51 protein-coding genes and 1 riboswitch (1 of these 52 running past the window's edge) are annotated in these 57671 nt (G+C 59.1%); of the genes, 32 read left to right on the top strand and 19 right to left on the bottom strand.

Translation table 11 applies throughout. From position 1 onward, the window contains the following. The 3 genes from DW233_RS06110 to ettA form a co-directional block, all read left to right on the top strand. Positions 1 to 128, top strand: partial view of an autorepressor SdpR family transcription factor gene (locus tag DW233_RS06110; RefSeq protein WP_118205976.1) — the final stretch only. 151 nt of this gene lie to the left of the window's left edge; only the last 128 of its 279 coding nucleotides appear in the window; its start codon lies beyond the left edge, outside the window; its stop codon occupies positions 126 to 128. Beyond that, positions 121 to 825 (top strand): SdpI family protein, encoded by a 705-nt coding sequence (locus tag DW233_RS06105; RefSeq protein WP_118267272.1) that lies wholly within the window; start codon positions 121 to 123, stop codon positions 823 to 825. Before DW233_RS06110 ends, DW233_RS06105 begins: the two co-directional genes overlap by 8 nt. Before the next feature lie 184 nt (positions 826 to 1009). Beyond that, positions 1010 to 2689, top strand: a complete 1680-nt coding sequence (gene ettA, locus DW233_RS06100) for an energy-dependent translational throttle protein EttA (protein ID WP_118267270.1) — start codon at positions 1010 to 1012, stop codon at positions 2687 to 2689. 89 nt (positions 2690 to 2778) lie between these two features. Here the strand turns inward: ettA and DW233_RS06095 are convergent, their stop codons facing one another. From DW233_RS06095 to DW233_RS06085, 3 genes are all read right to left on the bottom strand, one after another. Next, positions 2779 to 3723: a hypothetical protein gene (locus DW233_RS06095; RefSeq protein ID WP_118267268.1), complete on the bottom strand. Its 945-nt coding sequence runs from the start codon at positions 3721 to 3723 to the stop codon at positions 2779 to 2781. A 174-nt stretch (positions 3724 to 3897) separates the two neighbouring features. Next, a complete protein-coding gene (locus DW233_RS06090) occupies positions 3898 to 4083 on the bottom strand; it encodes a hypothetical protein (protein WP_118267266.1) in 186 nt (61 codons plus the stop codon). Between the two features lie 136 nt (positions 4084 to 4219). Next, a complete protein-coding gene (locus DW233_RS06085; protein ID WP_118267264.1) occupies positions 4220 to 5170 on the bottom strand; it encodes a hypothetical protein in 951 nt (316 codons plus the stop codon). A 248-nt stretch (positions 5171 to 5418) separates the two neighbouring features. Here DW233_RS06085 and DW233_RS06080 point away from each other — a divergent pair, with 248 nt between their 5' ends. The 11 genes from DW233_RS06080 (at position 5419) to DW233_RS06030 (ending at position 17898) form a co-directional block, all read left to right on the top strand. Further along, positions 5419 to 6255: a PRD domain-containing protein gene (locus DW233_RS06080; RefSeq protein WP_118267262.1), complete on the top strand. Its 837-nt coding sequence runs from the start codon at positions 5419 to 5421 to the stop codon at positions 6253 to 6255. Between the two features lie 267 nt (positions 6256 to 6522). Further along, complete coding sequence (locus tag DW233_RS06075; RefSeq protein ID WP_118267260.1) at positions 6523 to 7947, top strand: PTS transporter subunit EIIC; 1425 nt, start codon at positions 6523 to 6525, stop codon at positions 7945 to 7947. Positions 7948 to 8059: 112 nt separating this feature from the next. Next, positions 8060 to 9271, top strand: a complete 1212-nt coding sequence (locus DW233_RS06070) for a hypothetical protein (RefSeq protein ID WP_117773912.1) — start codon at positions 8060 to 8062, stop codon at positions 9269 to 9271. Between the two features lie 46 nt (positions 9272 to 9317). After that, positions 9318 to 10226, top strand: a complete 909-nt coding sequence (locus DW233_RS06065; RefSeq protein WP_158550973.1) for an AEC family transporter — start codon at positions 9318 to 9320, stop codon at positions 10224 to 10226. 183 nt (positions 10227 to 10409) lie between these two features. Further along, a complete protein-coding gene (locus DW233_RS06060; protein ID WP_117635421.1) occupies positions 10410 to 10679 on the top strand; it encodes a hypothetical protein in 270 nt (89 codons plus the stop codon). Beyond that, a complete protein-coding gene (locus DW233_RS06055) occupies positions 10672 to 10950 on the top strand; it encodes a DUF4160 domain-containing protein (protein WP_117635420.1) in 279 nt (92 codons plus the stop codon). Before DW233_RS06060 ends, DW233_RS06055 begins: the two co-directional genes overlap by 8 nt. A gap of 133 nt (positions 10951 to 11083) precedes the next feature. Beyond that, positions 11084 to 13072, top strand: coding sequence for an NAD(+) synthase (locus DW233_RS06050; RefSeq protein ID WP_118267258.1), 1989 nt, complete (start codon positions 11084 to 11086; stop codon positions 13070 to 13072). Positions 13073 to 13190: 118 nt separating this feature from the next. After that, on the top strand, positions 13191 to 14354 hold the full coding sequence (locus DW233_RS06045; protein ID WP_118267256.1) for a pyridoxal phosphate-dependent aminotransferase: 1164 nt from the start codon (positions 13191 to 13193) through the stop codon (positions 14352 to 14354). A gap of 201 nt (positions 14355 to 14555) precedes the next feature. Continuing rightward, a complete protein-coding gene (locus DW233_RS06040; RefSeq protein WP_006234343.1) occupies positions 14556 to 15506 on the top strand; it encodes an L-lactate dehydrogenase in 951 nt (316 codons plus the stop codon). Between the two features lie 115 nt (positions 15507 to 15621). Beyond that, positions 15622 to 16782, top strand: coding sequence for an Mbeg1-like protein (locus tag DW233_RS06035; RefSeq protein WP_118267254.1), 1161 nt, complete (start codon positions 15622 to 15624; stop codon positions 16780 to 16782). A 111-nt stretch (positions 16783 to 16893) separates the two neighbouring features. After that, positions 16894 to 17898: a nucleoid-associated protein gene (locus DW233_RS06030; RefSeq protein ID WP_022094136.1), complete on the top strand. Its 1005-nt coding sequence runs from the start codon at positions 16894 to 16896 to the stop codon at positions 17896 to 17898. 243 nt (positions 17899 to 18141) lie between these two features. On the opposite strand, the gene dapD is transcribed toward DW233_RS06030, so the two are convergent. Genes dapD through dapA form a run of 3 tightly spaced genes read right to left on the bottom strand, consistent with a single transcriptional unit; the run spans position 18142 to position 21943 of the window. Then, positions 18142 to 18861 (bottom strand): 2,3,4,5-tetrahydropyridine-2,6-dicarboxylate N-acetyltransferase, encoded by a 720-nt coding sequence (gene dapD, locus DW233_RS06025; RefSeq protein ID WP_118267252.1) that lies wholly within the window; start codon positions 18859 to 18861, stop codon positions 18142 to 18144. A gap of 39 nt (positions 18862 to 18900) precedes the next feature. Next, complete coding sequence (gene dapB / locus DW233_RS06020; protein WP_199574597.1) at positions 18901 to 19641, bottom strand: 4-hydroxy-tetrahydrodipicolinate reductase; 741 nt, start codon at positions 19639 to 19641, stop codon at positions 18901 to 18903. Then, positions 19634 to 21943: a 4-hydroxy-tetrahydrodipicolinate synthase gene (gene dapA, locus DW233_RS10450; RefSeq protein WP_118267250.1), complete on the bottom strand. Its 2310-nt coding sequence runs from the start codon at positions 21941 to 21943 to the stop codon at positions 19634 to 19636. The genes dapB and dapA overlap by 8 nt, the downstream gene beginning before the upstream one ends. Before the next feature lie 65 nt (positions 21944 to 22008). Next, positions 22009 to 22177: riboswitch (Lysine riboswitch) on the bottom strand. A gap of 144 nt (positions 22178 to 22321) precedes the next feature. Here dapA and DW233_RS06010 point away from each other — a divergent pair. The 5 genes from DW233_RS06010 to DW233_RS05990 all read left to right on the top strand — a co-directional run bounded on the left by DW233_RS06010 (position 22322) and on the right by DW233_RS05990 (position 26376). Beyond that, positions 22322 to 23509, top strand: a complete 1188-nt coding sequence (locus DW233_RS06010; protein ID WP_118267248.1) for an N-acetyldiaminopimelate deacetylase — start codon at positions 22322 to 22324, stop codon at positions 23507 to 23509. Between the two features lie 2 nt (positions 23510 to 23511). After that, positions 23512 to 23835 carry a hypothetical protein gene (locus DW233_RS06005; protein ID WP_147357138.1) on the top strand — a complete coding sequence of 108 codons (324 nt, stop codon included), beginning with the start codon at positions 23512 to 23514 and terminating at the stop codon, positions 23833 to 23835. A gap of 164 nt (positions 23836 to 23999) precedes the next feature. Then, positions 24000 to 24443 carry an FxLYD domain-containing protein gene (locus DW233_RS06000; protein ID WP_118267244.1) on the top strand — a complete coding sequence of 148 codons (444 nt, stop codon included), beginning with the start codon at positions 24000 to 24002 and terminating at the stop codon, positions 24441 to 24443. Between the two features lie 32 nt (positions 24444 to 24475). After that, a complete protein-coding gene (locus tag DW233_RS05995; RefSeq protein ID WP_118267242.1) occupies positions 24476 to 24898 on the top strand; it encodes an XRE family transcriptional regulator in 423 nt (140 codons plus the stop codon). Between the two features lie 98 nt (positions 24899 to 24996). Further along, on the top strand, positions 24997 to 26376 hold the full coding sequence (locus tag DW233_RS05990; protein ID WP_158567817.1) for a protein kinase: 1380 nt from the start codon (positions 24997 to 24999) through the stop codon (positions 26374 to 26376). 37 nt (positions 26377 to 26413) lie between these two features. Here the strand turns inward: DW233_RS05990 and DW233_RS05985 are convergent, their stop codons facing one another. Then, positions 26414 to 27547, bottom strand: a complete 1134-nt coding sequence (locus DW233_RS05985) for a glucosaminidase domain-containing protein (RefSeq protein ID WP_099431497.1) — start codon at positions 27545 to 27547, stop codon at positions 26414 to 26416. Positions 27548 to 27781: 234 nt separating this feature from the next. Then, positions 27782 to 28414, bottom strand: a complete 633-nt coding sequence (locus tag DW233_RS05980; protein WP_118267238.1) for an MOSC domain-containing protein — start codon at positions 28412 to 28414, stop codon at positions 27782 to 27784. Positions 28415 to 28636: 222 nt separating this feature from the next. Here DW233_RS05980 and DW233_RS05975 point away from each other — a divergent pair, with 222 nt between their 5' ends. Both DW233_RS05975 and DW233_RS05970 read left to right on the top strand, forming a co-directional pair. Beyond that, positions 28637 to 29893, top strand: a complete 1257-nt coding sequence (locus DW233_RS05975) for an ATP-grasp domain-containing protein (RefSeq protein ID WP_099431498.1) — start codon at positions 28637 to 28639, stop codon at positions 29891 to 29893. 84 nt (positions 29894 to 29977) lie between these two features. Further along, on the top strand, positions 29978 to 30724 hold the full coding sequence (locus tag DW233_RS05970; protein ID WP_231501595.1) for an aspartate/glutamate racemase family protein: 747 nt from the start codon (positions 29978 to 29980) through the stop codon (positions 30722 to 30724). A gap of 125 nt (positions 30725 to 30849) precedes the next feature. Here the strand turns inward: DW233_RS05970 and DW233_RS05965 are convergent, their stop codons facing one another. From DW233_RS05965 to DW233_RS05945, 5 genes are all read right to left on the bottom strand, one after another. Next, positions 30850 to 31596, bottom strand: coding sequence for an energy-coupling factor transporter transmembrane protein EcfT (locus DW233_RS05965; protein ID WP_022094111.1), 747 nt, complete (start codon positions 31594 to 31596; stop codon positions 30850 to 30852). Next, the gene (locus tag DW233_RS05960) at positions 31589 to 33340 is read right to left on the bottom strand and encodes an ABC transporter ATP-binding protein (RefSeq protein WP_118267234.1); all 1752 of its coding nucleotides are present in this window, start codon (positions 33338 to 33340) and stop codon (positions 31589 to 31591) included. Before DW233_RS05960 ends, DW233_RS05965 begins: the two co-directional genes overlap by 8 nt. Before the next feature lie 212 nt (positions 33341 to 33552). Further along, entirely contained in the window at positions 33553 to 34125 is a 573-nt protein-coding gene (locus tag DW233_RS05955) for a hypothetical protein (protein ID WP_118267232.1), read from the bottom strand. A gap of 408 nt (positions 34126 to 34533) precedes the next feature. After that, positions 34534 to 36339 carry a C69 family dipeptidase gene (locus tag DW233_RS05950; protein ID WP_158567816.1) on the bottom strand — a complete coding sequence of 602 codons (1806 nt, stop codon included), beginning with the start codon at positions 36337 to 36339 and terminating at the stop codon, positions 34534 to 34536. A 410-nt stretch (positions 36340 to 36749) separates the two neighbouring features. Beyond that, complete coding sequence (locus DW233_RS05945; protein ID WP_118267228.1) at positions 36750 to 37667, bottom strand: diacylglycerol kinase family protein; 918 nt, start codon at positions 37665 to 37667, stop codon at positions 36750 to 36752. Positions 37668 to 37765: 98 nt separating this feature from the next. Between DW233_RS05945 and rnd the strand changes: the two genes are divergently transcribed. The 9 genes from rnd (at position 37766) to DW233_RS05900 (ending at position 46783) form a co-directional block, all read left to right on the top strand. Further along, positions 37766 to 38899, top strand: coding sequence for a ribonuclease D (gene rnd, locus DW233_RS05940; RefSeq protein ID WP_118267227.1), 1134 nt, complete (start codon positions 37766 to 37768; stop codon positions 38897 to 38899). Between the two features lie 64 nt (positions 38900 to 38963). After that, on the top strand, positions 38964 to 39668 hold the full coding sequence (locus DW233_RS05935) for a zinc metallopeptidase (protein WP_118267225.1): 705 nt from the start codon (positions 38964 to 38966) through the stop codon (positions 39666 to 39668). Positions 39669 to 39783: 115 nt separating this feature from the next. Next, on the top strand, positions 39784 to 41235 hold the full coding sequence (gene xseA / locus DW233_RS05930; protein WP_370448049.1) for an exodeoxyribonuclease VII large subunit: 1452 nt from the start codon (positions 39784 to 39786) through the stop codon (positions 41233 to 41235). Between the two features lie 42 nt (positions 41236 to 41277). Then, positions 41278 to 41544, top strand: coding sequence for an exodeoxyribonuclease VII small subunit (xseB, locus tag DW233_RS05925; RefSeq protein ID WP_006234311.1), 267 nt, complete (start codon positions 41278 to 41280; stop codon positions 41542 to 41544). Between the two features lie 49 nt (positions 41545 to 41593). Further along, positions 41594 to 41929, top strand: coding sequence for a histidine triad nucleotide-binding protein (locus DW233_RS05920; RefSeq protein ID WP_117862334.1), 336 nt, complete (start codon positions 41594 to 41596; stop codon positions 41927 to 41929). Between the two features lie 41 nt (positions 41930 to 41970). Continuing rightward, positions 41971 to 42861, top strand: a complete 891-nt coding sequence (locus DW233_RS05915) for a LysR family transcriptional regulator (RefSeq protein ID WP_117840205.1) — start codon at positions 41971 to 41973, stop codon at positions 42859 to 42861. Between the two features lie 119 nt (positions 42862 to 42980). Next, positions 42981 to 44159: an MFS transporter gene (locus DW233_RS05910; RefSeq protein WP_118267223.1), complete on the top strand. Its 1179-nt coding sequence runs from the start codon at positions 42981 to 42983 to the stop codon at positions 44157 to 44159. A 102-nt stretch (positions 44160 to 44261) separates the two neighbouring features. After that, a complete protein-coding gene (locus DW233_RS05905; RefSeq protein WP_006234305.1) occupies positions 44262 to 45440 on the top strand; it encodes an acetate/propionate family kinase in 1179 nt (392 codons plus the stop codon). 164 nt (positions 45441 to 45604) lie between these two features. Next, positions 45605 to 46783: an acetate/propionate family kinase gene (locus tag DW233_RS05900; protein WP_118267222.1), complete on the top strand. Its 1179-nt coding sequence runs from the start codon at positions 45605 to 45607 to the stop codon at positions 46781 to 46783. A 354-nt stretch (positions 46784 to 47137) separates the two neighbouring features. On the opposite strand, the gene pta is transcribed toward DW233_RS05900, so the two are convergent. After that, positions 47138 to 48118, bottom strand: a complete 981-nt coding sequence (pta, locus tag DW233_RS05895; RefSeq protein WP_089573084.1) for a phosphate acetyltransferase — start codon at positions 48116 to 48118, stop codon at positions 47138 to 47140. Positions 48119 to 48349: 231 nt separating this feature from the next. Between pta and glf the strand changes: the two genes are divergently transcribed. Both glf and DW233_RS05885 read left to right on the top strand, forming a co-directional pair. Then, positions 48350 to 49552: a UDP-galactopyranose mutase gene (gene glf / locus DW233_RS05890; RefSeq protein WP_118267220.1), complete on the top strand. Its 1203-nt coding sequence runs from the start codon at positions 48350 to 48352 to the stop codon at positions 49550 to 49552. Continuing rightward, positions 49545 to 50576: a glycosyltransferase family 2 protein gene (locus tag DW233_RS05885; RefSeq protein ID WP_117803821.1), complete on the top strand. Its 1032-nt coding sequence runs from the start codon at positions 49545 to 49547 to the stop codon at positions 50574 to 50576. Before glf ends, DW233_RS05885 begins: the two co-directional genes overlap by 8 nt. 360 nt (positions 50577 to 50936) lie before the next feature. Here DW233_RS05885 and DW233_RS05880 read toward each other — a convergent pair whose 3' ends face one another. From DW233_RS05880 to ppk1, 5 genes are all read right to left on the bottom strand, one after another. Beyond that, on the bottom strand, positions 50937 to 51935 hold the full coding sequence (locus tag DW233_RS05880) for a P1 family peptidase (protein WP_118267218.1): 999 nt from the start codon (positions 51933 to 51935) through the stop codon (positions 50937 to 50939). Positions 51936 to 52035: 100 nt separating this feature from the next. Then, positions 52036 to 52617, bottom strand: a complete 582-nt coding sequence (locus DW233_RS05875; RefSeq protein ID WP_117786881.1) for a nucleoside triphosphate pyrophosphatase — start codon at positions 52615 to 52617, stop codon at positions 52036 to 52038. Further along, a complete protein-coding gene (locus DW233_RS05870) occupies positions 52614 to 53156 on the bottom strand; it encodes a DJ-1 family glyoxalase III (protein ID WP_117638209.1) in 543 nt (180 codons plus the stop codon). Before DW233_RS05870 ends, DW233_RS05875 begins: the two co-directional genes overlap by 4 nt. A gap of 106 nt (positions 53157 to 53262) precedes the next feature. Continuing rightward, a complete protein-coding gene (rlmD, locus tag DW233_RS05865) occupies positions 53263 to 54591 on the bottom strand; it encodes a 23S rRNA (uracil(1939)-C(5))-methyltransferase RlmD (RefSeq protein ID WP_118267217.1) in 1329 nt (442 codons plus the stop codon). Between the two features lie 98 nt (positions 54592 to 54689). Beyond that, positions 54690 to 57098, bottom strand: coding sequence for a polyphosphate kinase 1 (ppk1, locus tag DW233_RS05860; protein WP_118267215.1), 2409 nt, complete (start codon positions 57096 to 57098; stop codon positions 54690 to 54692). Positions 57099 to 57671: the final 573 nt, after the last annotated feature.

The following is a 57671-nucleotide window of genomic DNA, read 5'->3' as shown; positions in this document are numbered from 1 at the left end:
ACGCCGGGTTGGTGACCGATGAACGTCATGGCCAAAACATCGTATACAGCTTAAACACCACCGTCATGCAAGACTTGATCGGTTGGTTTATGGGCTTTACAAACACTGAAGGTGATAAGAATGAATAACGAAAACAAGGGCATTCACGCCACGGGGGTATCGCCACGCGTGTGGATTGCGCTGGTCGCTCTGTGCGTCGCCAACGTCGTAGTGCACCTCATGGTGATGCCGAGCTTGCCGGCGCAGATTCCCACGCACTGGGGCGCGAACGGCGCCGTCGACGGTTGGGGTCCTAGCTGGATGGCCTCCGCGCTCGGCGTGCTGCCTCTGGCACTTCTCGCGATGTTCTACGTCGTGCCAAGCATCGACCCCAAGGGCGAGGCGTATCGGACCTCGGGCAAGTTCTATCAGGGCTTCGTAATCGCCTTCACCTTGTTCATGTGCGCTATAAGCTGGCTGGGAGAGCTTACGGTCTGGGGCGTGGTGCCGGCGGTCGGTTCGGTCAACGTGCTGATTTCCGGTGTTGTCGGTTTGCTGTTCATCGGCGTAGGCAACTACTTGCCGCGTGTGAAGCAGAACTATACGCTCGGCATCAAGACGCCCTGGGCGCTTGCCGATCCCGAGAACTGGCGCCGTACGCAGCGCTTTGGCGGTGCCTGCTTTATGGTACTGGGTGTTGGCCTGATTGTGATGGGCGTGGCGGGAAGCGTGCTTTCGAGTGAAGTCGTCGCCGCGGTGATTGCGGTTCTGGCGTTTGGTTCAGCCGGAGCCGTCTACGTCTACTCGTATCTGCTGTGGCACAAATCGCAGAGATCCGCTCGTTAAGGTTGCGGAAAACTAGCGTACGCAGTTCATAGTATGTTCCGGGGGACTTTTCCCAGGTAGTATTAGGGGGTGTGGGCAACCATGCCCCTTTTTCGTTACGTTTCAGAGCTGATTTCCTCATTTCGTTTCTACTAAAGCGAAACAAGAATAGGGAAACGGCAGGTAGAAAGGATAAAACAGGTAAATGGCAGAGTTTATCTACCAGATGTATCAGGCTCGCAAGGCCCATGGCGACAAGGTGATTCTTGACGACGTGACCCTGAGCTTCTATCCCGGTGCTAAGATCGGCGTCGTGGGCCCCAACGGCATGGGTAAGTCGACCCTGCTCAAAATCATGGCCGGCATTGAGGAAGTCTCCAACGGCGACGCCAGGCTCACCCCCGGCTACACCGTAGGAATCCTGCAGCAGGAGCCGCCGCTCGATGACGACAAGACCGTCATCGAGAACGTGCGCATGGCGTTTGGCGATATGCTTGCCAAGGTCGATCGCTTCAATAAGATCGGCGAGGAGATGTGCGACCCGGACTGCGACATGGACGCCCTCATGGCCGAGATGGGCAAGCTCCAGGACGAGATTGATGCCGCCGACGGCTGGGATATCGATTCCAAGCTCGGTCAGGCCATGGACGCCCTTCAGCTGCCCGATTCTGACATGCCGGTCAACGTGCTCTCCGGCGGTGAGCGCCGTCGCGTGGCGCTGTGCAAACTGCTGCTCGAGGCTCCCGACCTGCTGCTGCTCGACGAGCCCACCAACCACCTGGACGCAGAGTCGATCCTGTGGCTCGAGCACTTCCTGCACAACTACCAGGGTGCGGTCCTTGCCGTCACGCACGACCGCTACTTCCTGGACAACGTCGCCGAGTGGATCTGCGAGGTCGACCGCGGCCATCTCTACCCCTACAAGGGCAACTACTCCACGTATCTGGAGACCAAGGCCGCGCGTATCGAGGCCCAGGGCAACCGCGACGCCAAGCTCGCCAAGCGCATGGAGGTCGAGCTCGAGTGGGTGCGCAGCTCGCCCAAGGCTCGCCAGGCCAAGAACAAGGCCCGTCTGGCTCGCTACGAGGAGATGGAGGCCGAGGCTCGCGCAAGCCAGAAGCTCGACTGGACCGACATCCGCATTCCCGTCGGCCCGCGTCTTGGCAACAAGGTGCTCGAGGCCCATCATCTGCACAAGGAGTTCGATGGCCGTGTGCTCATCGATGACCTTTCGTTCACCCTGCCGCGCAACGGCATCGTGGGCGTGATTGGCCCCAACGGCGTGGGCAAGACCACACTGTTCAAGACCATCGTGGGCCTGGAGCCGCTGACCTCGGGCGAGCTCGAGATTGGCGAGACCGTCAAGATCTCCTACGTCGATCAGAACCGTTCTGGCATCGACCCCGATAAGAACCTGTGGGAGGTCGTCTCGGACGGCCTGGACCACATGATGGTGGGCGAGACCGAGGTTCCGAGCCGCGCGTACGTGGCGAGCTTTGGCTTTAAGGGCCAGGACCAGCAGAAGCGCGCCGGCGTACTCTCCGGTGGCGAGCGCAACCGTCTGAACTTGGCGCTCACGCTCAAGCAGGGCGGCAACCTGCTGCTCCTCGACGAGCCCACGAACGACCTCGACGTCGAGACGCTGTCCTCGCTCGAAGCGGCGCTGCTCGAGTTCCCGGGCTGCTCGGTGGTCATTAGCCACGACCGTATGTTCCTAGACCGCGTTGCCACGCACATCCTGGCGTGGGAGGGCACCGACGAGAACCCGGGCAACTGGTATTGGTTCGAGGGCAACTTCGAGGCCTATCAGGCCAACCGCATCGAGCGCCTGGGCGAGGACGCAGCCCAGCCGCATCGTATTCACCGCAAGCTGACGCGTGACTAGGTTGATGTGACAAAGGGACAGTCCCTTTGTCACATAACTGAGAGAATAAAAAACGCGGCGAACGTTTTTGTGACGTTCGCCGCGTTTTGCTATTCGTTGGATTCTTCAACCTTGTCGATGGTCCAGGTGGCTCCGAGGCCTCCGGTGGTGTTGCGGCGGATGCGCACGGTGACTTCGTGGCGCTCGCCGGCCTGCGTGTAGCGCAGGGGGAAGCTTGCGCGGTTTCGCGCGGCCTCGATGGTACCGCGCTCGCGGGCGATCCAGTAGTACTCGCCGACGATGCCGAGCGTGTCGGCGCCGTAGGGGAGATAGGTCGACAGCTGGTGTAGCAACGGACCGGGGCAGAAGACCTCGGTTGCGAAATCGACGGGGAGGTCCTCGGGGATGGTCGGTGCTGCGGGTGCAGGCGCCGGTACTGCAACGGGGGCCGGAGCCGGTGCGGGTGCGGTCTGGTCATAGACAGGTGCGGATGTGGACTCGATGACGGGTGCAGACTCAGGCGCCGGTTCCGGCTTAACTGCGGAATCTGTCGGTTCCACGGAGACGGATGCGTCTTCAGTCTCGGTTTTGGCATCGGTTTGCGGGGCGTCCTCTGCCTCGACAGACGGCTTTGTCTCGACCGGCGTGGATGCCATGGTGGTGATGCCGGCGTTGGCGTTCTCGGGGTCATAGACGACCGTGAGCGAGATGGCGGGCTGCGGCGTCTCGGGCTCCGGCGCCGACTCGGTAGCGCCTTGATCGGCGGGCTCGTCGGACTGATCGTCCTCGGCCTCGTTGCCAAAGACATCGCTGTTTTGGAACGCAGGCGTCTCGGGTTGGTCGGCGGCTTCTTCGGCTGTCGACTTGGGCGTTTCGTTGAGCTCCACAGTTGCTTCCTGCTCGGATATGACTTCGGGATCGGTCGTGGCGGCGATTTCGGTTTCGGCTTCTGCTGTTACCTCAATAGCGACTTCGATCTCTGTCTCGGGCTCGGGTTCCGGAGCGACTTCGGCCACGGGCTCGGGCTCGGGACGCTTAACGTGCTTGGGGCGCACGGCCTTGAGGTCCTTCTCACCGCGCTTCTTCTTTTTGTAGGACTGCTTGGCGCCCTTGGCAGCCTTGGGCTTGTCCTCGCCCTTGGCAAGGGCGGCATCCCATGCCTCGTTGGCGATGACGGTGGCATACAGGCGACCGCCCTTAAAGACGGTCAGCTTAATGCAGTCGTCGAGTTACTCGAGCAACTCGCGCGTGGACTCGAAGCCTAGGTCATAAGCAGTCATGTCGCCAGCGGCGAGAGCCTCTTCGACCTGCGTCATAAACGTTTGCTTGCCGCATCCAATCGCATCGCGCAGCAGGCGATACAGATAGATGTGGTTGCCCAGCGAAAGCGTGGGCCTAACTATTGTCTTGCTCATGGCAAATCTCCTCTTTACACATGTAAAGCATCTTACCATCGCATGGCGCTCGCCATGACGGCGCCCAAGGCAAACGGGCGCGAACCGCTGTCGATTCGCGCCCGTTGTACAGGTTGCCTATCTGGGGATGCAGTGCTTAGTTGCCCGATGTCGTGCCTTGGTTTGAACTGTCAGATGCCGTGCCCGATGTGGTGCCACTCGAATTGCTGTTGCTGCTGTTTGCTGTGCCCGTTCCCGACGTGGTGTCGCTCGTCTGGTCGCCCGTGCTCGGCTGAGAACCGTCGGTCGTTTGGCTTGAGTCGGTCGTGCCGGACGGCGTGCCACTGTTGGCCGTAGAGGAATCGGTGCCCTGCGATTGGTTTTGGGTGTTCGAGGACGAATTGGCAGAGGCAGAACTGTCTTGCGGGTCGTCCGTCTGTGCCTGCTGATCTTGCGACTGGGTGTTGCCATTTGCATCGCTCTCGGTCGTGCGCGACGACAGGATTGGCTCGGGACGCTCGCCCAGACCCTCGCCGGCAGTGGTGATAAGGATGGCGCCGGCGCAGGCGATGACCGCGACGATGGCGATAGCGATCGAGAAGACGATGACCTTCTTTTGCGTCTGGCTGCGCTCTGCAGCGGCCTTGGCGCGCAGGCTGTTGGGGGCGACGCGCGCCGTGGTCGCGCGCCCCGCAATCTGGCGCATCTCCTGCGTAGTCGCGGCGCCGCCCAGGTGCTCCTCGACATTGGGCTCAACGGGCTCGTAGGCGCCGGCAGGGTAGTCGACAGCGGCGTGCGTGCTCTTGATTGCTTCGGCGCTGGCGGAGATAAAGTGGCGATAGATCTGCGAGGACACAACAGTGATGACTGAGCTCACAGCGGCACCAATCACCGAGCCGGCAATGCCGATCTTTGAAGCAAGCGCCACGCTCGTGGCGGCAGCTGCGGCGCCGGCGATGATCTGGGGAATGGAAATGTCGTCGAAAAGGCCCTTTTTGGGCGCAATGGCCATGGTCTGTCCGATGGAATGGTTCTCGTGCACGCCGTTGTTGAGCGATGCCGGCGTCATGACGCGCGTGCGCGGCGCGTCGGTATATTCAGTCGTCATACGGGGTCCTCCCGGTTCGTTTAGTGCTGCGACAGGTTGTTCAGCCCTCAGGGTACCCAGTCGGTGTGAACCGGAGATGGATTCGCCCGCAACACCATCAACTCACCAAAGCGCGAAACTTCTTCTCAGGCTGATCGAATGAAGACGGGGCGAATCGTTCGGATGTCGAAAGGAAGGTTGACCGGATTTGAAATCCCGTGGAATAATCGGGCTCGCGGCGCTGTTGCTTGCGCCGGGTAGGGAGCGTCATGAAAATCCTTAAGCGGATCAACAACAATACGGTTATCTGCGTAAACGCCAAGGGCCGTGAACTCGTGGCAATTGGCCGCGGTATCGGGTTTCCCAATGGCCCCGATGAGGTCACACTCGATAAGATCGAGCGAACCTTCTACGGTGTCGACTCGCGCTACCTAGCGCTGCTCGACGAGATCGATCCTCAGGTGATGGAGTTCTCCGCCCAGATTGCCGATATCGCTCGCTCCAACATCTCGCGCGAGCTCTCGGCAAACCTTCCCTTTACCATGGCTGACCATATCTCCTTTGCCATCAAACGCTGCCGCGAGCATATGTTTGTGCAGATGCCGCTCTCCTATGATGTGCAGCAGATGTACCCCATTGAGTACAAGATCGCCAAGTTCGCGATCGAGGGCATCAATCGCGGCTTCAACGTCAAGATGCCGCGGGGGGAGGCGAGCGGTATCGCGCTCTGTATCGTCAACAGCGTGGTCGCCTCGTCTTCAAAGGCCAAATCCAATACGGTGCGTAAGGACGAGGTGATGCTCGAGAGCTTCACCAAGATTATCGAATCCGAGCTGGGGGTTTGCGTGGACCGCGACGGCTTTGACTTTTGCCGTTATGCCACGCACGTGCGCTACCTGTTAGAACGCGTGCAGACAGGAGAGCCCCTCAACACGGAGAACGGCGCGCTTTACGGACCGCTCTGCGAGCAGCATCCCGACGTGGCCGTGTGCGTCGACCGCATGGCCGCGCTTATCGAAGAGCGCTTTGACGCCGGGCTCGCCGATGAAGAGAAGGTCTACCTGATGCTCCACGTCAATCGCGTCTGCGCGGGATCTAGGTCCTAATCGACCGCTCGCCGCTGAAGTTTGACCGTTGGCCGGTTTCGACTTTCGTAAAAGCAACTGTTGGATGTAGTTTCATAGTCACATAAGGTGTTATTCGAGAAGAGCCTCGAAGCATGACGTAGACAGTTCCCTGTCCGCTTTGTGCTTTGGGGCTCTTCTGTTTTTGTCTTCTTCTTGCTTTTCTCGATTTGCCTCGTGTCAGGCCTGCCGTAATCGGTTCTTCGCGTGTGCGCAAACGGGAAGACAGAAAAGCAAGGGAGTTCAGCTATGACTGACAATAAGAAAATCGCCGCGGACGTGCTCGAGGCCGTCGGTGGCAAGGAGAACGTGACGTTTGTAGCGCACTGTATGACGCGCCTGCGTTTTAACCTCAAAGATATCGATGCCCCCGATATCAAAGAAGTGAAGAAGATTGGCGGTGTGTTGGGTGCTCAAATCTCCGGAGGGCAGTTCCAGGTAATCGTGGGCCAAAACGTGCCCAAGGTTTATGACGAGCTCTGCAAGATCGGCGGCTTTGCCAAGCAGGACGCCATCGACGAGAACCTTGATGCTCCTAAGCAGAAGCTCACACCTAAGGTTATTGGCAATAACATCCTCAACTACCTGTCAAGCTCCATGGTGCCTATGATCCCCGTCCTAATGTGTGCTGGCCTGTTCAAGACCGTAGCGGTGGTGCTGGGACCTACGATGGCGGGCGTGCTGTCCGACACAAGCGACCTTTATGTTCTGATGAACATGGTTTATGACGCAGCGTTCTATTTTATCCCCATCTACCTTGGCTATAATGCGGCTAAGAACATTGGCGTAACGCCTGTCCTCGGTGCCTTTATGGGCGGCATTCTTATCGACCCGACCATGATTCAGCTTGCGACCGATGGAGCTCAGTTCTCCGTTTATGGCATTCCCTGCGTCGCCGCAAACTACACAAAGACGGTCCTTCCCATTCTTCTGTCCGTGTGGGCGATGAGTTATATCGAGCGCTTCTTCCGCAAATATGTGCCAGATACCCTTTCAACGGTTTTCGCGCCTTTCCTTACCATGGTCGTCGCTGCTCCTGTGTCTCTCTGCGCTCTCGCCCCTGTTGGTTCATGGGCCGGTAATGCCCTCGCCGCCGGTTTTGAGTTCCTTGGTACTTCCGGTGGTATCGCCGCCATCCTCGGAGGAGGTATTCTGGCGGGTCTTTGGTGCCCAATGATTATTACCGGCATGCATGTGGCGGTTGCGATGATTGCCATCGCTAACTATATGACTGTGGGAACCGACAGCTTTGTTTTGGTTGCGACGGGCGTTAGCCTTTGGGCGACCTTCGGCTGCGAGGTGGCGACCTGGCTCAAGCTGTGCGATAAAGACGAGAAGAGCATGGCATTCGGCTATTTGGTCGCAAACATTGTCGGAGGCGTCGGCGAGCCTTTCATCTACGGCATGATGCTGCGCTATCGCCGCGTGTTTGTCTGGAAGATTATCGGATCCTTTGTTGCCGGTGCGCTTGCAATCGCTCTCGGAGCCACGGTTTATACTGCCGGCGCGGCATCTAACTTCTTGGAGTTCCTCGCGTTTGCGGGCGGCGGGACCCAGAATCTCATCAACTTTGGAATCGCTGCTGGTGCAGGCTTCCTTGTGAGCGCCTTGGGCACGTATTTCCTGGGCTTTACGGCGGATGAGCTCGAGAATGGTCCCGTTTCCGAGCGTTAAGTTTTCTACGGCCTGCGTGTGGCAGGACGCATTGGAAGGGCGTCCATGACGCCCTTCTCTTTTTGTATTTCCGATGTTTGGGCGGCGTGTGCCGCGAAGAGTTGGAGTTGGAATGAACATAGAGTTTGGAATCTCGAAGATTGACGTAACACCCCAGTCTCCTTGCCGCATGGGCGGCTACAACAGAAAAGGTGCCTGGACGGATGTTCTTGATCCTATTGAGGTCAACGCTAGCGCTGTCTGTGTTGATCTTGTCCCGTTTATTCTTATCGAGCTCGATTCAATAATGGTGTCGAAAGATTTTTCCCTTTCGGTCAAGAACGCCGTATCGTCAAAAACGGGCATCGATTCGAGCAATATCGTCGTCGCATGCATTCATACCCATTCTGCACCATGCTATTTTAAGCTTGCCTACGAGGACACGTTACCTGAAACCGAATTGACGAGTGATTTGATTGGCTTGGCTACCGAGGCGGCGGTATCTGCATGGGCGTCCAGGTCGAAGGCGACCGTATCGATGGAGATGTTAGGCATCGAGGGACTGTACGGGAATCGAAATGTTCAGGGCGGTCCGGCCGATAAACAGGTAAGTATTTTCTCGTTTGAGGACGCTCAAGGTGGTCGCCCAATTGGAAAAATGCTGTTCATGTCCGCTCATCCTACCATCCTTAATGGGAAAAGCGCCGTCCTCTCTGCTGATTTGATTGGGCATGTCAGGCAGCGTTTGGAGAGGAAATATGGCTGTCCTGTACTTTGCGTCAACGGAACGTGCGGGGATGTGTCGACGCGTTTCTATCGGCAAGGGGAGGGAGTTGCCGAACTCGAGCGTACGGCTAACGAACTTTGCGCTCAAATTGAATCCAAGCGTGAGCGCGCGGCACTCAGAGTTGATACTCCGCGTTGGGGCTCTATCAGCATGAAGAGTGTCTACGATGCAAAAACAGATCCGGATTGGATCGAGATGACCAATCGGATAGAGGCTATGGATGCGAGCCCGATGCGAGACTTTCTCCTTAAGCGGCAACAGCTTAAGCTCTCGATGGGGAAAATCGAGCTTGAGCTTCCGAGCCAGTTTGCGGTAATTGGTAACTGCATTTTTATCACGATGCCATGCGATACGTGTAGCACATTAGGCTTGGATTTTAAGAGGGCGTTTAGCCAATACAACGTCTTTGTTATCGGCTATGCGAACACGTACTGCAACTACCTTGTGCCTCAGGAAGACTACGGCAAGTATTTTGAAACCTACAACTCGCGAACGCCGCGCGGGGTTGCCGATGCGTTCGTTGCGCGAATCATTCAGGCGGTCGGTGCCGCGCTATAGACCATCGTGGTAGATGAACCGGTCAGGATTATACGGAGCATGTATTGTGTCAATCATTGAACCTCTCATCCAACAAGTCCTTATCATGTTTTTGCTCATGGGAATGGGCTACGCTCTAAACCGCTTGGGCATATTGAGCGAGCAGGCTGCAATAGAATTCGGAAAGTTGCTCATCAACCTTGTGATTCCCGCAATCATTCTCAAATCATTTTGGATCGAGTATTCGTTTCAGAGGATGTATGAGTTGGGAATGACCTTAATGCTGTCGGCGGCGATGTTGTTGCTCGCTTGCGTTGTTGCCCGCCTGTTGTTCAGGGGCCGTCCCATCGACATTTTTGCTGCGGCATTCTCGAATGCTGGATTTGTGGGAATACCCCTTGTTGAAGCGGCGCTTGGAAAAGATGCCGTGTTTTTCATCACGTGCATGATCGCTCTTCTCAATGCCATGCAATGGACATACGGGCAGTATCTGCTGTCGGGGTCTAAAAAATGTATGAGTCCTAAAGCGATCCTGACAAGTCCAATGGTCATGGCTTTATTGGGCGGTTTCTTGATTTTTATCCTTCGTGTCCCAACGGTCCCTCTGGCACAGTCAGTGCTTTCGTATATCTCGGGGCTCAACACTCCGCTAGCAATGATGACTCTCGGTATCTATCTTGCTCAGTCTGATTTGATGGCGCTCCTGAGGGCGAAAAGCTTGTTTGCCGTCTCATCGGTCAGGCTGCTTGTCATTCCGATTCTTTCGCTCCTGTTCCTATGTCTCTTTCCATGTGATAGGTCAATTAAGATGGCGCTGCTGATTGCGGCTGCGACCCCCACCGGCGCGAATGTAGCTATCTTTGCCCAGCAGCATAATAAGGACTATCGATATGCATGTGGAACAGTCTGTGTTACCACCCTTCTGTCTATGTTCACTATGCCAGCGATAGTGTCCTTGTCTCAGCTAGTGTTCTAGGCGCTATGCCACGCACCTGCGGATGAACGCTTCGTGGCGGTCGATTATGGCCGGGGCCCAACAATCCGGACCGCCGTCGATCGTGCTGGCAACAGATGCCATCAACTCATCAAGGGGGCTTGCTATCATTGGTGCACTAGCTTGATGCTAAACTGAATTAATGATTGCGAGGTGGTTTACGTGATGTACCCGTATATGACATTCGAAGATGGTACCGAGGTCATTCATTCTGACCTGATCACAGATGGCGATATCGAAAAGGTCATCGTGCATTTTGAACGACCGACGGCAGAGGGTTTCGACTCCGCTCGTTGCGAGCTGCCTTCTTACAATTGGACCATGTGGGAGGGGCGTTTTACCGACGAGGAGAAGCGAGGTTTTGAGACTTTTCTGAGCAATAACGCCCATCTGCTGTATCGCTACGCCGCAAACGGAGGAGCTAAAGTTGCCTAGCCTTTTTCTTATTGGCGGCTATCGGGTCTTCTTTTGGTCCAATGAAGCGGGCGAGCCAATCCATGTCCATGTTTGCAAGGGGGCGCCTTCAGATAACTCGGCCAAAATCTGGCTGACTCGAAGAGGTGGCTGCATTGTCGCTAATAACAAAGCGAAGATCCCCCGGAGCACGCTTGATGACCTCTGTGAAATCATCGCCGCTCAGCATGAATTGATTTGCTCTAAATGGAAGGCATTTTTCCTTGTGGACGAGATCTCGTTCTACTGCTAAACGTCATCCCGGCTTCTCTTTTCCAATTTTAATCATGAGCTTGTCCCATCTGTGCTGATTGAACTTGACAGTACAATGGAGGCGGACTATATCGCCGCCGCTCGTTGCGGCTAACGGATGTGCTGGAGCTCGCATGAACGATTTTCTAAACGGTCAAGTTGAGAACGACGGTTTTTTGCGCGTGGCAGCGGCCTCGCCCAAGATTCGCGTGGCCGATGTTGAGGGCAATGCCGAGGTTGCGCTGGCGGCTGTTCGCGAGGCTACCGAGCGCGGCGTTCGTGCGCTCGTGCTGCCCGAGCTTAACCTGACTGGTTATACCGCGGCTGATCTGTTCCATAACCGCACGCTGCTGCACGCCTGCGAGGCGGCGCTGGTGCGCATCCTCGATGAAACGCGTGAGTTGCCGATCGTCTTTACTGTTGGCTTGCCCGTTGCGGTGACCGAAAACATCTACAATTGCGCGGCCGTGTGCTGTGCGGGCGAGCTTTTGGGCCTTACGGCCAAAAAGTATCTGCCCAACTACGGTGAGTTCTACGAGCGCCGCTGGTTTGCTCCGGCGCCCGCCGATCCCGTGTGGGTTGAATTTGCCGGTCAAGGTCCGGTGCCGCTTGGCTCGGGACTTGTCTACCGCTGTTGTGATGAGGGTGCCGAGGACCTAGTGCTGGGCGTCGAGGTCTGTGAGGACCTGTGGGTGCCGGCGCCCCCTTCGACCGAGATGGCGCTTGCCGGTGCCACGGTGATCCTCAACCCGTCAGCCTCGGACGAGATCATCGGCAAGGCAGATTACCGTCGCAGCCTCATCTCCAACCAGAGCGCACGCCTGTACTGCGCCTATGCCTACGCAGACGCGAGCGAGGGCGAGTCCACGACCGACATGGTCTTTGCGGGCGAGAACCTTATCTACGAAAACGGCTCCAAGCTTGCCGCGACCAGGCTTCTCACCTGTGACATGGCCATCGCCGACGTCGATCTTGACCGTCTGGTTGCCGAGCGCCGTCGCTCGACGACGTGGACACGCGCCGACGATGCGCCGGAGGCCACGACTGTTGAGTTTTCGTTTGAGGGCGTGTTGGCCGAAGAACCCGTCCTGCGCGATGCCTGCGATATCGACCGCGTTTTCCCGCGTGCGCCCTTTGTGCCGGCCGACCACGGCGATCTGGCCGAGCGCTGCGAGACCATCCTCGACCTGCAGACTGCGGGCCTCAAGACGCGCCTTGCCCATACGGGCACCAAGGCAGCTGTTATCGGTCTTTCGGGCGGCTTGGACTCCACGCTGGCGCTGCTTGTGACTGTGCGTGCTTTCGATGCACTGGGGCTGCCGCGCACAGGTATCACGGCGGTCTCCATGCCCGGCTTTGGCACGACGCACCGCACCAAGTCCAATGCCGAGTCGCTTGCCCGCGACCTGGGTGTGAGCTTCCGCGAGGTTTCGATCCACGCGGCCGTGGAGCAGCACTTCAAGGACATTGAGCACGATCCGGCCGTGCAGGACGTGACTTACGAGAACAGCCAGGCGCGCGAGCGTACGCAGATTCTGATGGACCTGGCCAACCAGGCTGGCGGCTTTGTCATCGGCACCGGCGACCTGTCGGAGCTGGCGCTCGGCTGGGCTACGTACAATGGCGACCATATGAGCATGTACGCCCTCAACGCGAGCGTGCCCAAGACGCTCGTGCGTCATCTGGTTCGCTATGCGGCCGATGTCTTTGGCGGGCGTATTGCCGAGGTCTTGCTCGATATCCTCGATACTCCGGTGTCCCCCGAGCTTCTGCCGCCCACGGGCGACGGCGAGATTGCGCAGAAGACCGAGGATTTGGTGGGCCCGTACGAGCTGCACGACTACTTCCTCTACTACCTGTTGCGTTTTGGCTTTGAGCCGGGCAAGATCTACCGCATGGCGCTCAAGAGCTTTGAGGGCGTCTACGACGCCGAGACCGTCCACACGTGGCTGCGTACGTTCTACCGTCGCTTCTTTGCTCAGCAGTTTAAGCGCAGCTGCCTGCCCGATGGTCCCAAGGTGGGCTCGGTGACGCTTAGCCCGCGCGGCGATTGGCGCATGCCGAGCGACGCCAGCTCGCGTCTGTGGCTCGCACAGATCGACGCTCTCAATCCCATTGACTAAGGTTGGCTAAATTGAACCAATATAGGGGTTGCAAGCGGTACACTTTTGCAATCTGATGGCCCGTATCGCGCGGCGCTCTTGTCGGAGCGCCGCGTTTTTTATATCGAAAGGTGGCACCATGCAGGCATCGCAGCGTCTCGACCGCTTTGGCGCGGAGGTCTTCGCCTCGCTCAACAACAAGCTTCTCGCGCTGAAGGCTCAGGGCAAGACCATTTACAACATGAGCGTGGGCACGCCCGACTTTAAGCCGTACGACCACGTGGTCGAGGCGCTCACGCATGCAGCCCAAGATCCCGAGATGTGGAAGTATGCCCTGCGCGACCTGCCCGAACTCAAGCAGGCCGTGTGCGATTACTATGAGCGTCGCTTTGGCGTTTCGGGCATTACGCCGTCTATGGTGCAGTCGTGCAACGGTACGCAGGAGGGCGTGGGCCATTTGGGCCTGGCCCTGCTCGATCCGGGTGACACCATTTTGGTTCCCGATCCGTGCTACCCGGTCTTTGAGGCGGGCGCCAAGATCGCCGATGCCAAGCTTGAATACTATCCGTTGGTCGCCGAGCATAATTACCTGCCCTATGTGGCGGGTATCGATCCCGAGGTGGCCGATCGTGCCAAGTATATGATCGTGTCGCTGCCCGCAAACCCGGTCGGCTCGGTGGGCACGCCCGAGGTCTACGAGGAGATCATCGCTTTCGCCCGCGAGCACGACCTGCTCATCGTCCATGACAACGCATACTCCGATATCGTGTTCGACGGCGAGCCGGGCGGCAGCTTCTTGCAGTATCCCGGCGCGCTCGAGGTGGGCGTTGAGTTCTTCTCGCTCTCCAAGTCGTTTAACGTCACCGGTGCCCGCATCGGCTTTTTGGTCGGCCGCGAGGACGTGGTCTCGGCCTTTGCCAAGCTACGCAGCCAGATCGACTTTGGCATGTTCTTCCCGATCCAGAAGGCTGCTATCGCCTGCCTGAACGGTCCGCGCGATGAGGTCGAGGCGCAGCGTCTGAAGTACCAGGAGCGCCGCGATGCCCTGTGCGACGGTCTTGAGGGCCTGGGCTGGGAGCGTCCCAACGCGCATGGCTCTATGTTTGTGTGGGCCAAGCTTCCCGGTGGTCGCACCGATTCCATGGCGTTTTGCGAGGAGCTCATGGAGAAGGCCGGCGTTGTGGTGACGCCGGGCGCGAGCTTTGGTCCTTCGGGCGAGGGGCACGTGCGCATGGCGCTGGTCCTGCCGCCTGATCAGATTGCTTTGGCTGTCGAGGCCATTCGCGAGGCGGGCCTGTATTAGAAAGGTATTTCGGCTCGTCAATAGCTCGAAACCGATTTCGTGCAGTTATTTTACGAATCCTGCAAACAATTTCGGTAAACGGTCGATTTTTGGCTGCGAATAGGAGCATAATCAAAGTCCCGATTGGATGTATTGGGATTACGGCAAGCCGCTCGGGTCGTTCCCGGGCGGCTTGTTTGTGGAGAGAGATGGGAGTTTCTAATGGTTAACGAGAAGAAGGTCGCTATTGTCGGCTGCGGTTTCGTTGGTTCGTCTTCGGCGTTCGCGCTCATGCAGAGTGGTCTGTTCTCCGAGATGGTCCTCATCGACGTGGACAAGAACCGCGCCGAGGGTGAGGCTCTGGATATCGCGCACGGCATGACGTTTGCCGAGCCGATGAAGATCTACGCCGGCGATTATTCCGATGTCGCCGACGCCGCCATGATCGTTGTCACCGCTGGCGCTGCCCAGAAGCCCGGTGAGACTCGCCTGGACCTGGTCAACAAGAACGTCAACATCTTTAAGTCCATTATCCCCGAGATTAAGAAGTCCGGCTTTGACGGCATTCTGCTCATCGTCTCCAACCCGGTCGATGTTCTGACCTACGCCGCCATCAAGATGTCCGGCCTGCCCGAGGGCCACGTCATCGGTTCCGGCACCGTGCTCGACACTGGCCGCCTACAGCAGATGCTTGGCGCTCACGTCGAGGTTGACCCGCGCGATGTCCAGGCCTATGTCATGGGTGAGCACGGCGACTCCGAGTTTGTCGCTTGGTCCAGCGCTCAGGTTGCCGGCGTTCCGCTGAACACCTTCTGCGAGCTTCACGGTCATCTTGAGCATGAGGCTGCCGAGAAGCGCATCGCCGAGGACGTCAAGAACTCCGCCTACACCATCATCGAGAAGAAGCACGCCACCTACTACGGCGTCGCCATGGCCGTCAAGCGCATCTGCACTGCCGTCATGCGCGATGAGCAGACCGTTCTGCCTGTCTCCTCGCTCATGGTGGGCGAGTACGGCCTGTCCGATCTTGCCATCTCCATGCCGACCGTCGTTGGCCGCGACGGCGTTGTCTGCCGCGTCCCCGTGCCGCTGAACGATGACGAGCAGCATGAGCTTACCGCCTCCGCCAAGGCCCTCAAGGACATCATCGACAGCGTCGACTTCTCCTGCTAAATCAAGCTCTTTTGGGCAACAGGCTACAATGAAAGGCGTCCGGGTCCACACGGCCCGGGCGCCTTTTTGGTGCAAAGTAACCTGACCCCAATGCACCATAGTTGATGGGAGGGCCATGTCGGATTCGCCTAATTTTTTGACCTATGCCCAGACGGCGTTTGATCCGTTTGAGGAGCGGCCGTTCTGCGCGGTGGATAGCCTGGTCTTTGCGTGGTTGTCCTATTTGCGTTTGCCGGGTGATATGGCGGAGCTGACGAACTGGCAGGGCCTAGACGTACGCGAGTTGCTGCGTGCCGAGTGCTACCGGGACATGATTGGCGACTTGTGGGACCCAGAGGGGAGCAGGGCCTTGTTGGAGGCCGTGGCAGCAAGCCCTCGCTACCGTGGCGTGCACGTTTGTGGCTATCATGCCGTGAGCGATGTGGTGGCGACAGAGCAGTTTGCAGCCATGGCGTTCCGGTTTCCGGCGGGGTTTAGTTATCTTTCCTTCCGGGGGACCGACAGTACGATTGTGGGCTGGAAAGAGGACTTTAACATGGCATTCCGGTGTCCTGTGCCGGCCCAGGAATCCGCGGCGCGTTATGTGGGCGAGGCAGCGGATGCGATTGACGGGCCGCTTTTGTGCGGAGGTCATTCCAAGGGTGGAAACCTTGCGGTGTACGGTGCGGCGATGTGCTCCGATGTCGCCCGTGAGCGAATCGAGCGGGTGTATTCCCATGATGGTCCGGGCTTCGTCGAGGAGTTTCTGAACGGCAACGCCTTTGCCGATCTTTCCGGGCGAATCGACAAGACGCTTCCTCGGTCGTCGATCTTTGGCATGATGTTCGAGACGCAGGAGGACTATGCCATCGTTGAGAGCACCGAGTTCAGCCTGCTGCAGCATAATCCCTTTAGCTGGGTGGTTGATGGTCGCGACTTCGTGTACTGTGAGCGCCTGTCCGCCGGTGCTCGATACGTTGATGGCTCCATTCGCGAGATGCTGCTTGCAGTGTCACCTAGCGAACGCGAGCGTTTTGTAGATGCGTTGTTCTCCGTGTTTGAGGCTACGGGTGCTGAGCGGTTTTCGGATATCGCCGGGAATCTGCGCGAGAGCCTGCCCGTGATGCTCCAGGCTGCGCAAGGCTTTGACGAGGATACGCGACGCTTTGTCTCGCAGACCATCGTGGCAATCCTTAAATGCGCACTGCTGCCCAAACGACCCCAGATCGACATGCCCGCTGCCGGCAAGAGTTTGGCAGAACAGCTCGAGGCTTGGCAGTCCGAGCTCCTGCGCTAACCATTGGTGCAAAGCAGCCTGTCCCCAAAGCACCAAGCTTCGATGCGCCTGGGGCGGGCTCGACCGCTATACTGGTTCGTGCCGAAATCGATCTAGAACGGAATGCCGTATATGAAAATCAATCACGCGATTCTGCATATTCTGGACTTTGACTCTGCCGTCAACGTCATGAGCCAGCGAGAGCTCGATATCGAGAGCCGCACCGTGCGCAACTTTGTGACCACACATTTGCGCCGTGCCCGTACATCGGCCGATAACAAGCGCGCCACGTTTGCCGAGAACTCCGCATTCGGCGGCGAGCTCAAGGGCTATTTCTTTGGCGAGCGCGAGTTCGTGGACCTGTCGCAGCAGATTGCGGAGTTTATCTCCTCCGAGCTTACCAAGGCCGAGAAAGCCGAGTCCACTGACGTGCTCGTGGCGGACTTTGATGACGATGAGGATGCCCGCTGGTTTGCCGTGATGCTGCTGGGCTCCAAGCAAGCTTTTATGCACGAAGTGGGCCGCGAGGAGGGGGAGGTGCGCAACGACATCGCGCGCCACTACGCCATTCTGCCGAACCCCTCGCAAAAGGTGCCGAGCTATGCCATCGTGCGCGCGAGCACCATGGAGATCGGCTATGTGGACAAGAAGCGTAAGATTGCCGGCGAGGACCGTATGCTTATCCCCGATGGCCTGCTGCAGTGCGACACGGGCGTATCGGGCAAGGAGGTCATCGACACCGTGACGCGCGTGGTCGAGGAAGTCGCCGAGGAGCACGGTGCCAATACGGCCGTGGCGCTCGCTAAGGTTAAGGCTGCCGTTGCCGAGAAGGTTGAGGATGACGAGGAACTGCCGCCCTGGGATATCGTCGATGAGGTCTTTGAGGACGAGCCGGTCATCAAGGAAAGCGTGCGCGCGGCACTGACCGAGGAGAAGGTGCCCGAGCGCGTGCCTGTGGAGCGCAAGCAGGTCGAGCGTGCGGCCGTGCGCAATCACAAGATCCGTACCGACACGGGCATCGAGATCAGCTTTCCGGCCGAGATGGGCTCGAACTCCGAGTACATCGAGTTCGTCAACGAACCCAACGGCCTCATCTCCATCGAGCTCAAAAACATCGGCAGCATCGAGAATCGATAAACTGCGCTTGGACGCTGCAGAAAAACAAAGGTCGAAACCCTTCGGGACTTCGGCCTTTTTGCTTGGAGCTGAATTGAGTTGCAGACTGAGCATACGTCAGCGAAAACGCCCCTAGGCGAGCAAGGTGACGTGAAAGAGGAGGGCATTGACCTTTTGGTCATGCCCGACGATTGAACGTCAGATTGCCGCTTAGGGGCGTTTGCAGCGTCGAGCCGTTACGCGGTTTGGTAAAACCGCGTAACACTACAGCTGACGCAGGCCTTCCTCGAGGCCGGTCTTGCTGTCGGTCTTCTCGTCGCGCATCTTGATGACGCGGGCGGGGACACCGGCCACGACGGCACCAGCGGGGACGTCCTCGACGCACACGGCGCCGGCGGCAACGACAGCGCCCTTGCCTACGTGCACGCCTTCCAGGACCACGGCGTTGGCGCCGATCATGACATCGTCCTCGATGATGACGGGCGTGGCGCTTGCGGGTTCAACGACGCCTGCCAACACGGTTCCAGCGCCGATGTGGCAGTTCTTGCCCACTGTGGCGCGGCCGCCCAGCACGGCGCCCATGTCGATCATGGAGCCCTCACCGATAACGGAGCCGATATTGATGATGGCACCCATCATGATGACGGCGCGGTCGCCGATCTCGACGCGGTCGCGGATGATCGCGCCCGGCTCGATGCGGGCGTTGATGCCCTTGAGGTCGAGCATGGGCACGGCGGAGTTGCGGCAGTCGTTCTCCACATCGTAGTAATCGATGGAATCGGCATTGGCGACCAGGATGGTCTTAAGCTCATCCCAGTTACCAAAGACGGTCTTGCCGCGATGACCGCCGTAGACGTGCGCATTGCCCCACTGGACCTTCATGCCCGGCTTCTCGCGCACGTACAGTTTGACGGGCGTTTTCTTGGGCGCGGTGGCGATGTAGTTGATAATCTCCTGTGCATCCATCTCGGCTGCGTTACTCATATGCTGTTTCTCCTTTTCGTGGATACGGTTGATACCTGGTTAGGCAAACATGACCTGGTCGAAGGTGTAGAAGCCGGGGTCGCGGGTGATGAGCTTCTGGGCGGCGGCCAGGGCGCCGTTGACAAAGATCTGGCGGCTCGTGGCACGGTGTGTGAGCGTGACCTCCTCGTCCTGGCCAAAGAAACTCACTTCGTGCACGCCGGCGACAGTGCCACCGCGCAGCGAGTGCATGCCGATCTCCTTGGGGTCGCGCGCTCCGCACATGCCCTCGCGGCCATAGACGGGGTGGTAGCCCGCCTCGGGCTCGGCTTCGACGACGGCATCGAGCAGCAACTTGGCAGTGCCGCTGGGGGCGTCGACCTTTTGGTTATGGTGCGTCTCGACGATTTCGCAGTCAAAGCCGGGCAGCTCGCGTGTGGCCTGTGCTACCAGATGACGCAGGGCTGCGATACCGATGGAGTAATTGCCGGAGTGCATGACGCGGGCGTTCTGACCCAGCTCGCGCAGGCGATCCATCTGCTCTGGTGTGTAGCCCGTGGTGCCCGAGACCAACGCGGCGCCTGTACGCTCGACATAGGCGACGACGGCATCGAAGGTCACGACGTTCGAGAAGTCGATGATGACGTCGGCTGCCGGGGCACTCTCGAGCTCGGACAAGTCGAAGCCGATCTGGGCGACGATATCAAAAACGGGCTGACCGGCGGCGTCGACAACGCCCTCGGCGGTGGTGCGGATGAGCGAGCCCATACGGCCCGTTCCCATAATGACGGTCTTAATCAAGCAGACCAGCTCCCTTCAGAGCATCGGTAAGTGCAGCGCGCGTGTCGTTGGCCATGGGGCACAGCGGCATGCGGTAGTTTGCCTCGATCATACCCATCTGTGCGAGCGCTTCCTTAACAGGGATGGGGTTGACCTCGCTAAAGAGGGCGTTGATGAGCGGCTGACCGGCGATCTGGATATCGCGGGCGCGCTCCACGTCACCGTCCAGATAGGCGCGGCACATGTCGTGCACGAGCTGCGGCTGAACATCGGCCCACACGCTGATGGTGCCCGAGGCACCCAGGCTCATGAGCGGCACGGTGAGGGCGTCCTCGCCCGAGTACATGCGGAAGTCGTCGGACAGCAGGTGGGCGATCTTGGCCGCGTAGGCGACGTTGCCCGAGGCTTCCTTAATACCCATGATGTTGGGGTGCGCGGCCAAGCGCTCCACATTGCGCTCGCTGATGCCGCAGCCGCAGCGGCCGGGGATGTTGTACAGGATGCAGGGGATATCTACGGCATCGGCAACGGTCTTAAAGTGCTGGTAGATGCCCTCTTCGTTGGACTTGTTGTAGTAGGGGGTAATGAGCAGCAGGCCGTCGGCGCCCAGGCCCTGATAGGTGAGCGACTTGGTGAGCATGGTCTGCGTGGAGTTGGAGCCCGAGCCGGCGATGACGGGGGCACGGCCTGCAACCTGCTTGACCACCGCGGCGACAACGGAGTTGTCCTCATCGTCAGTCATCGTGGCGCTCTCGCCGGTGGTGCCCAGGGTGAGGATGGCGTCGGTACCGTTTTGCAGGTGGAAATCGATAAGGCGCTCGAGCGCGTCAAAGTCGACGCTTCCGTCCTTTTTAAACGGCGTGACGAGGGCGACGATCGAACCCTCGAGGTTGCGGATATCCATGTTCTTCTCCTTCGCTTCCGCGATCTGGATGCGTTTGTTCCACTGAGCGGCGACGGCCAGACGCTCGTCCAGGGCGCGACGGCGGGCACTTTCGGCGCGCGACTTGGCCAGCAGCTCTCGGCCGCTCGGCAGCACGTCGAGCGTGGCAAAGTAATCGCCCGGGCGCTCAGCACGGCGGATGAGGTCGGCCGAGCCATCGGGGCGCAGCAGCACCTCGGCGGAGCGCAGACGGCCGTTGTAGTTGTAGCCCATGGAGTAGCCATGCGCGCCGGTATCGTGGATCACGAGCAGGTCGCCCATGTCGATATGCGGCAACTCGCGATCAATGGCGAACTTGTCATTGTTCTCGCATAGGTTGCCCGTGATGTCGTAGGTGTCCGTAACGGGTGCTGCGGTCTTGTCGGCGCCACCCGGCTGACCCATCACCGTGATGTGGTGGTAAGCGCCATACATGGCAGGGCGGATCAGATCGACGGCGCTTGCGTCGACACCGATATAGTCCTTGTAGATCTGCTTCTCGTGGATGGCCTTGGTGACCAGGCAGCCGTAGGGGCCCATCATAAAGCGGCCCATCTCGGTGCAGATGGCCACATCGCCCATGCCGGCAGGAACCAGGATCTCGTCGTATGCCGCGTGCACCCCCTCGCCGATGGCGTGAATGTCGTTGGCCTGCTGCTCGGGCAGATAGGGGATGCCGACGCCGCCGGACAGATTGATGAAGGCGACGTGTGCGCCGGTCTCGCGCTCCAGGCGCACGGCAAGCTCAAAGAGGATGCGCGCAAGCTTGGGGTAGTAGTCGTTGGTGACGGTGTTGCTGGCAAGGAATGCGTGGATACCAAAGTCCTCGGCACCCTTGGCCTTGAGCGTGCGAAAGGCCTCGAAGAGCTGCTCGGTGGTCATGCCGTACTTGGAGTCGCCCGGGTTGTCCATGATGCCGTTGGAGAGCTGGAACAGGCCACCCGGATTAAAGCGGCAGCTGACCGTCTTGGGGATGGGCCCCGCAACGTGCTCAAAGAACTCGATGTGGCTGATGTCGTCAAAGTTGACGATGGCACCCAGCTTGTCGGCGAGCTCAAAGTCCGCCGCCGGCGTGTCGTTGGACGAGAACATGATGTCGTGTCCCGTGATGCCCAGCGAGCGGGCGATCATGAGCTCGGTATAGCTCGAGCAATCGCAGCCGCAGCCGTATTCGTTGAGAATGGAGATGAGCGCCGGGTTGGGGTTGGCCTTGACGGCAAAGTATTCCTTAAAGCCCGGGTTCCATGCAAAGGCGTCGCGCACTTCTTGCATGTTGCGGCGGATGCCCGCCTCGTCGTATAGATGAAATGGCGTGGGGAACTGCTCGACGATATGCTCGAGCGTCTCCTTGTCCACAAACGGCTGCTTAGCCGCATATGCTTCGTTGGGGGTCAATGCCATGTCCCGTAAACCTCGCTATCCAGACGGCGCTACCTGCGCATCGAATCCGCATAGCGTGGACCCAATGTCCGGATAGCGCTCCCGCATTGCTGCAGACAGTCCTGCGGGTGTTTCCCGCAGGCCCACCAGGCTGTTCGTGCCCGAAAAACCCAGTTCGGCGGGTTTCGCCTCCCCGCGGGGTCAAAGCCTGCCGGCTCGCCCGCGGCTCTTCGTGCCCGCGCCTCTATCAAGTGGTAACGACCCTACCACGTTGCACTTTACCAAACAAGAGTATTCGTATATAACGTTTAAAAAATGCAGGGATATGCTGGAAACATGTGTGCCACAATCCTGTATCACAATAAGTTGCAACAGGTGTGCCTCACGAAGGGATTCTCTATGACCGAGCTCCAAGAACTCCGTCGCTATCGCCGCGATCTTCATCGCATTCCGGAGCTCGATTTCGATCTTCCGCAGACGATCGCCTATATCGAGGGCGTGTTGGCGCCGCTCGCTTGTGAGGTGACCCATCCGTGCCCCAGCTGCGTCTGCGCTTTCTTCGACGCTGGCGTTGGTGCCGTGCATGCCACGGCGATTCGCGCCGACATGGACGCCCTGCCCATCGCGGAGGCAACGGGCGCGGCCTTTGCCTCGACGCATCCCGGCAAGATGCACGCCTGCGGGCACGATGGGCACATGGCTATGGCACTTGCTGCGGCAACCTACGTTGACCGTACGATTCGCGAGCAGCCGGGTGCCATCAAGCGCAACGTGCTCTTTGTGTTCCAGCCTGCCGAGGAGACGACCGGTGGCGCCAAGACGGTTTGTGAGAGTGGGGTGTTTGAGCGCTACGGGGCGGACCGCATCTTCGGGTTCCACGTATGGCCCGACCTGCCTGCGAACACGTTGGCGAGCTGCTCCGGCCCATTGCTGGCGCGTTCGAGTGAGACACACATTCATATCCATGGCACGAGCATCCATATCGCTAAGACCTATGGCGTTCCGGTCGAGGAGTCGCACGATGCGGCGCTGGCGGCTGCCAAGTTCTTGGTTTCCGAGCGCGAGCTCATGGACGAGTTGGGTGTCGACGAGCCCTGCATTGGTAAGTTCGGCCTGCTGCAGGCCGGCACCGTCTGCAATGCGGTGGCGGGGGAGGCCCATGTTGCCGGCAGCCTACGTGTGTTTACGGACGACATGTTCGACCGCGCGCGCGAGGGCGTGCGCCGCGTGCTGGACGATGCCTGCGTCGCAACGGGCTGCACATATGACCTCGATTTTGCCGAGGGCTATCCGCCGGTCGATAACGACCCCGAGCTGTTCGCCCACATTGCGCCTGTCTTGTCCGAGCTGCAACTCGTGGATGAGCCTTTGCTGATTGCCGAGGACTTCGCTTTCTATCAGCGCCATCTGCCAGGCGTGTTCTTCCTCCTGGGTACGGGCGTGCCGGAGGGACAAGATAATCCGATCGATTCGGATGGCTGCCCCGCCTATGCCACGAGCGCCCTTCACACTGATACCATGCTCTTTGACGAGGAAATCCTACTCAAAGGCCTCGATGTCTACAAACGATTGCTTGGCTTGGAGTGACGATGGAACGACGCCGACAGTCTGCCGTATATAGTCCGGGTGGATGCGGATGCGGTTTGCTGCTGCTTCCGGTCATCGCTGTGAGCATTGGCGTGATGTTTGTGTTTGCTGGGCTGGCTGCGGCGGCACTCGTACTGTTTATCACCGCCATCGGCGTGACGGTCTGGCTGTGCCGTTCTCGCGAGCGGCGCCGCGCCGACGGTAAGACCAATGTCGGCTGGGTCGTCTTCCTGATCATTGCGTACCTATTGAGCATCAGCTACCTGGTGTTCTTTGTCCTAATGATGATCAGTGCCTTTACCGGGAAATCCGTCACGGTGGGTTGATGCGCTGCCAGCAGACGGTCACGCAAAGTGCGTTTGCTCGGCGTCTGGATAGCTGCATTGGCCGTTTACCGCAACCTTAGCCCTCAGCTAATGAATTCAAGTTCAATCCTTTCTACGATGTGCTGTGTGCCGGCACGGTAGCCGGATCGTAGGAAGGATGAATAATGGCAAAAGAGGGAAAGAAGCCGATCGGCAAGATTGTCCTAGGCGTCATCGTGGTGCTGGTTATCGTCGGTGCCGTGGGTTCTATGGGTGGCAATTCAACCGATTCGTCTGCGAGCGATTCGGCAAAACCTGTCGAGGCGACACAGCAGGCTGAGGAGCAAAAAGAACCGCAAGAACCGTATACCATTGCTGATGAGGCTGAAGACACCTCCAATCAGTTTGCCTATAAGATCACGGGCACGCTGACCAATAACACGGACAAGGAAAAGAGCTACATTCAGATTGAGTATGTTCTGTATGATGCCGATGGCAACCAGGTTGGAACGGCTCTTGCAAACACCAATCATCTGAAGGCGGGCGGCTCCTGGAAGTTCGAGGCGCTGGGTACGGTGTCTCCCGACCAGGTTGCTAGCTGGGAGCGTTCGGACGTAAGCGGTTTCTAGCATGTTGCATGCACTGGGGGAGGTGAAGTCGTATGCCCGAAAAAAAGCTGACTGAGGAGTTGCTCAATGAGCTTCTCGATGCGCCGAACATCGATGGCTATATCAGGGAGCACGACTTTGCCGCCCCGTCGCTTTCGGACTACCTGAAGCAGCTGCTGCAGGAAAAGGGCTTGGAGCGCTCGCGCGTGGTTCGTATGGCCGATCTCAATGAGACCTTTGGCTATCAGATCTTTACCGGTGCGCGTCACCCGAGTCGCAATAAGGTGCTGCAGATTGCCTTTGCGATGGCGCTGACGCTCAAGGAGACCAACCGTGCGCTGACGGCTGCCGGGGTAAGCGTCCTTAACTGCAAGGATCGCCGTGATGCGATTATCATCTTTTGCATCGATCGCGGGTGTAGCCTCCAAAAGGTTAACGAGGAGCTGTATCGCTTTGGTGAGGAGACGGTGAGTTAGCGGCTGATATCTGAGCCGGCGGGGCTGCCGAACAACGATGCAAGCGAACGGGGCGCGGATGCCATGGGGTGTCTGCGCCCTGCGCTATGATGGAGGCTATGGATACTCAGACCACAACATATTCCGATGACGAGCTGACCGCAGCGCTTGCCGAGCACCTGGCGTCGCTCGGTCGCGACGACAGCTATCGCGTGGAGCGTGTACTTAAGCGCTCGTCCGTTGAAACAACCGAGCTCGTGTACTTTGAAGGAACCGGCGGTGGTTCGCTCGGCCCCTTTGTCCGTAAACGCATCGATGCTTCGGCTCAAATCGGCGGGGCATACGAGCGTCTGTTTGCCTCTCAGCGGGCAGGCAGGCGTTTTGAGCACCTGCCCAGAATCGTCGATTGTCGTCGTGTGGGCGACGAGCTCAACGTGGTTATGGAATACATCGAAGGGGAGACGCTCGGGGCGCTGGTGGACCGTCTGGGAGCCACCCCCGATTATGCACGTGAATTGTATCCTGCCCTATGCGATGCCGTGGGCGAGCTCCACGCCGGTTTTGCAATGGCGGGGGAGACGTCGGCGCCGGTGATCCATCGCGACCTCAAGCCGTCGAATATCATCGTGACGGGTGCCAACTATACGTCTGATGACGGCCTGACGTTTTCGTCGCTGGTGATTATCGACTTGGGGATTGCGCGCGTATGGCGCGATGGTGCCGATGCCGACACCGTCAAGTTTGGCACGCGGCCCTATGCGCCGCCCGAGCAGTATGGGTTTGGGCAGACGAGCGTGCGCAGCGACGTCTACGCACTTGGCGCCCTGTTGTTCTTCTGCTTGACGGGAGTCGACCCTAAACCAGGGCTCGACATGCGCGAGCAATGCGAGGCGCGTGGCATTCCCACTCCACTTGCCGATGCCGTCTGCATGTCGATGGCGCTCGACCCGGCCAAGCGTTTTGCGAGTGCGGAGGCATTGGGACGGGCGACGCGCGCGGCATACGATCTGAGCCGCCCCGTGCGGCCTCCTGCGCCTGCGCCTGTCCGTACTCCGGCCTCGGAGACGGTGTTGATGCTCCAAGGGCTCCAGAACCCCGCAGGGCTTCCTAGGCCTGCCGCCTCCGCTGCATGCGGTCTGCTCTCTCGCGTTCCGGAGTCTCTGGGGCGCATTTGGAATACGCTTGTCTGCTTCTCCCTACTTGTGTTCTTTGCCGGAAGTCACTTTGCCGTCTTTCACCCCACGGGAGCAAACCAAAGCTACCCGACGTGGTTTCTCATAATCGAGTATTTTTTCTTTGTTGATGGCCTTATGGTGCTTATGCATTTTGTGCTGCTCGATAAGCGCCGTCTTCGTCGGCGATTCGCACTGCTCGACAGCTATCGCGGCAAGAAACTCGCGAAACTCTGGCTCAAGGCATTGGGTGTGCTGCTCCTATGCATGATCGTCATAGTCGCGGTTGCCAATGCGACCGGCGTCGTCGATACCTCCGCTACCTAAAAGAAAAGGGCCCCATTGGGGCCCTTTGCAGTTGCGCTTAGATGCGGTTCATCTGAGCGGCGACTTTGTTGTACCAGTCCTGCCACGTGGGCGGGCAGTACTTTTTGGCCGCTGCCGGGGTAAGGGTGGAGCCGTAGTTGGCGCCCAGATAGGCAACGTGAGCGGAGATGCCCTCGCTCCAGCTGCCAAAGCTGCGCCAACCGCCGCCACGGGCACTCCAGCCCCAGGCGTTGTAAGAATTGGCGCAATAAGCACCCTTGGTGCTCTCGATGCAGGCGATGGCGGGGGACCAACGGGGGTCGACACCGGTATTCCAAGCGGCGACGGCAAAGTTATAGCCCTGGCCTGCCATGGGGGAGCCGGCGAGATAATTGTCGATGCGGCTCGTCCACTCATTGATGAACGAATCGTAATCGGAGCTACCGGTATTGGCGTTGTTCACCGTGGTGTCGATGGTGGTGTTGGTGTTGGTGGCCTGGCTGCTGGAATTGCTGCCGCTTACGCCCTCGCCCGAGAGCTTCTCGGCGGCAGCGGCCTTATCGGCCTCAAGCTTGGCAAGCTCGGCGGCATTTTCCTGCTCGGCTTTTGCCTGCGCCTCGCTGCGGAGCTGCTGGGCCTGAGCCAACGCATCCTCGGCGTTTTTCTGCTCTGCCTCAAGCTGAGACTTGGCCTGCTGGAGCTCAGCCTTGTTCTGCTCGAGTTCGGTTTGCATGTTATTGAGCTGTTCGATCTCGTCGACGCTCGAGCTCGTGATCTGGTTGGTGTATTTGCAGGTCGTGATGAACTCACCCAGGCTCTGCGCGTTGACCAGGAAGCTCACGATGGGGTTGGTGCCCTTCTGATACTTGTACAGATCGCGCATGGCGGAGCTTGCCTTGGCCTGCTGCTCGGGAAGCTTAGCCTCGATTTCCTCGATGCTTGCCTCATTGGAGTCAATCTGCTTTTGCAGGTCATCGAGTTTGGTGCGGGCGTCGTTGTAGGCGCTCGTGGCGGCTTCGATCTTCTGCTGGGCTGCGGAAAGCTGGTCCTGCGTTGCCTGCGAGGCGGCATACGCCGCAACGGGGGAGAGCATCGGCGTGGCCGTCAGCGCAACGGCGAGCGCGGCGCTCGTGATGATACGAGCCGGCTTCGACGCAATGAGCGCTGCGGCGCGATGATTCGAATGCTGCATCCAGTCCCTCTGCAATCAATCGTAGGTTATGGTTCGAACGGTATTCTACTACTGCTTTCGACCTCAACTTGAACCTTAAAGGTTCCAAAGGGTCAAGTTGAACTTGAGGCTTTGGCTTTGACCTGCAGTTATGATGAATTGTTGAGAAACCATAGAGTTCAACTTTAACGTTACGGAGCCCTATTTGAGAGGTGTTTTGGGCTGTAAAAGCTATCTCAACGTGGGGTTTTACAACTACAGCGTGCCCTCCTGACGAGCCCGCTCAATCTCTTCGAGGGCCTCGGCAGGGGTGAACGAGCAGGTGCCGTCGCCGAGCTTGACCACCTGGATGTCGTCGCCGATATGGACCTCTCCGCCCTTTAACACCACGCCAAAAACGCCCTCGTGGGGAAAGATGCAGTCGCCGGCGAGATAGTAGATGGCACAGCGTGTGTGGCAGACCTTGCCGATTTGGCTGATTTCGACAAGCACCTCGCTGCCAAGTTTGAGCTGCGTGCCCATGGGGAGCGAGAGTAGATTGATGCCTTGCGTGGTGAAGTTCTCCCCAAAGTCACCCTGGCGCACATCGAGTCCGCGGGCCTGCGCCGTCTGGATGGACTCTGCGGCCAAAAAGGAAACCTGACGGTGCCAATGCCCGGCGTGTGCGTCGGAGGCGAGGCCAAATTGTTCTATAACGGTGTCGTGTCCATCCGCGACGGGCGACTTGCGTGTGCCCTTGTGCGCCGACGTGTTGATTGAGACGATGCGGGCGGGCCTGTCGTAGGCATCGTTTGCCGTGCGTAGGGGAACGGCCGTTTGTGCGCGTTCCGCCAGCTCGCGCTTCGTGGCATTGAGGATAGGATTATCGGTCGGATGGTCTTGGGGCACGTGCGCGCCTTTCGTTCGAGGATGTCAATACGCTGAATCCTACAACAATGGTAGGTTCATTGCCCATTGTCATACAACGGTGAGCGCCGTCTTCGTGCTGGACGATTACGTCGATTGCCATAGATACGGTGGAGCTTTGGGCGCCGGCGGTTTGGCACGCTAGAATAAATCAGTTGCGCAAAGACCGCCCGTTGTGTGGGCAGTTCATGATAGGAAGTTTCCATGGCATTGCAGTTTACAGAGCGCGAGTTCATTCCCGTGCTGCTCGGTGGCGACATCAACGCCTATTCGGTGGCGCGCGCCTTCTACGAGGAGTACCAGGTCAAGAGCCTGGTCTTTGGCAAGTACCAGACGGGTCCCGCGTACCGCAGCCAGATTATCGACTACACGCCCAACGTGGATATCGATACCATGCCCGTGATGCTCAGGACCGTCAACGGCATTGCCCAAGCGCATGCCGATAAGACGATTGTCCTTGTGGGCTGTGGCGATAACTATGTTGCCCTCGTGGCTCAGGCCAAGGATGCCCATGAGTTGGCGGATAACATCGTCGCGCCTTACGCTCCCTATAGCATGCTTGAGCAGTGTCAGAAGAAGGAGATCTTCTACGAGCTGTGCGAGAAGCATGGCGTGCCCTATCCGCATACCTTTACCTTCACCATGGCGATGCTGAACGCCCAAGGCGAGGCACCTGCCGAAGTGCTCGACCAGATTGACTTCCCCTACCCGATGATTCTGAAGCCTTCTGACGGCATCATGTGGTGGCAGCACGAGTTCGAGGGCCAGAAAAAGGCCTATGAGATTGCCGACCGTGCCGAGCTGGAACAGGTCATTCGCGACTCGTATGCCAGCGGCTACACCGACGACCTGATCTTGCAGGATCGCGTGCCCGGCAATGACGAGTACATGCGCGTGCTCACCAGTTATTCCGACCGCAACGGCAAGGTGCGCATGATGTGCCTGGGCCATGTGCTGCTCGAGGAGCATCAGCCTCACGGTGTCGGCAACCACGCCTGTATCATCACCGAGCCCAATGACGAGCTCATGGGCGGCGTGCGCAAGTTGCTCGAGGACCTTCACTTTGTGGGCTATTCCAACTTTGACGTTAAGTACGACGAGCGCGACGGCTCGTTTAAGTTCTTCGATTTCAACACGCGCCAAGGTCGTAGCAACTACTACGTTACCAACAGCGGCTTTAACGTTGCCAAGTATGTGGTGGACGAGTATGTGTTCAACCGTCCGTTTGAGCCGGAGTTTGTGACGGCACAGGACGAGGCACTGTGGATGGTCGTCCCCATGGGCGTCGTCGACAAGTACGTCAAGGATCCCGAGTTGCGCGCGAAGGTGCATCGCCTGGACAAGGAAGGCAAGGGCGCCGACCCTTCGTTTATGAAGGGCGACTTTGTCTTTAACCGCTGGCTGCGCATGTGGCACACCAAGCTGCGCCACTTTAAGCTGTTCAAGACGTATTACAAATAGATGAGTGCGGCGCCCGTCCGGTTTGCATCGGGCGGGCGCGGGTATGATACGCGCAATTGCGCAAACGTCACCAAGGAGGCGGCGATGGAAAAGCTGGGAGTTATCGGCGGCATGGGCGCCGAGGCCACGTCGTATTACTACGACCAGGTGGTGCGCCATACGGCTGCTGCCTGCGATCAGGAACATATCGACATGGTGGTGCTCTCCAAGTCGACCATGCCCGACCGCACGCTTGCCATTAAGACCGGCGAGCATGCCAAGCTGCTGGCGACCATGAAAGAGTGTGCCCAGGCACTCGAGTCGCTGGGCTGTGCGCACATTGCCATTCCCTGCAACACGTCGCACTACTTCTACGACCAGATCCAGTCGTTTACGAAGGTGCCGATTATCCACATGCCGCGTGAGTCGGTGCGCTATGCCCTTGCGGGTGCGGTGATGGGGGAGTGCGAGTTCGACCCCAACCTGAGTATGCCGGCCGAGCCGGTGCACAAGATTGGCATTATGGGCACCGACGGAACCGTGGGCGCGGGCGTCTACGGCCGCGAATGCGAGGCTGCGGGTGTTGAGGTCGTCTATCCCAGCGAGAAACGTCAGAACGATGTGATGTCGCTTATCTACGATGATGTGAAGGCCGGACGTGAGCCCGATATGGATAAGTTCGACCGCGTGATGTGGGAGTTCGCCCGTAGCGGCTGCGACCGTGTCATTCTGGCCTGCACCGAGCTATCGGTGCTGCAGAAGTATCGAGAGATGCCCGAGATCACCCTCGATGCTATGGATGTCCTGGTGCGCGAATCCATCATCCGCAGCGGCGTCCCCTACCGCCTCTAGCTTCCGACCCGTCAAAAAGGGACAGGTTAATTTTGGTAGGTTTTATCTGGTGAAACAGTAAAGGCCTCGGCTCGTTTGGTGCGAGCCGAGGCCTTTTGCGTTGGGCGGTTGCTGCCGGTGGCGAACTAGAACAGGAAGCCGATGGCGATGAGGGCGATGCTGACGATGAGCACGGCGATGTCCAGGCCCTTGATGGGGTAGCGCTTGTACGAGCTGGCGCGTGTACGCAGATAGAAGCCGCGCTGTTCTGCCGCCAAGGCTGTAGCATCGGTCTTGCCCACGCTCGAGATGAGCAGTGGCACGCACAGTGGCAGCATGAGCTTAAGCTTCTTGATGGGGTTCTTGGTGTCGTACTCGACGCCGCGTGCGGTCTGCGCTTCCATGATGGCGTTCATCTCCTGACCAAACACCGGCACAAAGCGCAGCGCCGTGGTAAAGGTGAAGGCATAGCGATACGGTACGTGCAGCACCTCGACGCAGGCGTTGGCAAGGTCGTTGAGCTTGGTCACCATGAGCATGAGGATGAGCGGTAACGCCACACCCAGCAGGCGCAGACAGGCCTTCGATCCTGTGATGAGGCCCGTGTCGGTGATAAAGCCCCACACAACGTTGCCATCGCGCATAAAGGCCAGCTGGAGCACCAGCATGATAAGCGCGAGCGGAATCAGCAACTTGAGCAGCGAGAACAGACGGTCGACGACACCGGCATAGGCACCCAGCGCAAGGGTGAGTGCCAAAAAGCCCAGCAGCGCCACGTAGGTGTCGGACAAGAAGATGCCGACGATGATGGCGGCGGCGAGGCCCAGTTTGACGACGGGGTTCAGGCGATGCAGCAGCGTATCGCCCGGCATGTAGTCGATGACGTTAACCACGGTGGACCATCTCCTTGGTAATTCGAACGACATCGGTGACCTCGCTCACCTGCGCAAAAGCGGGCGAGACGGAAGATGCCAGGCGGCGCGAGAGTTCAATAACCTGGGGAGGCTCCACGTAGGCACGCCGCATGAGATCGATGTTCGAGAATAGCTCGTGCGTGCGGCCGCGGTCGAGGATGCGACCGTCGGCCATTACTACGATACGCTCGGCAAAGTCGGAAACGACTTCCATGTCGTGACAGACCATAATCACGGCGCAACCACGCTCGGCCATGGTGCGCACCGTTTCCATGACGGTCATGCACTCGCGGTAATCAAGGCCGCTCGTGGGCTCGTCGAGCACGACGATCTTGGGCTCAACCACTACGACGGAGGCAAGCGCCACCATTTGTCGCTGACCGCGCGAGAGCGAGAAGGGCGCCTCGTCGGCCGGCAAGCCAAAGCGGTCGATGACGAGCTGGGCGCGACGCAGCGCCTCGGCACGGTCGATGCCGGTAAGCTCCAGGCCAAAGGCGACCTCGTCGAGCACGGTGTCCTTGCAGATCTGGCGGTCGGGGTTTTGGAAGAGGGTCGCGACCTCGCGGGCGATACGGCTCGTGGGAACGGCCGCGGTATCCAGTCCCGTGACGCGCACGCTGCCCGAGGCGGGCTTAAGCAGGCCTGTGAGCAGCTTGGTGAGCGTGGTCTTGCCGGCACCGTTTTGGCCGACGATACCCACGAGCTCGCCGGGATAGAGGGTCAGGTTGAGGTCGTGGACGGCGGCGCCGCCATTGGGATAGACAAACTCAACATGATCGAAGGTGAGCACGGGCTCGGCGTCCTTGGCGTGCGGGCGCAACGACGGTGCGTGCGGTGAGCCGGCGGGTGCCTGAATGTCGCTGCTTGCGTGTGCGGGGTCGACGATGCCCGAAATCAGGCGCTCGGCCTCATCGACATCCAAGCAAGGGGTACCGCTTACCAGGCCATCGGCCTCGAGGCTATTGAAGATACGCGTGACGCGAGGGCAGTCGACGCCGATGGCACGGAGCTCGTCGGTATGCGCGAAGACCTCGTGTGGCTCGCCCTGCAGCGCGATTTCTCCATGGTTGAGCACGAGCACGCGGTTGCAGTACTCCGAGAGTAGGGCGATCTTTTGCTCAACGACGACGATGGTGATTCCAAGCGCGCGGTTTGCCTCACGCAGCGTCTCGAAGACCAACGTGGAGCTGGCGGGGTCGAGTGCCGCGGTGGGCTCGTCGAGAACCAAGACGCGCGGACGCATGGCGAGGATGGCAGCGATGGCCACCTTTTGCTTCTGTCCGCCCGAGAGGGTGGCGATCTCGCGGTCACGCAGGTCGCTGATGCCGACGGTCTCGAGCGTTTCACTCACGCGCCGCTCGATCTGGTCGTGGGGAACGCCAAAGTTCTCGAGGCCAAAGAGCATCTCGTCCTCGACGACCGAAGCGACCATCTGCGTGTCGATATCCTGCAGCACACTGCCGACGATTTGCGACACGTCGGTGAGCGAGGCTTCGCAGGTGTCGTGGCCGTCTACCATGACGGCCCCAAAGAACGTGCCGGTGTAGTGGTGGGGCACGGCACCCGACAGGCAGGCGGCAAGCGTGGACTTGCCGGCGCCCGAGGGCCCGATGATGCCGATGAAATCTCCCTTGTTCACGCTGAGCGAGATGTGGCTGAGCGCCCGCTCGGTCTGCGTGCCATAGGAGAACGAGACATCGTCGACGTTGATGATCGTTTCCATGGATACCTTTCATAGTCATTGGGGACGTTCTTACATGACCAGTCGTTTAAGAACGTCCCCAAGAGTTAACTGTTTGGGACAGTCTTTGCCGGTGGAGCACGGAGACGGCTTTACGAGGGGCCCCAGGTTGGCGCGAAAGAGGAGCGAAGCGTACTTGGGTACGCGAGCGACGAATGAACGCCAAGATGGGGTGGCTCGTAAAGCCGAGTGGGTTAGTTGAGCCTAAGGGCCTTCTGGATGGGCAGATAGAGGGCGCCGACCAGAATGGCGTTAAAGACGGCGGTCATGGCGACGACGGGCAACATAGCGGCGGCGAGCTCGCCGACCACGCCAAGCATGGCCATCTTGATAACCATGAAGATGACGCCGGAGACAAAGGTGGTCACGAAGGTAGCGACGATGGCGACGGCAGGCTTAACCTGACCGTTCTTGCCGGCGGCGTTGACGATGCCGGCCATGAGCATGGCGGCGATGCCCTCGGCGGCAAAATCGACGAACGGCGAAGTGGTGGTGATCTGGATCACGGCAGCCGAGATGAGGCCAATGACGAGCGCCTGGCCGATGTTGGGGCGAACGACCAGGATGGTGAGGCAGAAGGCCGAGATGATGAACTCGGGGCTGATCATGCCGCCCGAGATGCCCGAGATTGCCTTGCCGACGGTGAAGTTGAGGATGAAGCCGGCGGCGAGCAGGATGGCGAGCAGGACGAGAGCACGGACGTCGAGTTTGCCGCGGTCGGCGGTCTGGACGGTGCGGGGCTGGGCGGCGGTGGTGTTCTGAGACATGGTGAAAATCCTTTCGGAATGGGAGTGCAAGAGAAAAGCGGAGGCGCGTGATGCGAATGCGATCGGGCTCGAGATAGAAAAAGGCCCCCGGTCGAAACCGGAGGCCTTCCAATCACCTAGAGCGCAAAAACAGGCGTGAGGGACTCACTGTCGACCGATCCTATTCGCATCACGCCACCACCAGTTGTTGAGAGACTTCATCGTGTTCTTCATGTTGGTGGCTCCTTTCGTGATGCCGTGGCGCGGTCGCACCTAATTGCTGTTGCGCTGCACTATAGCACAGCGAAGTGTGTGCGGGGAAATCTTTTTTGAAAAGATTTCAGGCGGGTTTCCCGCCGGTCAAAAGAGCGGGCCGAGCGGGCGAGGCTGCCATCGCTGCCTTGCCCACTCGGCTAGGACATGAGGGCCTTAGGCCTTCTTGCGACGATAGATCACGTAGGCGCAGACACCGATGATGACGACGGCGCCAACGGCCATGGCAGCCATGTTGTTGCCCTCGGACTTCTCCTCGGTGGCCTCTTCCTCTTTGACCTCGGGCTCGGCTACATCCTCATCGGAGAGGGCCTCGTCGGCGTAGGTGATGGACTCGACCAGGCAGTCGTTGTCGGCATCGTAGTCACTCGGGACGAACTCCTCGGAGAAATCCTCCTCCTTGAGGTAGTCACGCATCTCCTCGAGCATAGCCTTGCACTTGAGGTAGGTGTTCTTGGTGGCAGCCTTGCCGGCCTTGTTTGCCAGGGCGGTGCGGGCCTCGGTGCCCTCAGTGGCCTGCATGGCATCGTCGACGGTTAGGTTCTGCTCGATGAGTTCCTTCTGCAGGGCGTCGAGATAGGCGCGGACGCCGGTGGCGCAGTGGTCGCGGTTCTCATAGGCGAGTGTGTTGATGTCCATGAGGACGTAGTTGATGGAGTTCTTGGGCTCCTCGTTGTTCACGACGTCTTCCTCTTCGCAGTGATCGAAGGAGACATCCTGATCGCTGAAGTAGGGGCTGACCTCGGTGAGCAGTGCGGAGTAGAAGGGGGTGGCGACGGAGAATTCGGCGTTGGAGAGCATCTCCCACTGAATGGTCGCGATCTCGGGGTCCATGCCCTGACGGATCTGGAAGGTGTGGATTTCGGTGTTGCGGTTGGAACCAATGGCATAGGCGCCGTCGGTGTTGGCGTTGAGGCCGGCGACATTCTCGCCACGAGTAGCAAAGCTGCGGATCATCTCAAAGGTGTTCCAGTCGGACTTGCCGGGCTGGAAGAACAGCGGCTGCATCTCGTGGACCAGGGCGCCGGTCGTGGCGCGAGCATCTTCGCGCTCGTCCTTAACGATCTCGTAGTCGGTGCCCTCGGCAAGCGGAGCCATGAAGTAATCGCGGCCCTGGATATAGCGCGACCAAGAATGCATGGCCTGCTCGCTAATTTCCTCACCGTAGGTCTGGGCAACGTCGAACTGGCCGTCATCGAAGTACTTGGCAAAGCCCTTTTCTTCGGGCATGGTCTGAATGTCCTTGGAGTGGAGGCAGTTCTCGGTGTCGTCGAGGTTAACCTTGTAGTTAAGGTTGCCGATGTTGGGGTTGACCGAGGCGATGTCGTCGGTGAGCTTCATGGCAATCCACTGATGGCCAGAAAGTCCGGCGAACAGCCAGGTCTCGTTGTTGTCGGCGATGATGATCTGGTCGTTGGTGCAGATGCCCTGCTCATCGACCAGACTTCCGAGGAGCTCGACGCCCTCGCGGGCCGTGGCGCTCTCGCCCAAGATGACGCTGGCGTAGTTGTACTCACCGATGCCGGTCTCCTCGGTGAGGGGGTCGGCCTCCTCGGCCTTCTCATTGTAGGAGGTGCTCAGCGTGGCAGAGCAGGAGACGCCCTTCTCGTTGATGCCAGCCTCGGAATAAGCGTCATAGCGATCTTCCCACTGAGAGGGGTTGTCGCGAACGAAGGTGTAGCGATACGTGGGGCCCGTGGACTTGTACTCAAAGCCGGATTCGAGCGAGGTGTACTTGCTACCGTCCTTGTGCGCAGGCTCAATGCCAAAGTGCTTGATATAGCGTGTGCTAAAGTCCTCTGCGCGGCCGTAGTACGTGTTGCCGTCCGCCGTGAGTTTGCTGCCCATGTAGATCTGGGTGCAAGCGAGTGCCGAGGTCGGCATGGCCATAATGGCCGCAGCTCCGAATGCAAGGCCGCAGCCAAGCTTCTTGAGCGTGTTGACGGGATGAGTAAGCCTCATAATCCCTCCCAACCGTTGAAACCCCGCGGAACCGTGCAGGATTTCAGCTAATAAATACATCTATTAGCCTATCGGAAGTCTAAAGAGTATTCACTAGATTCGATGAAATACTCGATGAGCGTCATAAAATATGCGATGAGCGGATAAGAATACTCATTTTATAGCTTTAGTTAAATAAAGGCACCCTGCAATTACTGTAGCCGAATAAAGTGCCTTGCACGGGCCGCAAAGAAAAATCCCCCGGTGTTTGGCAAATGCATAAACAACGGGGGATACGATAATTGGATGAATATCATACCAATGTGGAATTACTTCTTCCGGCGGTGGATCACGTTGATCGCATAGCCGACGAGCATGGCCAAAACGATGATGATAAAGCCGAGCAGGGGATTGTCGTTCATGGGGTCCTCCTATTTACCAAGCGGTGAGAATTCGTCGACGATGAGGTCGAGGCATTGCGGAAGCGCGCGGGCTCCAAAGACGCCCGAGTTGCTGGAGATGATCTCGCCATCAAACTGCATGCCCAACGACGGCGTGCAGGTGATCTTGGCTTCTTTGGTCTGGATGATCTTGAACTGCGGACGGCCGAGCACCTTGCCGGCGGGGTCGAGCGCGGCGGTGATCACGGTGGGCAGGAGCTGGACGGTTTTTACGGGCTCGATGACCGCGATGTCGACCATGCCGTCGTTCATGCGGCAATCGGGGAACAGGTTGATGTCGTTTTGGATGACCGAGGTGTTACCGGCCATGCAGCAGATGCCATCGAGCTCCTCGACAATGCCGTCATGCTCAATGGTAAAGTGCGCCACCGTGGGGTTGGGCGTTGCGAGCGCGGAGAGGAAGTAGGCGATCTCGCCGATGTCGTTTTTAGTGGGGGCGGCCTTCATCATAATCTCAGCGTCAAAGCCCGAGCCGGCGATGATGATAAAGCCATGGCGCTTTTCGTTGTCGTTCTCGTCGAGCCAAAAGAGCTCGCCCATGTCGACTTTGACCGTGCGGCCGGCGCGGCATGCCTTGGCGAGCGCCGCTGCCTCGGGGGCATTGCCGATGTTGTTAAAGAATAGGCAGGCCGTGCCGGAGGGGAAAACCAGCGTGGGGACGCCGCAGCCGCGCATCTGGTCGAGCACGTTGGAGACGGTGCCGTCGCCGCCCGAGACGACCACGCGGTCGAACTCGCGAACGTCTGCCACGGCGTCCTCGGGCTCCATGCCATCGCCGATAAAGCGCATCACGACCTCGTCGCCGCCCTGTGCAAGGGCGTGCGTGAATGCGTAGATTTCATCTGAGCTGGGGCCCGATGCCGGGTTGTGGATGATAAGGCAGCGCATACTTACGTTCCCGTTCTGTGACTAACCGAGTATAGTTGTAAGGCAATGCCGATATCCTACCCGTGTTTTTCGGGCCTAACCTTATTCGATGGGTTGATATGTACATTTCCACACATCAGGCTCTGCTCGACTTTTGTCAGCGCGCCCACGAGTTCGACGCGATTGCCGTCGATACCGAGTTTTTGCGCGAGCGCACGTTCCATCCGCGCCTGTGCCTGGTTCAGATTGCTACCCCTGCCGAGAGCGTCGCGGTCGATCCTCTGGTGATCGACGACCTATCGCCGCTGGCAGAGCTTATGGCCGACGAGAGCGTGACCAAGGTCTTCCACGCCTGCTCACAGGATATGGAGGTTATGCTCCATACCGTGGGCGTGCTGCCGCGTCCCATTTTTGACACGCAGGTGGCCGCCGCCTTTTTGGGCGAGCGCCAGCAGATTTCCTACGGCGCGCTCGTGCAGACGTTTTGCGGTGTCTCATTGCCCAAGACCGAGTCACTGACCGATTGGTCGCGCCGCCCGCTGACCGACAAACAGATCGAGTACGCGATCGATGACGTCAAGTATCTGATCGTCGCCTATACCGAGATGATGAGTCGCCTGCGCGAGCTGGGCCGGGTGGACTGGGTGCTCGACGAGTTGCGTCCGCTGGCCGACGAGTCGCATTATCGCGCCGATCGTCACGAGGCATTCCGCAAGGTCAAACGTATCAATTCGTGCAGCCGTCACCAGCTGGGTATCGCGCGCGAGCTCGCCGCCTGGCGCGAGGACCGCGCCGAGCGCCGCAACATCCCGCGCAAGTGGGTCATGTCCGACGATACGCTGCTGGCGCTCGTCAAGCGCAATCCCGTGCGCGTCGAGGAGTTCCGCAGCATCCGCGGCACCGACCAGCTGGGGGAGCGCGATGTGGACGGCGCGCTCATGGCCATCAAGCGCGGCGCGAGCTGCCCGCACGATCGCCTGCCGCTCATGGTGCGCGGGCATCGCCAGATCTCTCCGGAGCTGGAGAGCGTGACGGACCTGATGTACGCGCTCATCCGCCTGGTTGCCGAGCGCTCGGGCGTGGCGACCTCGGTCATTGCCTCGCGCGATGACCTGGCCGACTATATTGAGCATCCCGAGCAGAGCCCCCTGCGCGAAGGCTGGCGCTTTGAGCTTGTGGGTTCGCGTCTGGACGATCTGCTCTCGGGCAATATGGGGCTGACGGTGAAGGACGGAAAGATTGAGTTGTTATAGGGAAGCCTAGTCTGCTGAGTGGGTAGAATGCCTCCAACGTGTAACTCGATTTGGAGGAATTCGCATGCCCTATTACTATGGATATGGCTTTGGCATCGACCCGCTGTACCTGCTGGTTGTTCTTGTTTGTACAGTGCTTGGCCTTGCTGCGCAGAGCTATATCAACTCGACGTACAAGACGTGGTCCAAGGTTCGCTCGGACGGCGACACGGGTGCCACGGTCGCTCGCCGCATGCTCGACGCCAACGGTTGCAACGCCGTGGGTATCAAGGGCGTCGCCGGTGAGCTCACCGACCATTACAACCCGCAGGACAATAACCTGTATCTGTCGGATTCCAACCGTTCGGGCGGCTCGGTCGCAAGCGTTGCTGTCGCTTGTCACGAGGCAGGCCATGCCGCGCAGCGTCAAAGCGGCTATGCCATGATGAAGGTACGTACCGCCCTCGTGCCGGTCGTCAACTTTACCCAGAACACCTGGACCATCGTGCTGCTCATGGGCCTGTTTATGAACATCGCGGGACTCACGACCCTCGCGCTGATCTTCTTCTCGTTTAGCGTGCTGTTCCAGCTCGTTACGCTGCCGGTCGAGATTGACGCCAGCCGCCGCGCCATGGCGTATATCGAGCAGTCGGGCATGAGCTCCAAACAAGTCAACGGTGCCAAGAAGGTGCTGACGGCCGCCGCGCTTACCTATGTGGCTGCGGCGCTCACCTCGATTATTCAGCTGCTCTATCTTATGGCTCGCTACAACAGAAACTCCAACCGATAACAAATTGGGTCGCTGGGCGCCGCGGGAATTTGTGTCCCCGCGGCGCTGTACTATGTGTTGGACTTGAATTTGCGCAGGGCCAGAGCCTTTGTGCACGATAACGAAAGGAGGTTGCGTGGCAGGCTGGAATCTAACCGGCAATAGCGTTTCCGCCGAGTTCGACGGTTCGGACGAGCAAGAGCGTAAAGAGCTCAGCGTGAGCCAGGCGGTAGAGATCGCCGCCGGTGCGCTCGATGCTATTCCGCAGCTGAGCGTTCTGGGCGAGGTCACGGGTTTTCGTGGCCCAAACGCCCGAAGCGGCCACTGCTATTTCCAGATTAAGGACGACTCGGCCGCCGTCGACTGCATCATCTGGAAGGGCGCTTACCTTAAGCGCACCTTCGACTTGCGCGACGGCATGCAGGTAAGCTTTAAGGGCAGCTTCAATCTCTACAAGCCTACAGGTCGCATGAGCTTCGTCGCCCGTTCGTTCTCGCTGGCGGGGGAGGGTCTGCTGCGTCAACAAGTGGCGCAACTGGCCGAAAAGCTACGCCGCGAGGGCCTGATGGACGAAGCGCGCAAGCGCCGCATCCCGGTGTTCTGCTCCCGCGTGGCGGTCGTTACCTCGCTTTCGGGTGCCGTAATCGACGACGTCAAGCGCACATTGCGTCGTCGCAACCCGCTCGTCGAGCTCGTCTGCGTGGGCGCCAAGGTTCAAGGCGAGGGTGCGCCGGCCGAGCTCATTGAGGGCTTGCGCCGCGCCGCTTCCATTACGCCGGCGCCCGACTGTATTTTGCTGGTGCGCGGCGGCGGCTCCTTCGAGGACCTCATGACCTTTAATGACGAGGAGCTTGCCCGCACGGTGGCAGCTTGTCCTGTGCCCGTGGTGACCGGCATTGGCCATGAGCCCGATACCTCGATTTGCGACATGGTGAGCGACCGACGCGCCTCCACGCCCACGGCGGCGGCAGAATCGGTGGCGCCGGCTATGACGGAGTTGGCCGACGTTCTCGAGGCGCGCCATCAGCGTCTGGGTGCCGCGATGGCATCGATGATTGGGTCGGCCCAGGTCGACCTGGAGATGCTCGATCAGCGCGGTCGCCGTGCCTGGGATACCTATACGGCTCGCTTGGGCGATGCGCTCGATGCGGCTGCGTGTCGCCCGTGCCTCAACGACCCCACATTTATGGTCGAGCGTCGCGAATCGGAGCTTGCGCTGACTGCCGATCGCCTGTCGGGTGCCATAGTACGCTCGGTCGGGACATTCCGCTCCAACTTTGAGCGCTTGCCCGAGCGTCTGATTACAAGCACCTCGGGGCTCGATGGTAAGCGCCATGCGCTCACGCTTGCGAGTTCCCGCCTAGAGCATCAAGGGCGCACGATGCTCAGCAAGCCAGCGTCCGACCTGAGCCGTGCGGCAGCGTCGCTCGATGCCCTGTCGCCGCTCAAAGTGCTTGCTCGCGGCTATTCCATCGCGTACAGCGATGATGGTGTGGCTACGAGTGCCAAGACCTTTAAGCCTGGCGACGCCATTCGCGTGCGCATGGCAGACGGCAACGTGGCAGCAACGGTCGATACGGTCGAGTAGACCACGTTTCGCAGTGATAGACCCTTAGGAAAGGAAACAGATATGGCAGAGAAGACCCCGGTAGAGCAGCTTACGTACAAGCAGGCCTCGCAGGAGCTGGAGCTCATCATCCGCAGCCTGGAGTCGGGCGATATGGAGCTCGAGGAGTCGCTCGAGAGCTACACCCGCGGCGTCGAGCTCCTCAAAAGCCTGCGCACCCGCCTGTCCGATGCCGAGCAGAAGGTCTCGGTGCTCCTTAAGGACGTCGACGGCAACGACGTGCTCGCCGACGGCGAGGCCGCCAACACCGATGATAACCTTTCGTTCTAAGCATCTCGACCAAATATAATTACCTTGGTCTGTAAGAAAGGAACCAGCTATGTGCGATTGCATCTTCTGTAAAATTGCCAACCACGAGATCCCCTCGACCGTTGTCTATGAGGACGACCAGGTCATCGCCTTCGACGACCTCAACCCGCAGGCGCCGGTCCACACGCTCGTGATCCCTAAGAAGCACTACAGCGACATCGCCGACAGCGTGCCTGCCGAGACCATGGGCGCCATGGCCCACGCCATCCAGGAGGTCGCCAAGGCCAAGGGTCTGGAGGACGGTTTCCGCGTCATCTCCAACAAGGGCGTTAACGCCGGCCAGACCGTCATGCACTTCCACATGCACGTCCTCGGCGGCAAGAGCCTGGGCGAGAACCTCATCTGAGGACGCGTAGCCCGTCGACTTGGCTGCCTTTGGAGTAATCTATGCAGCTTTCTCAACTCGAATACCTTCAAGCGGTAGCGAACTATGGCGGCGTGCGCAAAGCAGCTCGCGCCGTTCATGTGAGTCCGCAGGCCGTTTCGTCGGCAATCAAAAAGTTGGAATCTGAGTATCAGATTGTTTTGCTCGACCGATCGGCGGGGGAGGCTGTTTTGTCTCCGGCGGGCAGAGAATTTGCGCGTCGTGCACGCGTGATCCTGACACAAGTCGACGATCTCAAAAAGTACGCTCAATCGAGGGGCGACGGCGTTTCGCCCGATGGCCACTTTCGTCTTTACGCCCCCTGCCTTCATGGGCGGGGGCGCCTTTTTGCCGAAAGCTGGTATGACTCGTTTGAACGCTCGCACCCTCAGATTCACCTTGATGTGTGGCATCAGCCAACGGCTACATGCTTTGAATCACTTGTGCTTGGCATTTCGGATGCGGCTATCTCATTCGAGGAACCACGGGACAGCGTCCTTTCTTCAAAATATTTGGGTGAAAAGGAGCTCAAGGTTCTTTCATGCCCAGCGGGTCATCAATCTGTGGGCGCCATGACCATTCGCGAGTTACTGGGCGGCAGGCTCGCTGTTCCCATTAATTTGTCACCCTGTCTCAATGCAATCAATCAATGTCCCGAAGCCCAGCTCGTCAATTTTCGCTTCCGTGATGTTGAATACGGAAGCAGGGCTCAGACTGAGTTTCTTCAAGCCGGGGGATTGATATTGAGTTTGTCTGGGTCCTCTCTCGCATCGGATGGGTCAGAAGTGAGTGAGTGCTCCATTGAAGGTTCGCGTGATGTAACCTTGCCTATCTACTTTTGCTATCGGCAAAATTCCTGGACTGATCGACACCAGACGGTTTTTCTGCACCTATTGCGTCATCTTGCTTCGTGAGATTAATTGGCTTCGAGGCATCAAGTGATTATTGACGCCTTGTAACACATAGCTGACAGCTTTGCCCTCATGCTTTTCCAAGATTCCGATTTAGATTGCTGACTCTTGGAGGGCGGAGCATGAAAAACCGTACGGTTTTGCTTTATATGACGTTCGTTTTTCTGTCGAACTTCAGCACCATCTTGTATTTTCTAACTGTCTACCTTGAGTTCGTCGGACTTTCGATGGTATCGATTTCTAGCATGATGATTGCATATCAAGTGAGCAAGTTCATCCTTGAAGTTCCCACTGGCTATATTGCTGATAGGTTTGGACGAAAGACAAGCGGTCTCGTTGGCGTCGTGGGAATGCTTGGATACTACGCCGCCCTGCTTCTCGTCCGTTCTCCCCTGCTTTTAATCGGTGCGTTCGCTCTCAAGGGTTTTGCCGTTGCGTGTGTGAGCGGATCCATCGAAGCGATTTACATTGACAGCGTCTCTCAGGACCAGCTCGTAAGACTTAATGTCGTTGAGCGATTTGTTTTCTATGCCTCTTATGCCATCTCCGCTTGCGTGGGCGGTTTCATTTCGTCCGTCGGTGCATATCTCATTGGTCTTTCGGCAGATATCATCGCAATGGTGTTGACGTTGGTTGTCGTTGTCTGCATTCCTGAGATGCGAAGAGGGGGCACTGCGACGACACCTGAACATGGGATTAGCCCGAAGATGATCGGTGCCGCTATTGCGGGTAATGGCATTCTTCGTTCAGCGTTCATCATGGACTGTTCTCAGGCATTTGCTTTTGTCGCCCTGGAAGACTTTTTCTCACTGCTGCTTGCGGGTCGCGGAATGAATGCCGTCGCTTCGGGTGTGACCATTGCGGTCCAGCTCCTTGCCTCGGCCTCCATGGGACTTATTGTGCCCTGTGCGATTGCTCATGTCGGCAAGGGCCGCTTTGCGCGTATTTGCGGCATCGTGCGCCTTTTCCTGACAGCTTTGTTTTTGATTCCCCTTACTCCGGCTAATTTGCTGCCCGTGTTCTATGTGCTGCAGACGGTTGCGTACTCGTTATTTGCTCCAATTAAATACTCAATTTTTCAAAAAGCAGCCGATTCTTCGATGCGCTGTTCACTGATTTCGGTTCAAAGCCAGATGGTGGCGGTGGGCGCCATCCTTTTCTATCTGTTCAATGCTGCGTTGAGCAGCATCGCGGGCATTCGAGTCATATTGCTTGTCGCACTCGGAATCTCTTCTTTGGTGTATATCCCCGCGCTCTTTCGTCTTACAAGCCAAAGGACATGGGTATTTAGACACCGATAACTTATATATCAACGCAATAAACCCGAGCGCGAGGGCGTTTGGGTTTATTATTGAAACGTATGTAACCTGGCGGCGCCACACCGCCTGTTAGTAGGGAGACACATGAACGTTCTGGTCGTCAACGCAGGATCTTCGACCCTTAAGTATCAGGTCATCGATACCAAGTCCCACAAGGTGTCCGCAAAGGGCTCCTGCGAGCGCGTCTGCTTTACCGGCGGCACTTTCACCCATGCTGCCAACGGCTCCAAGAAGGTGACCGAGAACATCGAGTTCCCCGACCACAAGGTCGCCATCGAGGTTGTCCTGAAGGACCTCGAGGCCAACGGCGTCAAGATTGAGGGTATCGGCCACCGTATCGTTCAGGGTGGTTGGTACTTTGGCGATTCCTCCCTCGTCGACGAGGATGTCCTCGCCAAGATCCGCGAGGTCGCTCCGCTCGCCCCGCTGCACAACAACCCCGAGGCCAACGTTATCGAGTACTGCCTGGAGCAGTATCCCGACCTGCCCAACGTTACGGTTTACGACACCGCTTTCCACTTCAACATGCCCGAGGTCGCCAAGACTTACGCCCTGCCCAAGGACGTCTGCGACAAGCTGCACATCCGTAAGTACGGCGCCCACGGCACCAGCTACCGTTACATCTCCAAGAAGGTCGCCGAGATGACCAACGGCGAGGCCCGCAAGGTCGTCGTGTGCCATATCGGCTCCGGCGCTTCCCTGTGCGCCATCGAGGACGGCAAGTGCATGGACACCACCATGGGCTTGACGCCGCTCGACGGCGTTATGATGGGCACCCGCTGCGGCTCCATCGACCCGGCTACCGTGTGCTACCTGCAGCGCGAGGGCGGCTACACCTTCGACGAGGTCGACGAGATGATGAACAAGAAGTCCGGCCTTTTGGCTGTGACCGGCGGCAAGACCAACGACTGCCGCAACGTCGAGGAGCTCGCCGCTGCCGGTGACCCCGAGGCCCAGCTTGCCTTCGATATGTTCGTCTACAAGATTGCCGCCAAGGCTGCCGAGATGGCCACCTCCATGTGCGGTATGGACACCCTGGTCTTCACTGCCGGCATCGGTGAGCACGCTCCTGCCGTCCGCGCCGGCGTGGCCGACCGCCTGGCCTTTATGGGCGTCAAGATGGATCATGCCCGCAACGCCCTGCGTGGTGACGGCGCATGGTGCCTGTCTGCCAAGGATTCCAAGGTCAAGATTTTCGTCATCCCCACGGACGAGGAGTTCATGATCGCTTCCGACGTCGAGCGCATCGTCAACGGCAAGTAATTGCAAAAGGGGAGGGGCTGGACGACCGAGCGCCGTTCGGCCCCTCTTTTGTGCTCGTTGGGCGATATGCCTGATAGTTATTTATTAAGTTGTGATAACTTCTTATTAACATGCGGCCGCCTTAAGGGGTCTGCGCCGACCGTATCGCACTGCAAAGGAGTCTCATGAACGTACTTGTTGTCAACGCCGGTAGCTCAAGCCTTAAATATCAGCTTTTGGATACCGATACCCGCGAGGTTTTCGCCAAGGGCAACTGCGAACGTATCGGTTCGGACATGGGCATCTTTGGCCACTCCGAGAACGGTGGCGCCAAGCAAACCGAGGAGGTCCCCTTCCCGGACCACCGTTTGGCTATCGCACGTGTGCTCGAGGAGCTCGAGAAGACCGACTTTACGATCGATGGCATTGGGCATCGTATCGTTCAGGGTGGCTGGTACTTTGACGATTCCGCGGTCGTCGACGATGAGGTCATGGCTAAGATTCTCGAGGTGGCACCGCTTGCCCCGCTGCACAACTACGGCGAGGCAGCGGCAATCGAGTATTGTCGCGAGAAGTATCCGGAGCTGCCCAACGTGGCCGTCTTCGACACCTCGTTCCACATGACTATGCCCGAGGTCGCCTACACCTACGCCCTGCCCAAGGACGTGTGTGACAAGTACCACGTGCGCAAGTACGGCGCCCACGGTACGAGCCACCGCTACGAGTGGATGATGGCCAAGGAGATCCTGGGTTCGCGCTGCCACCGTCTGCTTTCGTGTCATCTGGGCAACGGCGCTTCGCTCGCCGCCATTGAGGACGGTGTATGCCGCGATACCACGATGGGCCTCACGCCGCTCGACGGCCTGATGATGGGCACCCGTTGTGGTTCCATTGACCCGGCTACCGTGTGCTACCTGCAGCGCGAGGGCGGCTACAGCTACCAGGAAGTCGATGACATGATGAACAAGCAGTCTGGTCTGCTTGCCATCTCGGGCATCTCCAACGACGCCCGTGACATCCGTACGCGCGCCTCCGAGGGCGACGAGCGCTGCCTGCTTGCCTTCGACATGTTCGCCTACAAGGCCATGCAGCAGGCCGGCTCCATGATTGCCTCCATGGCGGGCGTGGACACCATTACCTTTACCGCCGGCATTGGCGAGAACGACTGGTCGATCCGCAAGGCTTTCTGCGACTGCTTCGAGTGGCTGGGCGTGCGCATCGACAACAACAAGAACCGCGAGGCCGTGGGTAACGGCCCGCAGGTCATCAGCGCCACCGGCTCTTCCGTCACGGTCATGGTCATCCCCACCGACGAGGAATACATGATCGCCCACGACGTCGAGCGTCTGACCGCGAATAACTAGTGCGTTCGTTTGCGATTGAACGAAAGGCCTCCTGAGTAGCAGCTCAGGAGGCCTTTTTGCTAGCAGGCGGAAATTCCAGTCCCAAAGTGATCATCACCAGTAACGCCTGCGCTCCCAGCAACGACACCCATCCATTCAGATCCTCAGCCCCAGCTCGTAGCCAAGCCGCTGTCCACTCCAGATGCTCTGAACGCTTCGTAGCAGTAGAAGGCCGTACGGGCTAACCCCTGAAAACATTCCGCACTGACCAGAAACGCCCCCGTTCGTAGCACCGAAGGAGCAGAACGGGGGCGTTTCATTGGTCGAGGACGTTTTCAGAGCTTTACCCTGTAGGGTCCCGAGGGGCTATGTCCGCTACTCAGCCATCTGAGCCTGGACGGCGGTGATGGCTACGACACCCACGATGTCGTCGGCAGAGCAGCCGCGCGAAAGGTCATTGACCGGCTTGGCGATGCCCTGCAGGATGGGGCCGTAAGCGTCGGCGCCAGCGAAGCGCTGGACCAGCTTGTAGCCGATGTTGCCGGCCTCGAGGTCGGGGAACACGAGCACGTTGGCCTTGCCGGCGACGGAGGAGCCGGGAGCCTTGAGCTGGGCGACGGTGGGGACGATAGCGGCGTCGAGCTGCAGGTCGCCATCGATGGCGAGCTCGGGAGCCTTCTCCTTGCAGAACTTCACGGCCTCTTGGACCTTCTTGGCGACCTCGCCACCGGCGGAGCCCATGGTGGAGTAGGAGAGCATGGCCACGTGCGGCTCAACATTGCCCATGAAGGTGGACCAGGAGTGAGCGGAGGCGATGGCGATCTCGGAGAGCTCGTCGGAGGACGGGTTGATGTTGAGGCCGCAGTCGGCGAAGATCAGCGTGCCGTCGGTGCCGAACTGCGGGGTGTCGGTGCACATCACGAAGAAGGCCGAGACCAGCTTGGTGCCCGGGGCGGTCTTGAGGATCTGAAGCGCGGGGCGCAGGGTGTCGGCGGTGGAGTGGCAGGCGCCGGAGACCAGGCCGTCGGCGTCGCCCATCTTGACCATCATGGTGCCAAAGTAGGTGGCGTCCATCACCTGGGCGCGAGCCTGCTCGATGGTAACGCCCTTCTTGGCGCGGAGCTCGGCAAACTTCTGTGCGTACTCCTCGTGCTTCTCGGCATTGCGCGGGTCGATGACGGTGGCGCCGGGAACGTTGATCTCGTTGGGATCGCCCAGGATGACGATGTTGGCCAGGCCTTCCTCGATGATCTTGTTGGCCGCGACGATGGTGCGCGGATCCTCGCCCTCGGGCAGGACGATGGTCTTAAGGTCGGCCTTGGCGGCAGACTTCATACGGTTTAGGAAATCGCTCATGTTACTCCTTACAAGCGTTTCGCTAAGCTCCAGGCGCCCGGCTGTTCACGAATAAACCCGCTGCTAGCGGGTCTACCTTTCAATTATGTTCGCCGCTGTGCTTGAGCTTTCCTTGTGTGGCAAGCTCATTATAGGACGCATTAGCGCTATAATCGCTCTGATAAATATGTCTCGAAGAATGTTCGAGAAAAGCCCAGCTAACGAGCCCGTGGCTTTTGACAAGGAGTATCGATGCAGATTACCTCAGGCCTGCCTGAAGGCTTTAACGCCGGCGCGTACGACATGATTGTCGTCGGTGCTGGATATGCCGGTGCCGTTTGCGCCCGCCGTCTTGCCGAGACTATCGGCTATCGTGTTGCCGTTTTGGAGCGCCGTAGCCACATTGCGGGCAATGCCTATGACTGCACTGACGAGGCCGGAATCCTGATCCACGAGTACGGTCCGCATATCTATCACACCTTTAACGAGCGCGTGCACAATTTCCTGTCGCGCTTTACCAAGTGGACGGATTATCAGCACAAGGTGCTCGCCAACATCAACGGCACCCTTATGCCCGTGCCCTTCAACCATGCGAGTCTCAAGCTCGCCTTTGGTGATGAGCGCGGCGAGGAGCTGTATCAGAAGCTCGTGGAGACCTTTGGCAAGGATGTCAAGGTGCCCATTATGGAGCTGCGTAAGAAGAACGACCCCGACTTGGCCGAGGTCGCCGATTACGTCTACGAGAACGTCTTTTTGCATTACACCATGAAGCAGTGGGGCCAGACGCCCGACCAGATCGATCCCTCGATCACCGGTCGCGTTCCCGTCTTTGTGGGCGACGATGACCGCTACTTCCCGCAGGCTCCCTTCCAGGGTATGCCGCAGGACGGCTACACGGCGTTGTTCGAGCATATGCTCGACCACGACCTGATCGACGTGTTCTGCGACGTGGACGCCCGCGATCTCTTTGAGATCGACGAGACCACCGTCAAGATCGGTGGCAAGGCCTACGGCGGCGAGATCGTTTATACCGGTCCGCTCGATGAGCTGTTCAACCTCGACCTGGGCGCTCTTCCGTACCGTACGCTCGACATGAAGTTCGAGACGCTCGATATGGATCAGTTCCAGCCCGTGGGCACCGTCAACTACACCACGAGCGAGGACTACACGCGCATTACCGAGTTCAAGAACATGACTGGTCAGGTCCTGCCCGGCAAGACCACCATCATGAAGGAGTACTCCAAGGCCTATACGCCCGGCTCGGGCGAGACGCCGTATTACGCCATTCTTGAGCCCGAGAACCGTGAGCTCTATGAGCGCTATCTTGAGCGCGTCCAGAACCTGACAAACTTCCACCCGGTGGGTCGTCTGGCCGAGTATCGTTACTACGATATGGATGCCGTGACCAATTCCGCCCTCGATCTTTCGGATGAGATTATCGCCTGCCATGCATAAAGTCATAACATTCGGTATTCCCTCGTATAACGCCGCTAAGGACATGGACCATTGCATCACCTCCATCTTGGAGGGGAGCAATTATGCCACCGATATCGAGATTATCGTGGTGGACGACGGCTCCAAGGATGAGACGGCCGCCAAGGCCGACGAGTGGGAGGCCCGTTATCCTGGAATCATCCGCGCGGTGCACCAGGAGAATGGCGGCCACGGTATTGCCGTCCTTTCGGGTCTGCGCGAGGCGCAGGGCACCTACTACAAGGTTGTCGACTCGGACGACTGGCTTGACGGCGCTGCCCTTTCGACCATGCTGTCGATTCTGCGCGGCTTTGAAGAGCGCGACCAGCGCGTTGACCTGTTTATCTCGAACTACGTGTACGAGAAGGTTTACGAGGGTACGCATACGGCCATTGGTTACAAGTTTGCCCTGCCTCGAAAAAAGATCTTTACCTGGGACCAGATCGGCCATTTCCGTTTGGACCAGAATCTGCTCATGCACAGCCTGTGCTATCGCACGGATGTGCTGCGCGAGTCCAACCTGCCCATGCCGCCGCACACGTTCTATGTGGACAACATCTACGCCTACGTGCCGCTGCCGCGTTGCAAGACCATGTACTACGCCGACATCGACCTCTATCGCTACTTTATCGGTCGCGAGGGCCAGAGCGTCAACGAGGCCACGATGGTCAAGCGCCTGGACCAGCAGTTCCGTGTGACGCGCATCATGATGGAGTCGTTCCACCTGTACAGCGATGTTGAGTCGTCGCGTCTGCGCTCGTACATGATGGGTTATTTCACTATGATGATGGCGATCTGCTCGGTGCTCACCAAGCTTTCCGACGAGGATTGCGCCGACGAGCGCCTGAAGACGCTGTGGGCGGACCTGAAGGCCTACGATGAGCGCATGTATCGTCGTGCTCGCTACGGCGTGGTCGGCTTCTTCACCAACCTCCGCGGTCGCGCCGGAGACAAAACCACACTTGGCCTATACCGTCTTGCCTCAAAGATCTTCAAATTCAACTAGGGCAGAAACGCTCGGGTAACGGGGACCCCTGGTCCTTAACTTGCTACTTCGAACAGTCCTGCGCAAGACGGAGGCGCCACTGGCGCCTCCTTTGCGTGCGGAACTCGTATCAAGTTAAGGACCAGGGGTCCTCTGTTATGTCTTGCTTTATGTCAGCAAGCTGAATTTGAAGACCTTGGACGCGCGGTACACATGGGCCTGGGCTGAAAAGACTTGGTTGGTAGGTTGCCCGGTGGGTCTTGGTCATGTTTGTCGCGAGTTCCGCACGAGCCGAAGAGCACTTAATGTGCTCTTCGTGCGAGCCAGGACTGTAGAGCAGCAAACATAACCAAGACCCACCGGGCAACCGGACGAGCTAGTTTACTTCGCGGCGCCGGGGATGCCGTGGGAGGTTTTGGCGGTTTTGGCTCCGTTTACGATGGCGGTTTCCAGGGCCCTTACGGCGAGCATGCCCAGCAGGTCTAGGGGAACGGCGTTTGCCTGGGCGCCCAATTTGCCGCTGGCGAGGGTGTAGATGGTGTCGCCGTCGTTGGTGGCGTGCGTGGGACGGATGGCGTGTGCGTAGGCGTCTGCGGCCATCTGGGAGACCTTGGTGGCTTGTGCCTTAGTGAGTTCCACGTTGGTGACGATGCAGCTGATGGTGGTGTTGGTGCGGTCGAGCGGCATCTGCATGGATCCGGCGGCGGCAAAGGCTGCGAGTTCCATATCGACGATTTGGTCGCTATCGGCTGGGGCGCGCATGCCGGCGACCCACTCGCCGGTGAGGGGGTCGACAACGTTGCCGCAGGCGTTGACCGAAACCACGGCGCCTACCTTAACGGGACCGAGCGCCACGGCGGCAGTGCCAAGGCCGGCCTTCATGCAGGTGGCAGGGCCCATGAGCTTACCTACGGTGGCACCGGTGCCGGCGCCCACATTGCCTTGCTCGAGCGTGGTGGGGGTGTTGTCGAGTGCCTCGCGCACGGCGGCGATGCCGGCCTCTATGTCGGGGCGTACGGTGGGGTCGCCAAAGGCAAGGTCGAAGATACAGCTGGAGCACACGATGGGCACCTGCGTGGGGCCGACGGGAAGGCCGATGCCGCGGCTCTCGAGTTCGCGAGCGACGCCGCTTGCAGCCTCGAGGCCAAAGGCCGATCCGCCCGAAAGGCAGACGGCGTGAACCTTGTCGACGGTGTTCTCGGGTCGCAGCAGGTCGGTTTCGCGCGATGCTGGAGCACCGCCGCGAACGTCAACGCCGCCGGTGGCACCCTCGGGCGCCACGATTACGGTGCAGCCGGTGCCAGCCTCCTCGTCCGTATAGTTGCCAAAGCAAAAGCCATCGACATTGCAAACATCGATGGCTTCGAGCAGTGTGTCCATGTTTTCTCCTATCGGTTTTCCGCCGGGCCTTATGCCCGGTCGGGATCCGTACGGTACGGCAAAATTGTAGGCGCTGGGGGATAACCAGCGCCAGATGCAATTACGAGAGTTTTTGAATCGCGCGTGCGACGCGAGCGATGGGCAAGCCCACCACGTTGTAGAAGTCACCCGAAATATCGTGCACAAGCATGCGGCCGCCTGTGCCTTGGATGCCGTAGGCCCCGGCCTTGTCCATGGGTTCGCCGGAGGCAACATAGCGCTCGATCTGCTCTTCGGTAAGCTCATAGAACGTCACGTCGGTCACATCGACAAACGACAGGCTCTCGGCGGCATGCGGAGCGGCCGTGTCGCCTGCCTTAACGATGCAGACGCCGGTTGCGACCTGGTGCGTGCGGCCCGAAAGCTCGCGGAGCATGGTGCGCGCCTCGTCCTCGGTTGCCGGCTTGCCCAGAATCTTGCCATCGAAGGTGACAATAGTATCGGCCGCGACGGTCAGTTCGTTGGGCTCGGCATGCTCGGCGGCAACGGCGGCGGCTTTGGCGCGTGCTAAGCGTTCAACGAGCGTAAGCGGGGCCTCGCCATCAAAAGGCGTTTCGTCGATATCTGCGGGAATCACGCGAATGTCATAGCCTGCTTCGCGCATCAACTCGATGCGGCGCGGTGATTGCGAAGCCAAAATCATAGCTGAATGCCCTCGGCGACCTTCTCGACGGCCTTGTCGCCGGCGAGTGTGCGCAGCAGCTCAAGCGCAAAGGGGAGCGACTGGGCCATGCCGCTGGCGGTGATGATGTTGCCGTCTTGCGTAACCTTCTCGCCGGTATAGGCGCCTTCGGGGAAGCTTTTCTCAAAGCCAGGGAAGCACGTGGCCTGGCGCCCCTCGAGTAGGTCGAGCTCGCCCAGGATAAACGGGGCGGCGCAGATGGCGGCAACGTGCTTGGTCGCGGCGAACTCGCAGACCACGTCGCAGACGCGCTGATCGGCGCGCAGGTTGGTGGCACCGGGCAGGCCGCCGGGCAGCACGACGCAGTCGTACTCGTCAAAGTTGATCTCATCAAAGAGCGCATCGCAGGTCACGGGGATCTGCAGCGAGCTTACGACCTCACGCGTGGGCATGATCGAGACGAGCGTGGCGCGCACGCCGCCGCGACGCATGACATCGACCATGGTCAAGCATTCAATAGTTTCAAAGCCATCGGCGGCGAGAACGGCAACGCTGGGCATGAGGGTTCCTTTCATAGGCGGCATACAATTAGCCGTCTTATACCCCGAAGACCTCCGCTTGCCACGCTCGATTTCCCAATGATTTTTCTGAGCAATGATTGAGTGACTAGTTGCGCCTAAGGTGGACGACGGTCTCGCAGTGGAAGGTTTGCGGGAACAGGTCGACTGGCGTGATCTTGACGGGGGAGAAGGTGCCTTCTTCGACAAAGCGTTTGAGATCGCGCGCCAGGGTGGCCGGGTCGCAGCTCACGTAGGCGACATCGCGAGCACTCGTGCTGGCGATAAGGTCGATCGCCTCGGGGGCGAGGCCTGCGCGCGGCGGGTCGACCACCAAGACGTCGGCATCCTGGTCGGGGAACTCGCGCACCGCGTCTCCGCCAATGACGTCGACGTTATCAAGCTTGTTGATCTCCAAGTTACGGCGCAGGTCGCGCACGGCCGGGCCGTAGGCCTCGACGGCGGCGACGAAGTCGCAGCGGCGGGCGAGCGGCAGGGTAAAGGTTCCGGCGCCGCAGTACAGGTCCACGGCAAGCTCGTCTTCTTGCGGGTCGAGCGCTTCCATGACAAGCTCGATCAAAATCTCGGCACCCTTGGTGTTGACCTGGAAAAAAGACGGGGCAGACAAGCGCATCTGACCCTCGGCGATATTCTCGGTCCATGAGCCCTCTCCGGCGAGCATTTCGACCTTGGAGACACGGCGGGCCTTCTTTTCGCCCTTGCTCATCACACGCACGATGCTCGTGGGATGAGCGGCGTCCGCCAGCACGCGGGAGACCTGCGAGCGCGGAAAAGAGCCTGTAGACGTCCAGAGTGCGACCTCGAGTGCCTTGGTACGGCGCGATGCACGAATGCCCACGCGTTCGAGTCCCAAGTCATGGCTGCCGCTTAGATAGTTGAGTGCGCCGACGACCGATTTGAGCGCCTTGGGAAAACGTTTATCGAACAGCGGGCACGCATCGACGGTCACGATTTTGCTGGGGTCGACACCGTGCATGCCAAGGCGCACGCGACCGTTGACGACGGTCGGTTCGAGCTCGATTTTATTGCGGTAGCCCCAGTCGTCCTTGGTGTGGCAGATGGGCTGCACCAGCTCGTCGACTTGCTCAGGGCTGAACTTGCCGATGCGCTCGAGCGTGGAGCGCAGGTTTTGCTCCTTGGCGGCGAGCTGTGCCGTGCGTGAGAGATTGCCCCACGAGCAGCCGCCGCAGATGCCCACGTAGGGGCAGGGAGGCTGAATGCGATCGGGGCTCGGCTCCAGAATCTCGGTGGTGCGGGCGCGCATGAACGACTTGCCGTCCTGTACGACCTCGGCCTCGACGGTGTCGCCTGCCACGGCACCCTGCACAAAGACGGCTTTGCCGTTGTCGGCGTGCGCCAGCCCGTCGGCGCCGTAGGTCATCGATTCTATAGTGAGCTTCATATCCCTGCCTGTCATTCGCGTTGTTGTCCGCACCATGGTAGCAGGGAAAAGCGCCCCGCATCCGAGGCTTTCCTCAAATGCGGGGCGCTTCTACAAACCGCTTCTACAAACGACTATTTCGTCTTGCCGGTAATGAGCGTCTTAAGACCCAGGCCGATCAGGCCCAGGCCCATGCGCACACGACCGGGGCGATGGCGCTCGATGGCTTTGGTCTTGCCGGCGGGCTTATCGCGACAGGCGCTCGTCTCGGGTGCGGGCTTAGCTGCCTGCGGCTCGGGCTGAGGTGCAGGTGCGGGCTCGGGCTCAATGACGGTCGCCTGGACCTTCTGAACCTTGGGTGTGGCCGGCTGCGGCTTAGGAGCAGGGGCGGGCTTTGCCTCAATGACGGGCTCGGGCGCGGCCTCGGCGTTGCGGTAGGCACGCTCCAGCAGGGCTTCCTGCGAGTTGAAGGGTTTCTCACCCTCTGCGCGCTCCACGGGGACCCAGGTGCCGTCGCTCGTGAGGCTGCGGGCCTTCACGTTGTCGCGCAGCTGCATGCTCATGTACTCGTGCACCAGGGCGCGGCAGGTGGGGTCGAGCACGGGGAAGGCGATCTCCACGCGGTGCTCGGTGTTGCGCGTCATCATGTCGGCCGAGCTCAGATAGATCATGTCCGAGTCCACGCCAAAGGCGTAAACGCGCGCATGCTCCAAAAAGCGTCCGACGATAGAACGGACATGCACGTTCTCGGTCTTGCCAGGAACGCCCGGCTTGAGGCACGAGATGCCGCGGATGATCATGTCCACGCGCACGCCGGCGCACGATGCCTCGGCGATCTTGTCGATGACCTCGCGGTCGGTGAGCGAGTTGAGTTTAAAGAACACGCGGGCGGGCTCGCCGGCGAGGGCGCGCTGGATCTCGCGGTCAAGCCCGCGCATGATGAGCGGTTTCAGTCCGACGGGCGCCACACCCAGGAAGCGGTAATCGCCGCGCAGGTTGCCCAGCGACAGGTTGCGGAAGAACAGGTTGGCGTCCTCGCCGATGCCGGGGTGAGCGGTCATGAGCATAAAGTCGCTGTAGAGTTTGGCCGTCTTCTCGTTAAAGTTGCCGGTGCCCAGCAGCGTCAGGCGCGTTAGCGCCATGCCCTCGCGATAGGTGAGCTGGCAGATCTTGGAGTGGCACTTAAAGCCCTCGGAGCCGTAGATGACGGTGCAGCCGGCCTCTTCCAGGCGCTCGGCCCACTCGATGTTGTTCTGCTCGTCAAAGCGCGCGCGGAGCTCCATGAGCACCGTGACCTCTTTGCCGTTCTCGGCGGCATCGATCAGTGACTCGCACAGGCGGCTCTGCTTGGCCACGCGGTAGAGCGTGATGCGCAGTGAGATGCACTCGGGGTCGTAGGCGGCCTCGTGCACCAGATCCAGGAAGGGGTTCATGGCCTCATAGGGATAAAAGAGCAGCTTGTCGTGCTGAAGTACCTGCTCGCGGATGGAGCGGGTCATATCGATGGTGGGGTTGGGCTGCGGCTTAAACGGCGTAAAGAGCAGCTCGTTGCGCAGGTGCTCGGGAATCTTACTCTCAATGCCAAAGACGTAGCCCAGGTCGAGCGGGATATCGCAGGTAAAGACAGAGCGGCGCGAAAGCTCGAGCGCCTTGCGGATGGTCTTGAGCGTCGCCTTCTCGAGCGACCCCGAGACCGCGAGCACCACCGGCTGCAGGCGCAAGCGTTTCTTGAGGATGCGCTTCATGTGCTGACGGTAATCCTCTTCCTCCTCGACGCCCTCGCCGTCCGGGTCGATGTCGGCGTTGCGGGTGACGCGGATGAGCGCGCGGTCGAGCGGCTTATAGGAGCCAAAGCAGCTGTCCAGGCAGGCGAGGATGACGTCCTCGAGCAAGATGTAGGAGTAGGTGCCGGTGGGCGAGGGGATCTCGACCACGCGGTTCATCGAGGTGGGAATCTCGATAAGGCCCAGCAGACTCTCCTCGTCGGTGACGCCGTCCAGGCCGCAGGCCAGGTAGAGTGCGCCGTTGCGCAGGTTAGGGAAGGGGTGGCGCGGGTCAATCACCAGCGGTGAGATGACCGGCGACACGTAGGCCTGGAAGTAACGGGTTACAAAGGTGCGCTCCTCGGGCGTAAGCGAATCGATGCGGGCGCGGTGAACGCCCAGGGTGTCGAGCTTGCCCTCGATGCTCTTAAAGATGGACTCCCATCGGGTAAGGAGCCCGGGCATTTCGGCCATGACAGCATCGACCTGTTCGGAGGCGGTCATATTGCTCTTGTTGTCGACAGGCTGTTTTTTGAGCTCTGCCAGATCGGACAGGCCGCCCACGCGCACCATGAGAAACTCATCGAGGTTAGACTCGAAAATCGACACGAACTTTAGCCGCTCGAACAGCGGAACGGTCTCGTCGAAGGCTTCGTCAAGCACACGGTTGTCAAAGCGCAGCCAGCTGAGCTCTCGGTTCTGCGTGTACGAGAGGTCGCGCGGCGGCTTACGCAGCTTTGCAGCGGCTTGCTTTTTTTCGATTTTGCTCGGCATATGCATCTGTCCGTTCAGTCCCCGTGGGGGACGGTTGCCTAACACTATTCACTATTGTCTCAATTTAGTCGACCTATGGCACGGACGTATCGCGTGAACGGTATCTTTACCTACTTCTTACGCTGACAAGCCATAGAGCTGACGCCCTTCGCGTTGTGAAAAACGGTCTATATCCTCACTCAACTGGTGAGTATGTGTGAATAAGAATGATGGCAAGCTGAATATCATTGAATTCGGTCCAAAACGTGGGCTAGCTTCATTTATATACATAAAACCGTTTTACCTATGCAATTCTGAATCATGGATTTATAGATGCGATGGGGGATAATTTATAGGAAAAAGAGCGTTTACCTTTGAAAAGGTACTTTAGAGCGCCGAAGTGCATCATGGGGGAATCACATGCGATATACCGTTCATCGCACTTTGTTGACCGTTCGGGGGTGAGGTGGAATTGCGGGTGGAATTTGGATATAACTAGAGCTGTCAGCAAGCAGCGCCCGTTACGGAAGGGCGCTGATAGATTCGGCCGAGAGGCCCGAAAGAAAGGTAGGAGGCCATGACGAAAGGTCTGCACGTGCC

Origin of the sequence: Collinsella sp. AM20-15AC, from assembly GCF_003471405.1 — a bacterium.
Lineage (GTDB): Bacteria > Actinomycetota > Coriobacteriia > Coriobacteriales > Coriobacteriaceae > Collinsella.
Note: the sequence above shows the minus strand (reverse complement) of the source record. Positions and strands in the feature narration are given on the sequence as shown.

Coding starts and splice junctions, on each gene's coding strand:
- DW233_RS06105 (WP_118267272.1), top strand. CDS start 121: ATGAATAACGAAAACAAGGGCATTCACGCCACGGGGGTATCGCCACGC.
- ettA (WP_118267270.1), top strand. CDS start 1,010: ATGGCAGAGTTTATCTACCAGATGTATCAGGCTCGCAAGGCCCATGGC.
- DW233_RS06090 (WP_118267266.1), bottom strand. CDS start 4,083: ATGAGCAAGACAATAGTTAGGCCCACGCTTTCGCTGGGCAACCACATC.
- DW233_RS06085 (WP_118267264.1), bottom strand. CDS start 5,170: ATGACGACTGAATATACCGACGCGCCGCGCACGCGCGTCATGACGCCG.
- DW233_RS06080 (WP_118267262.1), top strand. CDS start 5,419: ATGAAAATCCTTAAGCGGATCAACAACAATACGGTTATCTGCGTAAAC.
- DW233_RS06075 (WP_118267260.1), top strand. CDS start 6,523: ATGACTGACAATAAGAAAATCGCCGCGGACGTGCTCGAGGCCGTCGGT.
- DW233_RS06070 (WP_117773912.1), top strand. CDS start 8,060: ATGAACATAGAGTTTGGAATCTCGAAGATTGACGTAACACCCCAGTCT.
- DW233_RS06060 (WP_117635421.1), top strand. CDS start 10,410: ATGTACCCGTATATGACATTCGAAGATGGTACCGAGGTCATTCATTCT.
- DW233_RS06050 (WP_118267258.1), top strand. CDS start 11,084: ATGAACGATTTTCTAAACGGTCAAGTTGAGAACGACGGTTTTTTGCGC.
- DW233_RS06045 (WP_118267256.1), top strand. CDS start 13,191: ATGCAGGCATCGCAGCGTCTCGACCGCTTTGGCGCGGAGGTCTTCGCC.
- DW233_RS06040 (WP_006234343.1), top strand. CDS start 14,556: ATGGTTAACGAGAAGAAGGTCGCTATTGTCGGCTGCGGTTTCGTTGGT.
- DW233_RS06035 (WP_118267254.1), top strand. CDS start 15,622: ATGTCGGATTCGCCTAATTTTTTGACCTATGCCCAGACGGCGTTTGAT.
- DW233_RS06030 (WP_022094136.1), top strand. CDS start 16,894: ATGAAAATCAATCACGCGATTCTGCATATTCTGGACTTTGACTCTGCC.
- dapD (WP_118267252.1), bottom strand. CDS start 18,861: ATGAGTAACGCAGCCGAGATGGATGCACAGGAGATTATCAACTACATC.
- dapA (WP_118267250.1), bottom strand. CDS start 21,943: ATGGCATTGACCCCCAACGAAGCATATGCGGCTAAGCAGCCGTTTGTG.
- DW233_RS06010 (WP_118267248.1), top strand. CDS start 22,322: ATGACCGAGCTCCAAGAACTCCGTCGCTATCGCCGCGATCTTCATCGC.
- DW233_RS06005 (WP_147357138.1), top strand. CDS start 23,512: ATGGAACGACGCCGACAGTCTGCCGTATATAGTCCGGGTGGATGCGGA.
- DW233_RS06000 (WP_118267244.1), top strand. CDS start 24,000: ATGGCAAAAGAGGGAAAGAAGCCGATCGGCAAGATTGTCCTAGGCGTC.
- DW233_RS05995 (WP_118267242.1), top strand. CDS start 24,476: ATGCCCGAAAAAAAGCTGACTGAGGAGTTGCTCAATGAGCTTCTCGAT.
- DW233_RS05990 (WP_158567817.1), top strand. CDS start 24,997: ATGGATACTCAGACCACAACATATTCCGATGACGAGCTGACCGCAGCG.
- DW233_RS05985 (WP_099431497.1), bottom strand. CDS start 27,547: ATGCAGCATTCGAATCATCGCGCCGCAGCGCTCATTGCGTCGAAGCCG.
- DW233_RS05975 (WP_099431498.1), top strand. CDS start 28,637: ATGGCATTGCAGTTTACAGAGCGCGAGTTCATTCCCGTGCTGCTCGGT.
- DW233_RS05970 (WP_231501595.1), top strand. CDS start 29,978: ATGGAAAAGCTGGGAGTTATCGGCGGCATGGGCGCCGAGGCCACGTCG.
- DW233_RS05960 (WP_118267234.1), bottom strand. CDS start 33,340: ATGGAAACGATCATCAACGTCGACGATGTCTCGTTCTCCTATGGCACG.
- DW233_RS05955 (WP_118267232.1), bottom strand. CDS start 34,125: ATGTCTCAGAACACCACCGCCGCCCAGCCCCGCACCGTCCAGACCGCC.
- DW233_RS05950 (WP_158567816.1), bottom strand. CDS start 36,339: ATGAGGCTTACTCATCCCGTCAACACGCTCAAGAAGCTTGGCTGCGGC.
- DW233_RS05945 (WP_118267228.1), bottom strand. CDS start 37,667: ATGCGCTGCCTTATCATCCACAACCCGGCATCGGGCCCCAGCTCAGAT.
- rnd (WP_118267227.1), top strand. CDS start 37,766: ATGTACATTTCCACACATCAGGCTCTGCTCGACTTTTGTCAGCGCGCC.
- DW233_RS05935 (WP_118267225.1), top strand. CDS start 38,964: ATGCCCTATTACTATGGATATGGCTTTGGCATCGACCCGCTGTACCTG.
- xseB (WP_006234311.1), top strand. CDS start 41,278: ATGGCAGAGAAGACCCCGGTAGAGCAGCTTACGTACAAGCAGGCCTCG.
- DW233_RS05920 (WP_117862334.1), top strand. CDS start 41,594: ATGTGCGATTGCATCTTCTGTAAAATTGCCAACCACGAGATCCCCTCG.
- DW233_RS05915 (WP_117840205.1), top strand. CDS start 41,971: ATGCAGCTTTCTCAACTCGAATACCTTCAAGCGGTAGCGAACTATGGC.
- DW233_RS05910 (WP_118267223.1), top strand. CDS start 42,981: ATGAAAAACCGTACGGTTTTGCTTTATATGACGTTCGTTTTTCTGTCG.
- DW233_RS05905 (WP_006234305.1), top strand. CDS start 44,262: ATGAACGTTCTGGTCGTCAACGCAGGATCTTCGACCCTTAAGTATCAG.
- DW233_RS05900 (WP_118267222.1), top strand. CDS start 45,605: ATGAACGTACTTGTTGTCAACGCCGGTAGCTCAAGCCTTAAATATCAG.
- pta (WP_089573084.1), bottom strand. CDS start 48,118: ATGAGCGATTTCCTAAACCGTATGAAGTCTGCCGCCAAGGCCGACCTT.
- glf (WP_118267220.1), top strand. CDS start 48,350: ATGCAGATTACCTCAGGCCTGCCTGAAGGCTTTAACGCCGGCGCGTAC.
- DW233_RS05885 (WP_117803821.1), top strand. CDS start 49,545: ATGCATAAAGTCATAACATTCGGTATTCCCTCGTATAACGCCGCTAAG.
- DW233_RS05880 (WP_118267218.1), bottom strand. CDS start 51,935: ATGGACACACTGCTCGAAGCCATCGATGTTTGCAATGTCGATGGCTTT.
- DW233_RS05875 (WP_117786881.1), bottom strand. CDS start 52,617: ATGATTTTGGCTTCGCAATCACCGCGCCGCATCGAGTTGATGCGCGAA.
- DW233_RS05870 (WP_117638209.1), bottom strand. CDS start 53,156: ATGCCCAGCGTTGCCGTTCTCGCCGCCGATGGCTTTGAAACTATTGAA.
- rlmD (WP_118267217.1), bottom strand. CDS start 54,591: ATGACAGGCAGGGATATGAAGCTCACTATAGAATCGATGACCTACGGC.
- ppk1 (WP_118267215.1), bottom strand. CDS start 57,098: ATGCATATGCCGAGCAAAATCGAAAAAAAGCAAGCCGCTGCAAAGCTG.